This is a genomic window from Mycobacterium venezuelense (assembly GCF_054919535.1).
The window spans coordinates 55,847-112,086 of sequence record NZ_JBONDW010000022.1 but is presented as its reverse complement, the minus strand read 5'-3'; the positions used below and the strand labels follow the sequence as shown (position 1 = coordinate 112,086).

Annotated in this window: 58 protein-coding genes and 2 tRNA genes (2 of these 60 running past the window's edge); 22 read left to right on the top strand and 38 right to left on the bottom strand. The window is 66.6% G+C overall.

Features of this window, described 5'->3' with window-relative positions; all coding sequences use genetic code 11:
* Positions 1-424, top strand: the 3' portion of a protein-coding gene (locus ACRCUN_RS28805) for an IclR family transcriptional regulator (protein WP_462145031.1). It extends 278 nt beyond the left edge of the window; only the last 424 of its 702 coding nucleotides appear in the window; its start codon lies off the left edge, out of view; its stop codon occupies positions 422-424.
* A 255-nt stretch (positions 425-679) separates the two neighbouring features.
* On the opposite strand, the gene ACRCUN_RS28800 is transcribed toward ACRCUN_RS28805, so the two are convergent.
* The 5 genes from ACRCUN_RS28800 to ACRCUN_RS28780 all read right to left on the bottom strand — a co-directional run bounded on the left by ACRCUN_RS28800 (position 680) and on the right by ACRCUN_RS28780 (position 4,509).
* A tRNA-Glu gene (locus ACRCUN_RS28800) sits at positions 680-752 on the bottom strand.
* 94 nt (positions 753-846) lie between these two features.
* Positions 847-918 (bottom strand) — tRNA-Gln (locus ACRCUN_RS28795).
* A gap of 115 nt (positions 919-1,033) precedes the next feature.
* Positions 1,034-2,491, bottom strand: coding sequence for a glutamate--tRNA ligase (gene gltX, locus ACRCUN_RS28790; RefSeq protein WP_462145030.1), 1,458 nt, complete (start codon positions 2,489-2,491; stop codon positions 1,034-1,036).
* Positions 2,492-2,500: 9 nt separating this feature from the next.
* A complete protein-coding gene (locus ACRCUN_RS28785; RefSeq protein ID WP_462145029.1) occupies positions 2,501-3,277 on the bottom strand; it encodes a fumarylacetoacetate hydrolase family protein in 777 nt (258 codons plus the stop codon).
* 50 nt (positions 3,278-3,327) lie between these two features.
* The gene (locus ACRCUN_RS28780; RefSeq protein WP_462145028.1) at positions 3,328-4,509 is read right to left on the bottom strand and encodes an alpha/beta hydrolase family protein; all 1,182 of its coding nucleotides are present in this window, start codon (positions 4,507-4,509) and stop codon (positions 3,328-3,330) included.
* Between the two features lie 222 nt (positions 4,510-4,731).
* Here ACRCUN_RS28780 and ACRCUN_RS28775 point away from each other — a divergent pair, with 222 nt between their 5' ends.
* Positions 4,732-5,925, top strand: a complete 1,194-nt coding sequence (locus tag ACRCUN_RS28775; protein ID WP_462145027.1) for an MFS transporter — start codon at positions 4,732-4,734, stop codon at positions 5,923-5,925.
* Positions 5,926-5,939: 14 nt separating this feature from the next.
* On the opposite strand, the gene ACRCUN_RS28770 is transcribed toward ACRCUN_RS28775, so the two are convergent.
* From ACRCUN_RS28770 to serA, 3 genes are all read right to left on the bottom strand, one after another.
* A complete protein-coding gene (locus ACRCUN_RS28770; RefSeq protein ID WP_462145026.1) occupies positions 5,940-6,515 on the bottom strand; it encodes a hypothetical protein in 576 nt (191 codons plus the stop codon).
* A gap of 98 nt (positions 6,516-6,613) precedes the next feature.
* Positions 6,614-7,624 (bottom strand): 3-isopropylmalate dehydrogenase, encoded by a 1,011-nt coding sequence (locus tag ACRCUN_RS28765; protein WP_462145025.1) that lies wholly within the window; start codon positions 7,622-7,624, stop codon positions 6,614-6,616.
* Entirely contained in the window at positions 7,621-9,207 is a 1,587-nt protein-coding gene (gene serA, locus ACRCUN_RS28760) for a phosphoglycerate dehydrogenase (RefSeq protein WP_462145024.1), read from the bottom strand. Before serA ends, ACRCUN_RS28765 begins: the two co-directional genes overlap by 4 nt.
* A gap of 88 nt (positions 9,208-9,295) precedes the next feature.
* On the opposite strand from serA, the gene ACRCUN_RS28755 reads away from it, so the two are divergent.
* From ACRCUN_RS28755 to ACRCUN_RS28710, 10 genes are all read left to right on the top strand, one after another.
* On the top strand, positions 9,296-10,750 hold the full coding sequence (locus ACRCUN_RS28755) for a phytoene desaturase family protein (RefSeq protein WP_462145023.1): 1,455 nt from the start codon (positions 9,296-9,298) through the stop codon (positions 10,748-10,750).
* A gap of 7 nt (positions 10,751-10,757) precedes the next feature.
* The gene (locus ACRCUN_RS28750; RefSeq protein WP_462145022.1) at positions 10,758-10,973 is read left to right on the top strand and encodes a hypervirulence associated TUDOR domain-containing protein; all 216 of its coding nucleotides are present in this window, start codon (positions 10,758-10,760) and stop codon (positions 10,971-10,973) included.
* Complete coding sequence (locus tag ACRCUN_RS28745) at positions 10,970-11,395, top strand: hypothetical protein (RefSeq protein WP_462145021.1); 426 nt, start codon at positions 10,970-10,972, stop codon at positions 11,393-11,395. The genes ACRCUN_RS28750 and ACRCUN_RS28745 overlap by 4 nt, the downstream gene beginning before the upstream one ends.
* A 114-nt stretch (positions 11,396-11,509) precedes the next feature.
* Positions 11,510-13,021, top strand: coding sequence for a phytoene desaturase family protein (crtI, locus tag ACRCUN_RS28740; RefSeq protein ID WP_462145020.1), 1,512 nt, complete (start codon positions 11,510-11,512; stop codon positions 13,019-13,021).
* Positions 13,018-13,962, top strand: a complete 945-nt coding sequence (locus tag ACRCUN_RS28735; RefSeq protein WP_462145019.1) for a phytoene/squalene synthase family protein — start codon at positions 13,018-13,020, stop codon at positions 13,960-13,962. The genes crtI and ACRCUN_RS28735 overlap by 4 nt, the downstream gene beginning before the upstream one ends.
* Positions 13,963-13,964: 2 nt before the next feature.
* On the top strand, positions 13,965-14,312 hold the full coding sequence (locus tag ACRCUN_RS28730) for a lycopene cyclase domain-containing protein (protein WP_462145018.1): 348 nt from the start codon (positions 13,965-13,967) through the stop codon (positions 14,310-14,312).
* Positions 14,309-14,650, top strand: a complete 342-nt coding sequence (locus ACRCUN_RS28725) for a lycopene cyclase domain-containing protein (RefSeq protein WP_462145017.1) — start codon at positions 14,309-14,311, stop codon at positions 14,648-14,650. The genes ACRCUN_RS28730 and ACRCUN_RS28725 overlap by 4 nt, the downstream gene beginning before the upstream one ends.
* Positions 14,634-15,341, top strand: a complete 708-nt coding sequence (locus tag ACRCUN_RS28720; protein ID WP_462145016.1) for a class I SAM-dependent methyltransferase — start codon at positions 14,634-14,636, stop codon at positions 15,339-15,341. Before ACRCUN_RS28725 ends, ACRCUN_RS28720 begins: the two co-directional genes overlap by 17 nt.
* A complete protein-coding gene (locus ACRCUN_RS28715; RefSeq protein ID WP_462145015.1) occupies positions 15,338-16,867 on the top strand; it encodes an FAD-dependent oxidoreductase in 1,530 nt (509 codons plus the stop codon). Before ACRCUN_RS28720 ends, ACRCUN_RS28715 begins: the two co-directional genes overlap by 4 nt.
* The gene (locus tag ACRCUN_RS28710; protein WP_462145014.1) at positions 16,864-17,940 is read left to right on the top strand and encodes a Rieske (2Fe-2S) protein; all 1,077 of its coding nucleotides are present in this window, start codon (positions 16,864-16,866) and stop codon (positions 17,938-17,940) included. Before ACRCUN_RS28715 ends, ACRCUN_RS28710 begins: the two co-directional genes overlap by 4 nt.
* Here the strand turns inward: ACRCUN_RS28710 and idi are convergent.
* Positions 17,873-18,421: an isopentenyl-diphosphate Delta-isomerase gene (idi, locus tag ACRCUN_RS28705; protein WP_462145013.1), complete on the bottom strand. Its 549-nt coding sequence runs from the start codon at positions 18,419-18,421 to the stop codon at positions 17,873-17,875. The two genes, ACRCUN_RS28710 and idi, sit on opposite strands and share 68 nt — an antisense overlap.
* A 75-nt stretch (positions 18,422-18,496) precedes the next feature.
* Here idi and wrbA point away from each other — a divergent pair, with 75 nt between their 5' ends.
* Complete coding sequence (gene wrbA / locus ACRCUN_RS28700) at positions 18,497-19,096, top strand: NAD(P)H:quinone oxidoreductase (RefSeq protein ID WP_462145012.1); 600 nt, start codon at positions 18,497-18,499, stop codon at positions 19,094-19,096.
* 14 nt (positions 19,097-19,110) lie between these two features.
* Here wrbA and ACRCUN_RS28695 read toward each other — a convergent pair whose 3' ends face one another.
* Genes ACRCUN_RS28695 through ACRCUN_RS28675 form a run of 5 tightly spaced genes read right to left on the bottom strand, consistent with a single transcriptional unit; the run spans position 19,111 to position 24,697 of the window.
* Positions 19,111-20,094, bottom strand: coding sequence for an ornithine cyclodeaminase family protein (locus tag ACRCUN_RS28695; protein ID WP_462145011.1), 984 nt, complete (start codon positions 20,092-20,094; stop codon positions 19,111-19,113).
* Between the two features lie 24 nt (positions 20,095-20,118).
* Positions 20,119-21,045, bottom strand: a complete 927-nt coding sequence (locus ACRCUN_RS28690) for an ABC transporter permease (protein WP_462145010.1) — start codon at positions 21,043-21,045, stop codon at positions 20,119-20,121.
* The gene (locus ACRCUN_RS28685) at positions 21,042-22,151 is read right to left on the bottom strand and encodes an ABC transporter permease (protein ID WP_462145009.1); all 1,110 of its coding nucleotides are present in this window, start codon (positions 22,149-22,151) and stop codon (positions 21,042-21,044) included. The genes ACRCUN_RS28690 and ACRCUN_RS28685 overlap by 4 nt, the downstream gene beginning before the upstream one ends.
* Positions 22,148-23,686 (bottom strand): ABC transporter ATP-binding protein, encoded by a 1,539-nt coding sequence (locus tag ACRCUN_RS28680; protein WP_462145008.1) that lies wholly within the window; start codon positions 23,684-23,686, stop codon positions 22,148-22,150. The genes ACRCUN_RS28685 and ACRCUN_RS28680 overlap by 4 nt, the downstream gene beginning before the upstream one ends.
* A gap of 15 nt (positions 23,687-23,701) precedes the next feature.
* Positions 23,702-24,697: a BMP family ABC transporter substrate-binding protein gene (locus ACRCUN_RS28675; RefSeq protein ID WP_462145007.1), complete on the bottom strand. Its 996-nt coding sequence runs from the start codon at positions 24,695-24,697 to the stop codon at positions 23,702-23,704.
* 181 nt (positions 24,698-24,878) lie between these two features.
* Here ACRCUN_RS28675 and ACRCUN_RS28670 point away from each other — a divergent pair, with 181 nt between their 5' ends.
* Positions 24,879-25,583, top strand: a complete 705-nt coding sequence (locus ACRCUN_RS28670) for a GntR family transcriptional regulator (RefSeq protein WP_462145006.1) — start codon at positions 24,879-24,881, stop codon at positions 25,581-25,583.
* Between the two features lie 100 nt (positions 25,584-25,683).
* Complete coding sequence (locus ACRCUN_RS28665; RefSeq protein WP_462145005.1) at positions 25,684-25,968, top strand: hypothetical protein; 285 nt, start codon at positions 25,684-25,686, stop codon at positions 25,966-25,968.
* A 71-nt stretch (positions 25,969-26,039) separates the two neighbouring features.
* Here the strand turns inward: ACRCUN_RS28665 and ilvC are convergent, their stop codons facing one another.
* The 3 genes from ilvC to ACRCUN_RS28650 are packed head-to-tail and all read right to left on the bottom strand — an operon-like array spanning position 26,040 to position 29,480.
* Positions 26,040-27,041: a ketol-acid reductoisomerase gene (gene ilvC / locus ACRCUN_RS28660; protein ID WP_267312647.1), complete on the bottom strand. Its 1,002-nt coding sequence runs from the start codon at positions 27,039-27,041 to the stop codon at positions 26,040-26,042.
* Positions 27,042-27,094: 53 nt separating this feature from the next.
* A complete protein-coding gene (gene ilvN, locus ACRCUN_RS28655; protein WP_462145004.1) occupies positions 27,095-27,607 on the bottom strand; it encodes an acetolactate synthase small subunit in 513 nt (170 codons plus the stop codon).
* 1 nt (position 27,608) lies between these two features.
* A complete protein-coding gene (locus tag ACRCUN_RS28650) occupies positions 27,609-29,480 on the bottom strand; it encodes an acetolactate synthase large subunit (RefSeq protein ID WP_462145003.1) in 1,872 nt (623 codons plus the stop codon).
* 277 nt (positions 29,481-29,757) lie between these two features.
* Between ACRCUN_RS28650 and ACRCUN_RS28645 the strand changes: the two genes are divergently transcribed.
* Positions 29,758-30,156 (top strand): PH domain-containing protein, encoded by a 399-nt coding sequence (locus ACRCUN_RS28645; protein ID WP_462145002.1) that lies wholly within the window; start codon positions 29,758-29,760, stop codon positions 30,154-30,156.
* A 14-nt stretch (positions 30,157-30,170) separates the two neighbouring features.
* Here ACRCUN_RS28645 and ACRCUN_RS28640 read toward each other — a convergent pair whose 3' ends face one another.
* Positions 30,171-31,022, bottom strand: coding sequence for a DoxX family protein (locus ACRCUN_RS28640; RefSeq protein WP_462145001.1), 852 nt, complete (start codon positions 31,020-31,022; stop codon positions 30,171-30,173).
* A gap of 135 nt (positions 31,023-31,157) precedes the next feature.
* Here ACRCUN_RS28640 and ACRCUN_RS28635 point away from each other — a divergent pair, with 135 nt between their 5' ends.
* Entirely contained in the window at positions 31,158-32,279 is a 1,122-nt protein-coding gene (locus ACRCUN_RS28635) for a PQQ-dependent sugar dehydrogenase (protein ID WP_462145000.1), read from the top strand.
* A gap of 131 nt (positions 32,280-32,410) precedes the next feature.
* Entirely contained in the window at positions 32,411-33,040 is a 630-nt protein-coding gene (locus tag ACRCUN_RS28630) for a TetR/AcrR family transcriptional regulator (RefSeq protein WP_462144999.1), read from the top strand.
* A gap of 9 nt (positions 33,041-33,049) precedes the next feature.
* Here ACRCUN_RS28630 and gatB read toward each other — a convergent pair whose 3' ends face one another.
* Both gatB and ACRCUN_RS28620 read right to left on the bottom strand, forming a co-directional pair.
* A complete protein-coding gene (gene gatB / locus ACRCUN_RS28625; protein ID WP_462144998.1) occupies positions 33,050-34,564 on the bottom strand; it encodes an Asp-tRNA(Asn)/Glu-tRNA(Gln) amidotransferase subunit GatB in 1,515 nt (504 codons plus the stop codon).
* Between the two features lie 15 nt (positions 34,565-34,579).
* On the bottom strand, positions 34,580-35,059 hold the full coding sequence (locus ACRCUN_RS28620) for a MarR family winged helix-turn-helix transcriptional regulator (RefSeq protein WP_462144997.1): 480 nt from the start codon (positions 35,057-35,059) through the stop codon (positions 34,580-34,582).
* Positions 35,060-35,133: 74 nt separating this feature from the next.
* On the opposite strand from ACRCUN_RS28620, the gene ACRCUN_RS28615 reads away from it, so the two are divergent.
* On the top strand, positions 35,134-35,826 hold the full coding sequence (locus ACRCUN_RS28615; protein ID WP_462144996.1) for an NAD(P)-dependent oxidoreductase: 693 nt from the start codon (positions 35,134-35,136) through the stop codon (positions 35,824-35,826).
* A gap of 79 nt (positions 35,827-35,905) precedes the next feature.
* Here the strand turns inward: ACRCUN_RS28615 and ACRCUN_RS28610 are convergent, their stop codons facing one another.
* From ACRCUN_RS28610 to gatC, 3 genes are all read right to left on the bottom strand, one after another.
* Positions 35,906-36,937, bottom strand: coding sequence for an ATP-dependent 6-phosphofructokinase (locus ACRCUN_RS28610; RefSeq protein WP_067853986.1), 1,032 nt, complete (start codon positions 36,935-36,937; stop codon positions 35,906-35,908).
* Positions 36,938-37,008: 71 nt separating this feature from the next.
* A complete protein-coding gene (gatA, locus tag ACRCUN_RS28605; protein WP_462144995.1) occupies positions 37,009-38,490 on the bottom strand; it encodes an Asp-tRNA(Asn)/Glu-tRNA(Gln) amidotransferase subunit GatA in 1,482 nt (493 codons plus the stop codon).
* Complete coding sequence (gatC, locus tag ACRCUN_RS28600; RefSeq protein WP_462144994.1) at positions 38,487-38,786, bottom strand: Asp-tRNA(Asn)/Glu-tRNA(Gln) amidotransferase subunit GatC; 300 nt, start codon at positions 38,784-38,786, stop codon at positions 38,487-38,489. Before gatC ends, gatA begins: the two co-directional genes overlap by 4 nt.
* Before the next feature lie 91 nt (positions 38,787-38,877).
* On the opposite strand from gatC, the gene ACRCUN_RS28595 reads away from it, so the two are divergent.
* Positions 38,878-39,537: an ACT domain-containing protein gene (locus ACRCUN_RS28595; protein WP_462144993.1), complete on the top strand. Its 660-nt coding sequence runs from the start codon at positions 38,878-38,880 to the stop codon at positions 39,535-39,537.
* A gap of 7 nt (positions 39,538-39,544) precedes the next feature.
* Here the strand turns inward: ACRCUN_RS28595 and ACRCUN_RS28590 are convergent, their stop codons facing one another.
* The 9 genes from ACRCUN_RS28590 to ACRCUN_RS28550 form a co-directional block, all read right to left on the bottom strand.
* Positions 39,545-40,753 (bottom strand): hypothetical protein, encoded by a 1,209-nt coding sequence (locus tag ACRCUN_RS28590; protein ID WP_462144992.1) that lies wholly within the window; start codon positions 40,751-40,753, stop codon positions 39,545-39,547.
* A complete protein-coding gene (locus ACRCUN_RS28585; protein ID WP_462144991.1) occupies positions 40,750-41,817 on the bottom strand; it encodes a vWA domain-containing protein in 1,068 nt (355 codons plus the stop codon). Before ACRCUN_RS28585 ends, ACRCUN_RS28590 begins: the two co-directional genes overlap by 4 nt.
* Positions 41,814-42,905 (bottom strand): vWA domain-containing protein, encoded by a 1,092-nt coding sequence (locus ACRCUN_RS28580; protein WP_462144990.1) that lies wholly within the window; start codon positions 42,903-42,905, stop codon positions 41,814-41,816. The genes ACRCUN_RS28585 and ACRCUN_RS28580 overlap by 4 nt, the downstream gene beginning before the upstream one ends.
* Entirely contained in the window at positions 42,896-43,372 is a 477-nt protein-coding gene (locus tag ACRCUN_RS28575) for a hypothetical protein (RefSeq protein WP_462144989.1), read from the bottom strand. The genes ACRCUN_RS28580 and ACRCUN_RS28575 overlap by 10 nt, the downstream gene beginning before the upstream one ends.
* Positions 43,359-44,234, bottom strand: coding sequence for a DUF58 domain-containing protein (locus tag ACRCUN_RS28570; RefSeq protein ID WP_462144988.1), 876 nt, complete (start codon positions 44,232-44,234; stop codon positions 43,359-43,361). Before ACRCUN_RS28570 ends, ACRCUN_RS28575 begins: the two co-directional genes overlap by 14 nt.
* 6 nt (positions 44,235-44,240) lie before the next feature.
* Entirely contained in the window at positions 44,241-45,245 is a 1,005-nt protein-coding gene (locus ACRCUN_RS28565; protein WP_462144987.1) for an AAA family ATPase, read from the bottom strand.
* 51 nt (positions 45,246-45,296) lie between these two features.
* The gene (locus tag ACRCUN_RS28560) at positions 45,297-46,421 is read right to left on the bottom strand and encodes a hypothetical protein (protein ID WP_462144986.1); all 1,125 of its coding nucleotides are present in this window, start codon (positions 46,419-46,421) and stop codon (positions 45,297-45,299) included.
* A gap of 345 nt (positions 46,422-46,766) precedes the next feature.
* Complete coding sequence (gene ligA / locus ACRCUN_RS28555) at positions 46,767-48,842, bottom strand: NAD-dependent DNA ligase LigA (protein WP_462145059.1); 2,076 nt, start codon at positions 48,840-48,842, stop codon at positions 46,767-46,769.
* An 82-nt stretch (positions 48,843-48,924) separates the two neighbouring features.
* Positions 48,925-49,512, bottom strand: coding sequence for a class I SAM-dependent methyltransferase (locus tag ACRCUN_RS28550; protein WP_462145058.1), 588 nt, complete (start codon positions 49,510-49,512; stop codon positions 48,925-48,927).
* A gap of 97 nt (positions 49,513-49,609) precedes the next feature.
* Here ACRCUN_RS28550 and ACRCUN_RS28545 point away from each other — a divergent pair, with 97 nt between their 5' ends.
* Both ACRCUN_RS28545 and ACRCUN_RS28540 read left to right on the top strand, forming a co-directional pair.
* Positions 49,610-50,011 carry an MmcQ/YjbR family DNA-binding protein gene (locus ACRCUN_RS28545; RefSeq protein WP_462144985.1) on the top strand — a complete coding sequence of 134 codons (402 nt, stop codon included), beginning with the start codon at positions 49,610-49,612 and terminating at the stop codon, positions 50,009-50,011.
* A 12-nt stretch (positions 50,012-50,023) separates the two neighbouring features.
* Complete coding sequence (locus tag ACRCUN_RS28540) at positions 50,024-51,598, top strand: 4-coumarate--CoA ligase family protein (protein ID WP_462144984.1); 1,575 nt, start codon at positions 50,024-50,026, stop codon at positions 51,596-51,598.
* A 103-nt stretch (positions 51,599-51,701) separates the two neighbouring features.
* On the opposite strand, the gene ACRCUN_RS28535 is transcribed toward ACRCUN_RS28540, so the two are convergent.
* The 6 genes from ACRCUN_RS28535 to ACRCUN_RS28510 form a co-directional block, all read right to left on the bottom strand.
* Positions 51,702-52,022, bottom strand: a complete 321-nt coding sequence (locus ACRCUN_RS28535) for an ArsR/SmtB family transcription factor (protein WP_462144983.1) — start codon at positions 52,020-52,022, stop codon at positions 51,702-51,704.
* Positions 52,019-52,513: an SRPBCC family protein gene (locus ACRCUN_RS28530; RefSeq protein WP_462144982.1), complete on the bottom strand. Its 495-nt coding sequence runs from the start codon at positions 52,511-52,513 to the stop codon at positions 52,019-52,021. The genes ACRCUN_RS28535 and ACRCUN_RS28530 overlap by 4 nt, the downstream gene beginning before the upstream one ends.
* 70 nt (positions 52,514-52,583) lie before the next feature.
* Positions 52,584-53,594: a uroporphyrinogen decarboxylase/cobalamine-independent methonine synthase family protein gene (locus tag ACRCUN_RS28525; protein WP_462144981.1), complete on the bottom strand. Its 1,011-nt coding sequence runs from the start codon at positions 53,592-53,594 to the stop codon at positions 52,584-52,586.
* Between the two features lie 4 nt (positions 53,595-53,598).
* Positions 53,599-54,666: a tRNA 2-thiouridine(34) synthase MnmA gene (gene mnmA, locus ACRCUN_RS28520; RefSeq protein ID WP_462144980.1), complete on the bottom strand. Its 1,068-nt coding sequence runs from the start codon at positions 54,664-54,666 to the stop codon at positions 53,599-53,601.
* Positions 54,666-55,877, bottom strand: coding sequence for a cysteine desulfurase family protein (locus ACRCUN_RS28515; RefSeq protein WP_462144979.1), 1,212 nt, complete (start codon positions 55,875-55,877; stop codon positions 54,666-54,668). Before ACRCUN_RS28515 ends, mnmA begins: the two co-directional genes overlap by 1 nt.
* A 47-nt stretch (positions 55,878-55,924) precedes the next feature.
* Positions 55,925-56,240, bottom strand: partial view of a lysophospholipid acyltransferase family protein gene (locus tag ACRCUN_RS28510; RefSeq protein ID WP_462144978.1) — the final stretch only. The gene runs 527 nt beyond the window's last position; the window shows 316 of its 843 coding nt (coding positions 528-843); the start codon falls outside the window, past its right edge; its stop codon occupies positions 55,925-55,927.

Sequence of the window (56,240 nt, the reverse complement as noted above, 5' to 3'; positions counted from 1 at the left end):
CACGGGCGAGAGCGTGCAGCTGTACCGCCGCGAGGGCCTGTCCCGCGTGTGTGTCGTGGCTTTGGAACCACCGGCCGGGCTTCGCGACACCGTGCCCGTCGGAACTCAGCTGCCGATGACCGCGGGCTCGGGCGCCAAAGTTCTGCTCGCGTACGCCGACGCGGCCACGCAGCAGGCCGTGCTGCCAACCGCCAAATTCACCGACCGCACACTGGCCGAAGTCCGCAAGCGCGGATGGGCGCAGAGTGCCGCCGAACGCGAGCCCGGTGTGGCGAGCGTCTCGGCGCCGGTGCGCGACAGCCGCGGCACGGTGATCGCCGCGGTGTCCGTGTCGGGCCCCATCGACCGCATGGGCCGTCGCCCCGGAGCACGCTGGGCCGCGGATCTCCTCGCCGCCGCGGACGCACTCACGCGCCGGCTGTGAGACACGTCGCAGTGCGCGCCTGCCTGCGCCTGCCGGCTGCCGCCTGCCGGGTCTGCCGACCGCCGCCTGCCGGGTCTGCCGACCGCCATTGTCACGCCAGAGTGACTCTCGACGCCCACAGCCACCCTGGCGTGACAATCGACGCCCACAGCCACTCTGGCGTGACAATGGCGGACACAGAGGCCCTGAGGCACGCGGCAAGACAGCCCGAAACGACGAAACACCCAGTTCGATTGAACTGGGTGTTTCGTGTTGTACCCCCGATGGGATTCGAACCCACGCTACCGCCGTGAGAGGGCGGCGTCCTAGGCCGCTAGACGACGGGGGCTAGAACTTCCGGAGGGAAAGCATAGCTCAGGTGATCAGCCTGACCTAATCGCTCCGGTGTGCTTGAACGCTCTTCGCGGGAGCGTTCATCGCAGCTGGGGTACCAGGACTCGAACCTAGAATGGCTGAACCAGAATCAGCTGTGTTGCCAATTACACCATACCCCATTGGCTGCCCATCACCGCAGGTCACGGGCATTTTCGGTCCGGATCGCGTATCGGGGGCGTCCCCGCTGCGCTTTCCGGGCCGACGAGCAGACTACCAAAGATTCGCACCGACTTTTTACACGCGGTCCCTCGCGGCGCGCAGCCGCGCCAAACTGCGGTCGCGGCCGAGCAGTTCCATCGACTCGAAAAGCGGCGGGCTGACGGTCGCCCCGGTGACGGCGACGCGGATCGGGCCGAACGCCTTACGCGGCTTGAGCTCCAACCCCTCCAGTAGAGCCGCCTTGAGCGCGGCCTCGATGTTGGCCGTCGTCCACTCCCCGACCGGCTCCAACGCGCTCAGCGCCGCGTCGAGCACCGGTGCGGACTCAGCCTTCAGTTCCTTGGCTGCCGACTTCTCGTCGATCTCGTAGGAGTCGTCGTTGAGGAACTTCAGCAGGCCCCACGCGTCGCCGAGCACCACGATGCGCGTCTGTACGAGCGCGGCGGCTTCGGCGAACCCGGCGTCGTCGAGCCCGGTGTCATACCCGTGTGTGACGAAGTACTCACGCAGTCGCGCGGTGAAATCCTCTGGGGTGAGCAGCCGGATGTGCTCGGCGTTGATGGCGTCGGCCTTCTTCTGGTCGAACCGGGCCGGGTTCGAGTTGACGTTGACGACGTCGAACGCAGCCACCATCTCGTCGAGGCTGAACACGTCGTGGTCGTCGGCGATGCCCCAGCCGAGCAAGGCCAGGTAGTTCAGCAGGCCTTCCGGCAGGAACCCGCGATCACGATGGAGGAACAGGTTCGACTGGGGGTCACGCTTGGACAGCTTCTTGTTGCCCTCACCGAGAACGCTTGGCAGATGTGCGAATTCGGGAACCCGCTCCGCCACACCGATCCGCATCAGCGCCCGGTACAGCGCGATCTGGCGTGGGGTCGACGGCATGATGTCCTCGCCGCGCAGCACATGTGTGATTTTCATCATCGCGTCGTCGACCGGGTTGACCAAGGTGTACAACGGATCCCCGCTCGCGCGCGTGATCGCGAAGTCCGGAACTGATCCCGCGGGGAACGTCGTGGGACCGCGAACCAGGTCGTTCCATGACAGGTCCTCGTCGGGCATCCGAAGCCGCAGCACCGGCTTACGGCCCTCGTCGGCGAAGACCTTTCGCTGCTCATCGGTCAGGGTTCGGTCGAAGTTGTCGTAACCCAGTTTGGGGTTGCGGCCTGCCGCGTGGTGGCGGGCCTCGACCTCCTCGGGCGTCGAATACGCCTCATACACCTCACCGGCTTCGAGCAGGCGCGCGATGACATCGCGATAGATCTCACTGCGCTGCGACTGCCGGTACGGCTCATAGGGACCGCCGACCTCTGGACCCTCGTCCCAGTCCAGTCCGAGCCAGCGCAACGCATCGAGGATCGCGGCGTAACTCTCGTCGCTGTCCCGCGCGGCGTCGGTGTCCTCGATGCGGAAGACGAAAGTCCCGCCCGTGTGCCGGGCGTATGCCCAGTTGAACAGCGCGGTGCGCACGAGGCCGACGTGCGGGGTGCCGGTGGGTGACGGGCAGAACCGTACCCGAACCAAATCAGACATTTTATACCTCTACTTTTGCTTTCGCACAACGGGATTCGTCAGGGTGCCGATGCCTTCGACGGTGATGCTGACGGTGTCACCGTTCTCGATGGGGCCGACGCCTTCCGGGGTTCCGGTCAGGATGAGATCGCCCGGCAGCAGTGTCATGACGGCCGAAGCCCACTCCACGATCGCGCCGATGTCGTGAATCATCAACGAGGTCCGGCTGCGCTGACGCACTTCGCCGTTCACCTCGGTGCGCAGCTCGAGGTCCGACGGGTCCAGATCGGTGACGATCCACGGGCCGACCGGGCAGAAGGTGTCGTGGCCCTTGGCACGCATCCACTGACCGTCCTTCTGCTGCTGATCGCGCGCCGAAACATCGTTGGCGATGGTGTAGCCCAGGATGTTCTCCGCCGCGCGTGCGGCAGGCACGTCTTTGCACGGCCGGCCGATGACGACGGCCAGCTCGCCCTCATGGTGGACCGGGAACGCGTCGGCGGGCAATTGGATCGGCACGTTCGGTCCGACGATCGCGGTGTTGGGCTTGAGGAAGATCACCGGATCCTCCGGCGCCACACCGCCCATCTCCTCGGCGTGTGCGGCGTAATTCTTGCCCATACAGATCACCTTGCTGGCAAGAATGGGTGCGAGCAGTCGCACATCGGCCAGCGGCCAGGTCCGCCCGGTGAAGTTCGGATTGCCGAACGGATGCTCGGCGATCTCTTTGCAGACGGCATCTGCCCCGTCGCCTTCGATGCTCACGAAAGCGACGCCGTCGGGACTGGCGATTCGACCTAAGCGCATTTTTGTCAGCGTAGTGCTCACGGTGTTGCGGTCGGTCGAGACGCCCTGCGTCAGCTCCCGTCGAACAGCGCGCGCAGGAACGGCGTGGAATCCGGAAGCGAGGCCAGCACCGTGCCCGAGTGATCTTCGTCCCGGTAGATCTTGAGTGTGACGTCCTGCCCGTTGGCCCGGAGCCGATCGTTGAGCTGCATTGACATGTTCGGTGGGACATCGTGGTCGAGAAGGCCGACGCCGAGAAATATCGGGCGGTCATAGCCACTGGTCGGGGTGCCGAGGTAGGCGTCGAGCGCGTCCGAGACGCCAGGCAGGGTGCTCAACGGAGCCCGGAAAAAGCCGGTCGGGGTCATACCGGCCAGCGCCTGATCGAGTTCGGGCTTACACAGCGTCTCCGCCTTGTCGACCGCGTTCACCCCTGCCGGGCTGAGCACGCTGTTGACGTCGATGTCGGGCCGGGCTTCCCGGAATCCGGCGAGGATGTAGCCGGTGTAGCTGTTGGCGGCCGGGCCGAGATTCGGCGGCACTGCCATATCCGGGCCGGCCTGCTTGACGATGCTCTCGACGTTGAACGGCGTCCCCGTCGCCACCACGCCGCGATAGTCGAGCCCGCTCCCGCGGCTGAATTCGCTGGCCCAGCGCGCACTGTTGATGGCGGCTCCCCCGCCCTGGGATTGGCCGACGAGCGCCCACTTCGGCGACAACGGCAGATCCATGTGGTGCATGGCGATCACCGAGTCGACGACGCTGTGCGCGGTGGCGACGCTGTTGAGGTAGCTCATCAAACCCGGCGTGCCCAGGCCTGCATAGTCGGAGCCGACGACCGCGTAACCCTGGTCCAGCCAGTGCGTCAGATACTCGGTGTCGCGTTCACTGCGCGGGTGCGCCGAGGGTGCGCAGTCATCGCCGAGGCCGACGGTGCCGTGCGCCCACGCGATGACAGGCCAACCGCCTTCGGGTGCTCTGCCAAGCGGCACAAACACCGCTGCGGTGCTGACGGCAGGTGAGTCATGTTGGTCGATCGTGGAATACAGAATCCGGTATGCGGTCCCGGCGCCCGGCAACGACAGCGCCGGGTCCAGCGGCACCGACTCGATGAGGGTGCCCGGAGCGGGAATCGCGCCGTCGAATCCACGCGCGTCCAGGCCCGACCAGTTCGGCGCCGCCGCAGTCGCAACCGGCACCGGGCCGGCTACGAACGCGAGCACCAGCAGAGCAATGACCGTCAACCATTTCACGAATCCCAGGCTAGGCGAACGCACACACTCGCCGATCCATCGCTTCGGGCCGCACCGGCAGCCACCCCTATCGAACCCCTTGGACGCCAGATCAATCGGTCCGCCGATCGCGAAAACACCGGACCCCGAACCACTCCCGTGATGCTGAGCACACCCGCCCCCTTGTCTCATATTTCGAGACACAGATTCAGCATATTGAGATCCATGTGGCACGATTCAGACATGTCCGTTTCGTCGATCAGCACCATTCGTCGCTGGTCGATGCTCGGCATCGCTCTGACGGCGACCACCTGCGCCAACGTTTTCATCAACGGTGCGGCATTCCTGATCCCCACGCTGCACACCGAGCGCGGCCTGGATCTGGCGAAGGCCGGTCTGCTGTCGGCGATGCCGAGCTTCGGCCTGGTCATCACGCTCATCGCGTGGGGATATCTCGTAGACCGGGTCGGCGAACGCATTGTGCTGACGGTGGGTTCGGCGTTGACCGCCGCGGCAGCCTTCGCCGCGGCATCCGCCCAGTCATTGGTGGCCGTCGGCGCGTTCCTGCTGCTGGGTGGGATGGCCGCGGCGAGCAGTAATTCGGCGAGCGGCCGCGTGGTCGTCGGCTGGTTCCCGCCCGAACAGCGCGGCCTCGCAATGGGTATCCGGCAGACCGCGACCCCGCTGGGCGTTGGCCTTGGCGCACTGGTGATCCCTCGGCTTGCCGAGAGCTACGGTCCGTCGACCGCACTGCTGTTCCCCGCCGTCGTCTGTGTGCTGTCCGCTGTGGTGTGCGCCATCGGCGTGCTCGACCCACCGCGACCGCCCCGCCACGAGGCACCCCCCGAACACCTGGCCAATCCGTATCGCGGCTCAAGTGTGTTGTGGCGCATCCACGCCGTGTCGGTGCTTCTGGTGATTCCGCAGGGCATGGTGTGGACGTTCACCCTGGTGTGGCTGATGAGCGACCGGGGCTGGTCGGCGTCGTCGGCGGGTGCCTTGGTCACGGTGGCCCAGCTGCTGGGAGCCGGCGGACGGATCGCGGCGGGCCGATGGTCGGACGTGGTCGGTCAGCGGTTGCGGCCCATCCGCACGATCGCCCTCGCGGCGGCGGCGACGATGGCGCTGCTGGCTTTCACGGACTGGCTGGACTCCCCGATCAGTGTTGCGCTCATCGTCGTCGCCTCGGTGATCACGGTCTCCGACAATGGTTTGGCCTTCACGGCGATCGCCGAGATCTCCGGGCCGTTCTGGAGTGGCCGCGCGTTGGGCACGCAGAACACGACGCAGCATCTGGCTACCGCGAGTTCCTCACCACTCTTCGGCGCTCTCATCGGCGTGGCCGGATACCCGGCCGCATTCGCGGTTTGCGCGCTGTTGCCGTTGCTGGCGATCCCCCTGGTTCCCGCCGACCAAGCCATGCGCGACGCGCCATAAGTCCGCGAGACTGCTCAATTTCCGCGCGGCCGTAGCAGTAGGGCGGCGGTCAGGAAGCACAGCGCTCCGACGAATGTGCCGAAGTTGGCGAGCCGTTCGTCAACGGTGACCCCGGTCTTCCTGACGAACGCCGCAAGCGCGGAAACACCGAACGCCACACAGCCGGCCATATTGACCCAAGCTGCTTGCCAGTCAATGGATTTCGGCGCCCACAGTCTGACTGCGAGGACGGCCAGCACACCACTGACGAGGAAGGCCGCCGATCCGGTGGCATCCGGCGCCCACACGAAGCGGCGCTCGGCGAGTACCGCGTGCACCCACACCGATGTGCCGGTGCTGAGGTTGAACAGCAGCGTGCCGACGAATTGCGTGAGCGCCGAACACCATTCGGTACCGCGCGTCCGATCTGCCAGTGCCAGTTGCATCCAGGCGGCGCTCGTGAAGAACCACGAGCCGACGAAACACAACACGTTCGTCGTACCGGCCCCGGCGAGCGCGGGAAACCCCGGCGTCGTGGCGACCGCGAAGAACGACGAGCCGATGACGAACAGCCAGCACTGCCGGCTGAGCGTCGCGAACTGGTCAGTCACTCCCCACCTCGCTGAGCGGTCGACTAGCACCGGTTCGACTCTGCGTAGAGGGCGCGAAAACACGAGAGGTCAACGCCCTCAACGCAGGATCAACGAAGTCAGAGCAGCGACCGGATCCGCTCGCCGACCTCGCTGGTGGACAACTTCTCGTCTCCCCGCGTGGCCAGGTGCTCGCTGACGGCCTTGTCGACCCGGGCCGCCGCATCGGTCTCGCCGACATGGGCCAGGAGCAGCGCCACGCTCATCACCGCGGCGGTCGGATCGGCGATCCCCTGCCCGGCGATGTCAGGTGCACTGCCGTGCACGGGCTCGAACATCGACGGATTGGTGCGCGTCGCGTCGATGTTGCCGCTGGCGGCCAGACCGATACCACCGCACACCGCAGCGGCCAGGTCGGTGATGATGTCGCCGAACAGGTTGTCGGTGACGATCACGTCGAACCGGCCCGGATCGGTGACCATGTGGATGGTCGCCGCGTCGATGTGCTGATAGGCGACCTCGACGTCGGGGAATTCCGCGCCGACCTCCGACACCACCCGCGACCACAGACTCCCTGCGAAGGCCAGCACGTTGGTCTTGTGCACCAATGTGAGGTGCTTGCGACGGTTCTGGGCCCGGGCGAACGCGTCGCGGACCACACGCTCGACGCCGAACGCGGTGTTGACACTGACCTCGGTGGCCACTTCCTGCGGTGTGCCGACCCGCACGGCTCCACCGTTGCCGGTATAGGGACCCTCGGTGCCCTCGCGCACGACCACGAAGTCGATCGGCGGGTTGCCGACCAACGGACCCGTCACACCGGGATAAAGCCGGCCCGGCCGCAGGTTCACGTGATGGTCGAGCGCGAATCTCAACTTCAGCAGCAGGCCGCGCTCCAACACGCCACTGGGAACCGAGGGGTCGCCGATCGCACCGAGCAGGATCGCGTCGTAGCCGCGCAGTTCCTCGATTGTGTTCTCGGTCAACAGTTCACCGGTCGCGTGATAGCGACGGGCACCCAGGTCGTATTCGGTCTTCTCGACCCCTGGCAGCACCGTGTCGAGCACCTTGACGGCCTCGCCGATGACTTCCGGGCCGATGCCGTCGCCGGCGATGACAGCGAGTCTCATGACAGGTCAACCACTTCCAGCGTGCTGGCGCCGACCGCGGAGGCGATCGCGGCACGCACATCGTCGGGGACATCGGTATCCAGGCGCAGCATCACGGTCGCGCTGTCACCGGTGGCGTCCTGGCTCATCTGTGCGGCGAGGATGTTCACTTCCGCCCCGCCGAGCAGCGTGCCGATCTTGCCGAGTGCACCCGGCTTGTCGCTGTAGTTGACGATCAGGTTGTAGCCCTCGGCGCGCAGGTCGAAGTTGCGGCCGTTGATCTGCACGATCTTCTCGACCAGCTGCGGACCGGACAACGTACCCGCGACGTTGATCGACGATCCGTCGGCGTGCACAGCGCGCACGTCGACCACGCTGCGGTGGTTGGGGCTCTCGGTGGCGGTGCTGATCTCGGCGGCCACGCCCCGGTCGGCGGCCAGCGCGGGTGCGTTGACGAAGGTGACCTGCTCGTCGACCACGGCCGAGAACAGTCCACGCAATGCCGACAACCGCAGGATTTGGACGTCTTCGGACGCGAGCTCGCCGCGCACCTGCACCGACAGCGACACCGGAGGGGCATCCGACAACGCACCGACCAGCAGGCCCAGCTTGCGGACCAGGTCCAGCCAGGGCGCGACTTCCTCACCGACGACGCCGCCGCCGACGTTGACCGCATCGGGCACGAACTCACCCGCCAGCGCGAGCTTCACGCTCGCCGCGACATCGGTTCCGGCCCGGTCCTGGGCTTCGGCGGTCGAGGCACCGAGGTGCGGTGTGACGACGACCTGCGGCAGCTCGAACAGCGGGCTGTCGGTGCACGGTTCGGTGGCGAACACGTCAAGGCCGGCACCGCGGACGTGGCCGCTGGTGATCGCGTCGGCAAGGGCCTGCTCGTCGATCAGCCCGCCGCGCGCGGCATTGACGATGATCACGCCCGGCTTGGTCTTGGCCAGTGCCTCTTTGCCGATGAGGCCCGCGGTCTCCTTGGTCTTGGGCAGATGCACCGAGATGAAATCGGCGCGGCCGAGCAGCTCGTCGAGCGTGAGCAGTTCGATGCCCAGCTGTGCGGCGCGGGCCTGCGACACGTAGGGGTCGTAGGCGACGATGTGCGCACCGAAGGCCGCAAGTCTTTGCGCGACGAGCTGACCGATCCGGCCGAGGCCCACCACGCCAACCGTCTTGCCGAAGATCTCCGTGCCCGAGAACGACGACCGCTTCCAGGTGTGTTCGCGCAACGTCGCGTCAGCCGCCGGGATCTGGCGGGCCGCCGACAGCAGCAGTGCGAGCGCGTGCTCGGCGGCACTGTGGATGTTGGACGTAGGGGCGTTGACCACAAGCACACCGCGGGCAGTGGCGGCGTCGACGTCGACGTTGTCGAGGCCGACACCGGCCCGGGCGACGATCTTGAGCTTGGGGGCCGCTGCGATGACCTCGGCATCCACCGTGGTGGCCGACCGCACCAGCAGTGCGTCGGCGTCGGGGACGGCGGCGAGCAGCTTCTCGCGATCCGGACCGTCGACCCATCTGACCTCTACCTGGTCACCGAGGGCGGCAACGGTCGATTCCGCGAGCTTGTCGGCAATCAGTACAACGGGAAGACTCACGCGGTCAGCCTAGTGTGTGCGGTTTTGCGCCGGTACGCCCGCTACCGCACATCTGCCACACCCGCCGCGCATACGGTCTACTGAAGTCGTGGACGTCACAGTCGTCGGCAGCGGTCCCAACGGTTTGGCCGCCGCGGTCATATGCGCGCGGGCCGGTTTGTCCGTGCGGGTCATCGAAGCAGAGTCGACTCCCGGCGGCGGCGCCCGTACGCTGCCGGACCCCGAGTTCTCCGGGGTCAGCCATGACATCTGCTCGGCGGTGCACCCGCTGGCACTGGCATCGCCGTTCTTCGCGGCCTACGACCTGACCGCACGTGGAGTGCGACTTGCCGTCCCCGACATCTCCTATGCCAGCCCGCTGCCCGGGCGTCCCGCGGCCATCGGCTACCGCGACATCGGCCGGACATGTGCAGAACTCGAGGACGGTGACTCGTGGCGACGGCTGCTCGGCCCCCTTTCCGACGATTGCGACGGCGTCGTCGGCGTGATTCTCGGCGACAAACGCTCCATCCCACCGTCGCTGACGTCCGCCTTGCGATTGGCTCCGCGGCTGCTCGCCCATGGCACGCCGCTGTGGCGGTCACTGAAGGGCGAGGATGCCCGCGCGCTGTTCAGTGGTGTTGCAGCACATACGATCTCGCGGATGCCGTCGCTGGTGTCGGCGGGGGCCGGGCTGATGCTGGCCACCCTCGGCCACGCGGTGGGCTGGCCTATCCCGGTCGGCGGGTCGCAGGCGATACCGGACGCGCTCATCGCCGACCTCAAGGCTCACGGCGGCGAACTCGTCCTCGAGCAGGAGGTCACCGAACCGCCTTCGGGCGTGGTCCTTTACGACACCGCGCCGACCGCGCTCCTGTCGATCTACGGCGACGCACTGCCCCCGCGCTACGCGAAAGCCCTGCAGCGCTACGCCTACGGACCAGGGGTCGCCAAAGTCGATTTCGTGCTCTCCGGCGAGATTCCCTGGAGCGATCCACGATTGGCATACGCGCCCACGCTGCACCTGGGTGGCAGCCGGTCGCAGATGGCGCTCGCCGAGTCGGAGATCGCAGCGGGCAGGCACGCCGAATGGCCGATGGTGCTTGCGGCATTGCCCCATATCGCCGATCCGGGCCGTATCGATTCGCAGGGCCGCCGTCCGCTGTGGAGCTATGTCCACGTGCCCAACGATTCCCCCACCGACATGGCCGAGACGGTGACGGCGATCTTCGAGCGGTTCGCCCCCGGCTTCCGTGATCTGGTGGTCGCGGTGCGCAGCGTGCCGGCGGCACAGATGACCGGACACAACGCCAACCTCGTCGGCGGCGATATCGGGGTCGGCGGCAACAACATGGTCAGCGCGTTGGCGGGGCCGACGCCGAGGCTCAACCCGTGGTCCACACCGATCCCCAATGCTTATCTGTGTTCGTCGGCAACACCTCCGGGCGGCGGCGTGCACGGCATGTCTGGCTTCTACGCGGCGCGCACGGTCCTCGAGCGCGAATTCGGCATCGCCGAGCTGCCGGACCTGGCGGCCGTGACCTCGCCGGAAAAGTGGGTATAGCACCCGTGTGAGCGACGGATTCCGCAAAGGCGACAAGGTGTCGTGGCAAAGCCATGGCACCACGGTGCCCGGCACGGTGGTCGAGAAGATCACGTCCGACACCGTGGAGGCCGGCCGACAGGTTCGGGCGAGTCCGGACGATCCTCAGTACCGCGTGCGCAGCGACAAGACCGGGCACGATGCGGTGCACAAACCGGATGCACTGAAACGGCGCTCATCATGACCGCACGGGATGACGCGCATGTCAGACCGTCCGGTGTGGATGACGCGACGGTCGAGGCCGTCGGCGTCGTGTCGGAGGCCCTCGAACATGTCGAACGCGCGCGCGGGCACCTGTACTCGTTCCACCAGGTGATGGGCCATGCTGATCTGCTGCTCGGCGAAGCGTGCGACAAACTGCGCGAAGCCGGGCACAGCGAGATCGCCGACCGGCTCACCGAAGATCTCGTCGGCCGCAACGTGATCAACGGGCGCTGGACCTTCCAGGTGGTCGAGGAGTTCGACGACGGGTATTGGTCGCGGTTCCGCGCACATGAAAGACGCGTGCGCGACGAACTGATGGACGGCAAACGCCACGTGTACGAGGCGGAGATGAAGGAGCGGCGCCGGTCTCAGGGCCGCGACGGACACGAAGCCACACCGTAAAGCTCGATCGGCTGCGATTCGGCGGTTCGATTTTGCGTGGGCGGGGTACATGACCTGGGTGAGCACCGACCTGACGGCGCCGGCCGGCGTTATCTGCGCCGATCGGGTCGCGTGATGCGCACCGTTACGGGATCGACCGAGAAGGTGGTGGTCGTCGGCGCCGGCCTGGCGGGGCTTTCGGCCGCCATGCATCTGGCCGGCCGGGGCCGCATGGTGACGGTCCTGGATCGCGGCGCGCACCCCGGCGGGCGCGTGGGCCGCTGCGATGTCAACGGGTACCGGATCGACACCGGCCCCACGGTGCTCACCATGCCTGACATTCTCGACGCGGCTTTCGACGCAGTCGGCGAATCCTTGGCATCGAGAATGGAACTGCGGCCGGTCGAGCCGGCCTACCGCGCGGCGTTCGCCGACGGTAGCCGCATCGACGTGCACAGCAACCCGGACGCGATGGCCGCCGAGATCGAGAAACTGACCGACCGCCGTCAGGCCGACGGTTACCTCGAATTGCGCCGCTGGCTGTCGCGGCTGTATCAGGTCGAATTCGACGGGTTCATCGACGCGAACTTCGACTCTCCGCTGTCGCTTGTCACGCCTCAACTCGCGCGGGTGATCGCCCTTGGCGGGTTCCGGCGCTGGGACACCGTGGTCAACAGATTCATCACCGACGAACGTCTCAAGCGTCTCTTCACCTTCCAGGCGCTCTATGTTGGCGTTCCGCCGCAGCGGGCGCTCGCGGTTTACGCGATCATCGCCTACATGGACACCGTCGCCGGTGTCCATTTTCCCACCGGCGGAGTCCGTGCACTGCCCGACGCGATGGCGGCGGCAGCTGCGGACGCCGGAGTCGAATTCCACTACGGCGCAACGGTATCGAGCCTCGAAAGATCAAATGACCGGGTGCGCGCGGTCATCACCGACACCGGCGAGCGGTTTGAGGCCGACGCGGTGGTGCTGACGACCGAACTGCCCGACACCTACCGCCTGCTGGGCCGCACCCCGCGGCGGCCGATGCGGCTGCGCCCGGCCCCCTCGGCGGTCGTCGCACACGTGGGTTGCCGCGCCGTCACCGAGCGGCACGCCGGACACCACAACATCTTGTTCGGAGCCGCCTGGCGGCAGACGTTCGCCGACATCATCGAAGACGGCAGGGTGATGGGCGACCCTTCGCTGCTGGTGACCCGTCCGACCGCGAGCGATCCCACGCTGGCCCCGAGCGAACGGGATCTGCTCTACGTGCTGGCGCCCGCACCGAACACCGCAGTGAGCACGATCGATTGGGCTGCCACCCGCGCCGGCTACGTACAGCACATGCTCGATACGGTCCGCGAACGGTTGCCGGGTGTCGGCGAAGAGCCCGAGCTACTGCACGTCGTCGACCCCGCGGACTGGGAAAGACAAGGAATGGCGGCCGGAACGCCGTTCGCCCTGGCGCACACCTTCAGCCAGACGGGTCCGTTCCGCCCCGCCAACACCGTGCGTGGCATCGACAACGTCGTGTTGGCCGGGTCGTCGACGGTCCCAGGTGTCGGCGTACCCACCGCCGTCATCTCCGGACGGCTGGCCGCCGACCGGGTGACCGGTATCCCATTGTTGGACAAGCGCACTCGGGCGGTGGTGACATGATCTCATCAGAACTGAACGCGGCGGGCGTACGCGATCCCGAGTTGCGCGAGGCATATGAACGCTGCCGGGCGATCAATGCCCGGCACGGCCGGACGTTCTTCCTGGCGACCCGGCTGCTGGCACCCGATCAGCGGCCCGCGGTGCACGCGTTGTACGGCTTCGCCCGGCATGCCGACGACATCCTCGACGACTTCGACGGCGCCAGCACCGAGGATCGCGCGCGCAGGCTCGAGAATCTGGGGACCGACCTGTTCAAGCGTCTGGTCAAAAATGAGTGCTCGGGCGACGATCCCACCCTGGCCGCCGTGGTGCACGCGGCGCGCACCTACGGGATCGACTGGCAATTGTTCGACGACTTCCTGCAGTCCATGCGGATGGACCTGACCGTGACCGACTACGCCGATCGCGCCGCGCTGAACCGGTACATGTACGGATCGGCGGAGGTGATCGGACTTCAGATGCTGCCGGTGCTCGGCACCGTGGTGCCACGCGAGGAGGCCGCGCCGTATGCCGCCGGTCTCGGAAAAGCGTTCCAGCTCACCAACTTCCTGCGTGACATCGACGAGGACCTCGAACTCGGCCGGGTTTACCTTCCAGCCGATGAACTGTCGGCTTACAACGTCGACCGCGACGTGCTCGAGTGGTGTCACGCCAATCGGCGCACCGATCAACGGGTTCGGCGTGCACTCGTCGAACAACACGCGATCACGCGTCGGGTGTACGCATACGCCCAGCGCGGTATCGGCATGCTCGAACCACGGTCGCGGCCCTGCATCACCGCGGCGCTGACGTTGTACTCCGAAATCCTCGACCGCATCGAGGCCATCGAGTTCGCCGTCTTCAGTCAGCGCGCCACGGTCGGCACCGGGCGCCGCCTGGCCGTGGCCGCGAACGGTCTGACCGGGGCCTGGCGCGCGCGGCTGTTCGACCGGAGGTCGTGAGAGTGGACCGCTGGCACTATCTGCTCGTGCTCGGCGCGTGTCTGCTGATCACCCTTCCCCTGGAGTTCCTCGGAACCGGCGTCTACCGACGCCCGGGCCGGACGGCTCGCGCGGTGCTGCCGGTGGCCGCGGTGTTCGTGGTCTGGGATCTGCTGGCGATCGGCGCCGACGTGTGGACCTACAACCCGCGCTACGTCAGCGGCATCGACCTCTTCGGCGTGATGCCGCTGGAGGAACTGCTGTTTTTCATTGTGATCCCGCTGTGCGGCCTGCTCACTTTCACCGCGGTGGAGAACCTGCTGCACAAGGGGCTGCAACTCTGGTCGCGTCGCCGGGAGGTGCGGACGTGAACGGGCTCGGTTACACGCTGCCCGCGGTGATCGCCGTCGTCGTGGTCATCGCGTTGGAGTTGAAGGTGTTTCGCACCGGCATCTTCCGGACGGCGACCTATTGGATCTCGATGGCGATCGTCCTCGGCTTCCAGATCCCGGTGGACGGTTGGCTGACGAAGCTCAGTGCTCCGATCGTCCTCTACGACGACCGGCACACCACGGGCATCCTATTCCCGTGGGACATACCGGTCGAGGATTTTCTGTTCGGCTGGGCGATGGTGACCGCCGTCCTGATTATCTGGCAGCACCAGCGCAAGCGGTACACGAAGGAGGCGGACGGTGAACGTTCGGCGTGACGTACCCGCGGCGTTCGACGCTGGCGCGGCCGCCTACGACGGGCTGGTGGACGCCAATCCCGGCTATCACGACCATCTTCGGCTCTCGGCGCGCCGGATGGCCCTGCCAGATGGCGGGCGTGGCCTGCGTCTACTCGACGCCGGTTGCGGCACGGGCGCTTCCACGGCGGCGCTGCTGGCCGCGGCACCGCACGCCGAGATCGTCGCCGTCGACGGGTCGGCGGGCATGCTGGCGCAGGCGCGAGCGAAGGACTGGCCCGCGTCGGTGTCCTTCGCGCAGTCCTACGTCGAGCAGTTGGCGGAGAACGGCGTGCGCGGGCCGTTCGACGGGATATTCGCGGCCTACCTCGTGCGCAATCTCGCCGACCCGGACACCGTACTGCGCACCTTCCGGGATTTGTTGCGGCCCGGTTCGACGCTGGCCGTGCATGAGTACTCGGTGCGCGATTCGCGGTCTGCCAGGGTGATGTGGAACCTCGTAAGCACCGCGATCATCATCCCGATGGGACGGATCCGCACCGGCGACGCCTCGCTGTACCGCTATCTGCGCGACAGCGTCAACGGCTTCGACGGGGTTTCGGCATTCCTGAACAGGTTGCGCGACACCGGTTTCGTCAATGCCCGCAGCGCGACGGTGTCCGGCTGGCAGCGCGGCGTGGTACATACTCTCCTCGCGGAGTCGCCACGATGACCGACAGCCGGCGAGTCACGCTTCCCGCGCCATCCGGCGCGCCGCACGCCGGCGCTCTTGAAAGTCGACCCCGAGTCGTCGTGGTCGGGGCAGGCATCGCCGGGTTGGCTGCCGCCACCGGTCTCGCCGAACGTGGAATAGACGTCACGGTCGTCGAACGCGAACGTTATCTCGGGGGGCGCGTCGCGGGCTGGCCCGACGTGCTCCGCGACGGTTCCGAGGCGGCCATGAACCGCGGGTTCCACGCGTTCTTCCGCCAGTACTACAACCTGCGCGCGTTGCTTGAGCGCATCGACGACGGCCTCTCCATGCTGGTGCCCGTCGAGGACTACCCGCTCGTCGACGCGCAGGGCAGGCGCGACACGTTCCGCGGGCTGCCCACGGTGCCGCCGTTCAATGCGGTGATGTTCGCGCTGCGCAGCCCCACCTTCCGGCTGCGTGACCTGGTTCGGCTCAACGCCCGTGCCGCGGCGCCGTTGGCCGACGTGTCAGTGCCCGGAACCTACGACAGCCTCGATCACCGCAACGCCGAGGAGTTCCTTCGCGACATCAACTTCCCTCAGGCCGCGCGCCATCTCGCGTTCGAAGTGTTCTCCCGCAGCTTCTTCGCCAAGCCCGCCGAGCTGTCGGCCGCCGAGCTTGCCACTATGTTCCACATCTACTTCCTGGGCTCCAGTGAAGGTCTCGTCTTCGATGTCGCGAACTCGAACTTCGATGACGCACTGTGGAATCCCCTCCGGGCGTACCTGGAGTCGCTCGGTGTGCAGTTCCGCACCGAAGCATCGGTGACCGCGGTCGATCCGGCAGGCCGGGTGACCGTGGGAACCACGGACGCGGGCACCGAGGTTGCGGCCGAGGCGGTCGTGCTCGCGACCGACGTGAGCGGGCTGCAGCGCATCGTCGCGGCCTCGCCAGCGCTGGGAGACGCCGCGTGGCGCGCGTCGATCGAAAACATGGGAACGGCACCGCCGTTCGTCGTCCAGCGGCTGTGGTTGGACCGTCCCGTGCGTGCCGACCGTCCGGCTTTTCTGGGCACCGGTGGCCGGCCACCGCTCGACAACGTCAGCGTGCTGGAGCGCTACGAGCGCGAGGCAGCCGAATGGTGCCGACACACTGGCGGTTCGGTGCTCGAACTGCACGCGTATGCCGCCGAGGGTGCCGACGAGGGTCTGCGCGAGCGTCTTCTGGGCCGCCTGCACGAGATATATCCGGAGACCGCCGCGGCCGGGATCGTCGACGAGCGCGTGCTGTACCGGCAGGACTGCCCGCGGTTCGCGCCTGGCGATTTCGCGTCCAGACCGACGGTCACCACCCCGCACGAGAACGTGGTGCTGGCCGGTGACGGCATCCGCATCGACCTTCCCGTCGCGCTCATGGAACGCGCCGCCACCACCGGATGGGCGGCGGCGAACGCGATCCTGGCGCAATTCGGTATACGAGGTCACCAGTTGCACACCGTGCCTGTCGAGGGGCGCTCCGCGGTGCTGCGACGACTTGCCGGACAGCGGAGGAGCGTTTCAGCATGACGACTTTCCGGGATCTGCGCTCGCAGCTGGCCAAGGCCTGGCCGTTCGAGACGCTTCCCCGATTGCACTGGGCCGGCCAGCGCCCCACCCATGCCGACGCGTCGCCTGCCGTCATCCGCGCCGCGCTTTCTCGTTCCCAGCGGCGACCGAGCGGCAACTGGTATGTGTTCGGCGCCAGCAGCGACGTGGCCCGAAAGCCGTTCGGCACCAATGTCGCCGGAACGGAGTTGGTGGCGTGGCGCGACGACCGCGGCACGATGCTTGTCGGTCCCGCCGAATGCCCGCATCTGGGTGCGGACTTGTCCACAGGAAAAGTCGACTGCGGCGCGCTGATCTGCCCATGGCATGGGCTGCGCCTGACCGGCCGCCGCCAAGCGGGCTGGAAGCCGTATCCGAGCTTCGACGACGGTGTGCTGGTGTGGGTTCGGCTCGACCACGTCGGTGGCGAGACGCCGACGGACGAGCCGGTGATCGTGCACCGGCCGAGGCCGCCTGCCATAGCGGCCGTCGCACGCCTGACGGGCACGTGTGAGCCCGCCGACGTGATCGCGAACCGGCTCGACCCGTGGCACGGATCGTGGTTCCACCCATACTCGTTCACCAAACTCGATGTGCTGCATTCGCCGCCGGCGACCGCGGATCTGCCCGATGGTCACGATCGCCTGACGGTGGCCGTCACCTTCCGGATGGGCAGGTTCGGCGTGCCGGTGATCGCCGAATTCGTCAGCCCTGAGCCACGTACGATCCTGATGCGCATCATCGACGGCGAGGGCAGCGGCAGCGTGGTCGAGACCCACGCCACCCCCGTGGGTTCGGGCCCCGACGGGCTGCCCCGCACCGCTGTCGTCGAAGCGGTCATCGCGCATTCCGACCGCAACGGATTCCGCCATGCAACGCGCGCCGCACCGATGCTCACGCCGTTCATGCGATACACAGCGGCTCGGCTGTGGCGTGACGACCTCGCCTACGCCGAGCGGTTGTTCGAGCTGCGTCGGCGCCGCACGCTCAGCACACCTGCTCGAACAGGCCGGCCCGCTCAAGCAGTGGAACCTGCTCAGCCGCCCACGGGCTGATCGCCCACGCCAGCGCCGCCGCAGTACACAGATCCTGCCAAGGCACCCAGCGGGCATCCATGGTCTCGTCCGCCGCTGGCGTGACCGCTCCGTCGACCCTGGCCCAAAACACCGGGCAGATCTCGTTTTCCACGGTGCCGTCAGGTGCGACGGCGCGATACCGGAAATCCGGAAGAACGCACGTCGGCGTATCGATCGTCACGCCGAGCTCCTGACGCGCGCGCCGAGCCACGGCTGCCGACAGCTCCTCGTCGGGCGCGGGGTGTCCGCAGAACGAGTTCGTCCACACCCCCGGCCACGTGCGCTTTCGCAGCGAGCGGCGCGTCAGCAGAACACATCCGTCGTCGTCGAAGAGATAACAGGAGAACCCGAGGTGCAACGGGGTGTCCCGATGATGGACCGTGGCCTTGTGCGCAGACCCGATGGCGGCTCCCGCCTCATCGAGCAAGACCACCAACTCGTCAGTTGTAGCGACCGCCATCCCCCCTGGTTACCCACTCACAACCGTTCGATGCATCAGCATGTTCGCAATGAAGGCACTTCCTAGACTGAACCCGTGACCAAACTGTCAGTCATCTACTATTCGGCCACCGGCCACGGCACCACCATGGCGAAGCGCGTCGCCACCGCAGCGGAATCGGCAGGCGCCGAAGTGCGTTTGCGCCACATCGCCGAAACCCTGGATCCGCAGACGTTCGCCCAGAATCCCGCCTGGACCGCCAATTACGAAGCCACCAAGGATCAACCGGCTGCCACGGGCGACGACATCGTGTGGGCCGATGCGGTGATCTTCGGCTCCCCCACCCGATTCGGTTCGCCGACAGCGCAGTTCCGGGCCTTCATCGACTCACTCGGCGGCTTGTGGGCACAGGGCAAGCTGGCCGACAAGGTCTATGCCGCGTTCACCTCCGCCCAAACCGTTCACGGCGGTCAGGAATCCACACTGCTCAACCTGTATGTGTCGTTGATGCACTTCGGCGGAATCATCGTGCCGCCCGGCTACACCGACCCCGTCAAGTTCAACGACGGCAATCCCTATGGGGTGGGACTGGTCGCCAACCGCGAGAACATCTCCGCGTTCGACGACACCACCAACAACGCCCTCGACCACCTCGCGCGCCGGGTTGTCGCCATTGCGGACCGATTGGGGGGTTGAGCGACCCATCGGGTTTACGCGCTCATATCCACGCGCGTACCGATGCCGCGTTCGACGGCGGTGTCGACAAGGCTTCGGGCAGTGACGAGGTCCTGTAGGCCGATACCCACTGAGTTGAACAACGTGATGTCGTCCTCGCCCGCGCGCCCGAGCACAGGATCGACGATGACGTCGCCGAGTTCGGTTGCGACTTCCGCCGCGGTGAGGTGGCCTTCGCTGATCGCCAACAAGACGTCGCCGGACTTGGCCAGCGCAGTGGGCCTGCTGTCGACGATGAGCGTCGCGGCGGCCATACCGGCGCCGTCGATCTCGCGATGGTCGGCGCGCGGCGGTGCGCCGACGGCGTTGACGTGCAAACCGGGCCGGAACCAGCCACCTTCGACGATCGGATCGCGAGATGGCGTTAGCGTGCACACGATGTCGGCCGCCGAGACCACATGGCGTACTGTCTCGGCAGGTTCGACGACGAGATCGAGATCTGCGACGCGTTCGCAGAATTCGTCGACCGTCGCCCGACTGCGCGACCACACGAACACCTTCTCGATCGGCCGGATCCGGGCGATCGCGCGGACATGCTCGACCGCGAGGGTGCCTGCGCCGATCAGTCCGAGCGACGTACTCGATGTCCGCGCGAGGTGTGCGGTGGCGACCCCACTGGCGGCCGCGGTGCGGATCGCGGTGATGAGCCTGCCGTCGAGGACGGCTTCGCATTCCCCGGTCGACGCCGACATCAGCACAATCGTCGAACGCTGAGTGGGCAATCCGGCCGCCCGGTTGAACGGCATGTCCGACAACATCTTCACGGCGCTCGCGCGCTGACGGGTCGCGGCCGCGACCATCGGGAGCGCTGCTGCTCCATGGTCCATGGGCAGCACGGGGGGTGCGGGATTTGTCGCCGTGCCGGTCGACAGGTCGACGTGGGCGCGCTCGACCGCGTCGTAGACCACCGACCGGTCGATGAGCGCCGCGACGTCGGAGTGCGTGAGCACGAGGGTCATGAGTTGTTGCCTTTCAGATTCGGGTCAGACGCGACCGACGTAGGGAACGGTCAGGCAGGACGGCGCCTTGCGACCGCCGACAAAACCACTGATCGCGACGATCGCGATGAGGTAGGGCAGCATCACCAGCACGGCATACGGTATGTGCACGCCTACCGCGGGCAACGCGAACTGCATCGCCCTGGCGACCCCGAAGAACAGGGCCGCCCAGAGGATTCCCGTCACCCGCCAGCGTCCGGCGATCACCGCGACCACGGCGAGATAACCCATGCCTGCGGTCATGTTCTCGCTGAACGAGCGGACCTCGGACAATGCCAGCTGCGCGCCGGCCAGGCCTCCGGCGCCCGAGGCAACGAGTACGCCGATCACACGAATCCCGTTGACCGGCAGTCCTGTCCAGCCCGCCGACACCGCGCCCTCTCCCACCGCGTCGACACGCATGCCCACCATGGTGCGGTTGGAGAACAGCACGGTCAGCGCCACGATCGCGGCCACACAGATGTACCCGAGCAGGGTTTGACCGAAGAGCGCGGGCCCGATGATCGGCAGATCGCTCAACACGGGGATGGCTACGTCGCCAAAGGCGGGAACGTCATGCCCTTTTCCGTCGCCGAGCAGGATCCGGGCCCCGAACGTGGTCAGCCCCAGTGCAAGCGCGTTGGCCGCGACGCCGACGACGATCTGGTCGGCGCGCAACCGGACACTCCAGAACGCCTGCGCCAGTCCGAAGATCAGGCCTGCCACGATGCCTGCGACGGCACCGACCATTGCCGAGCCGGTGCTGACCGAGCCGAGCACGCTGGCGAATGCACCCGTCAGCATCATTCCCTCCATGCTCAGGTTGAGCACCCCGGCGCGTTCGCTGATCGACTCGCCGGCCGCGGCGAGCAACAGCGGTATCGCGAATGCCACTCCACTGGAAACGATTTCGGTGATCATCGACGTGTTCATGCGGGCACTTCCTCGGTACGGGGCGCTGCGGGTTCGACGCGGGTGTGCCGGCGGGCAGAGCGCGCCGTGGTCGTCCACCACGCCGCACCCGCGATGAGGATGATGAGAACGGCCTGCACCACGGTCATGGTCGAGGCGGGCACCCCGGCGGCCAGCTGGAGATTGATGCCGCCCGACACGAGGAACCCGAACAGGAGCGAGACCGCAGCAACGGCCGCCATGGAACCACGTGCCAGCAGGCCCACGACGAGGCCGCTGAAGCCGAACCCCGACGAGAACCCCTCGGCCAGGATGAACGGCGCCGTCGTCACCAACAGACCACCGGCTGAACCAGAAAAGGCACCTGCGGTGGTGAGTCCGAGAAACGCCGTGCGTTCGACGGGTACGCCGAGCCGCAGGGACGCGCCGCCGGACAGGCCAACGGCCCGAAGACGCAATCCGATAGCGCTGTGACGCAACATGACTCCCACTGCGGCCACCAGTATCAGGGCGAGCACGATTGCGATGGTCGCTGGATTCTTGTGCAGGCCGAGCAGCGGCAGATGCGTGGCCTGCGCCAGCGGCTCGGACTGCGGAAGGGTCTCGGATGAGGTCATCGGTTGGCGCAACAGCGCCGGCTCCTGAACCATCAGCACCACCAATGCCAGACCGACGAAGTTCAGCAGCAGCGTCGTGATGATCTCGCTCGTCCCCCGCCGGATCCGCAGCCAGGCGGCGATCGCGGCCCAGCCGGCACCCGCGAGTGCGGCAGCCGCCAGGGTGAGCGCCAATCCGACGGGCAGCGGCATGTCGTCGGACAACGTCACACCGACCGCGGTTGCCGCGATTCCGCCGAGGCAGAGTTGCCCTTCGCCACCCACGTTGACCAGCCCGGCGCGGTAGGCGATGGTGAAACCCGCCGCGACCAGCATCAGGACAGCGGCGTTGTTCAGCGACGTCCCGATCGCGAAAGGCGATCCGAGCGTGCCTTCGACCAGTGCGTCGATCACGTCGAAGGGGTTGGCCCCCGCGGCTGCCGACAGGGCGAGGCCGACGAGTGCGGAGACGACGAGGGCAGCAACCGCTACCACCACCGGGTGACGGGGGTTGAGAGACATCGCGGTCATGCCGGCACTCCCATCATGAGAACGCCGATTTCTCTTGCAGCGGTGGGTGAATCGGTTCTCACCGATCCGTGTAGGGCCCCGCGATAGGCCACGACGATCCGGTCGCACACCGCGAGGAGTTCGTCGACCTCGGTTGAGGTGATCAGTACCGCGGCGCCGTCGTCGGCGGCGGTGCGCAGGCGGTCCAGGACGAACGCGACGGCGCCTGCGTCGAGTCCGCGGGTCGGTTGTGCCGCGACGACGACGCGAAGCCCGTCCGTCGACAGTTCGCGAGCGAGTACTACCTTCTGTTGGTTCCCGCCAGACAGCGAGCGCAGTTGTGCGTCCGGGCCCGAGGTCTTTATCGAGTAGTCCGTGATGGCAGCCGAGGCGTCTGCACGCATCCGGGCCCGGTCGAGCAGACCCCATCTCCGGTACTTCGAGAGCCGGGGCATGGCCATGTTCTCGGCGATGGACAGTTCGCCGATGATGCCCTCGGCGTGCCGGTCTTCCGGTATCACCGCCATCCCGGTGCGGGTGCGGCGAGCCGGCGAGGCGTCGGCGAGGTCGACGCCGTCGACGAGCACATTCCCGCTGTCGGGCTTGAGCGAACCCGACAGCACGGCAGTCAATTCGGACTGTCCGTTGCCCTCGACCCCGGCGATTCCGACGATCTCACCGCGCTCGACCGTGAGGTTGACATTCGCCAGTGCGGCACTGCCGTCGGAGCGGGTGAGGTTCAGTGCGCGCACCGAAAGGCCGCCGCCGGGACCGGTGCTGGTTCTGCGCCGCGGGATGGGCTGCAGCGGTGTCGAATCGCCGAGCATGAGCTGCGTCAGAGCAGACAGCGAGACCTGCGAGAGCACTCCGCCACCGACCACGGACCCGGCCCGCAAGACCGTCGCTTCGTCAGCGGCGCGTGCCACTTCACCGAGCTTGTGGGTGATCAGCACAACCGACTTGCCGTCGGCGGTCAGGGCCGCGCACGTGTCGATGAGTGCGTCGATCTCGGCGGGATCCAGTACCGCGGTGGGTTCGTCGAGCAGTATCAACCGAGGGTCGCGCAACAGGGCCTTGACGATCTCGACCCGTTGCCGTGCACCGACGGTCAACTCACCGACAACGGCCTTGGGGTCGACACTCAGTCCGTACTTGTCGGAGATGCGGTCGAGATCAGTCGACAGTTGATTTCGCGGCGGACGGAATCCATCACGGCCGAGCAGCAGATTGTCGGCCACGGTCATCGTGGGTATCAGTGAGAAGTGCTGGTGCACCATCGCGACGCCGGCCGAAAGCGCCTCTGCCGGGTTGTTCGGACGGTAGTCGGCACCGGCGAGCGTCATGCTGCCCGTGTCGGGGGACACCGTGCCGTAGATGCTGTTGCACAGTGTCGATTTGCCTGCGCCGTTCTCGCCGAGGATGCAGTGCACGGAGCGCGGTTTGACGGTAAGAGTGACGCCGTCGAGAGCTCGTACCGGGCCGAATGATTTCCCGACTCCGGTCATGGTGAGCATCGCGGTGGCATCTGGAGCCGTTGTCTCTGCGGCGATGGTCATGGAGTGCGCCTGCCGTCAGTAGGGTTTGGCCGAGCCGGAGACGAGAGCCGACTTCGCGTTGGAAACCGCGGCGGCTACGGCGGGTTCGTCCGCGCAGACGATGTAGTCGGTGCCACCCTTGTCGGAGGTGAGCCCGAACGGAACCTGTTCGGCCTTCCAGGTACCGTCGAGCACCGAGGACACCGCGTATTCGATCTCGGTTCCGATGTCGGTACGGACAAAGCCGGTGTAGGTGGGGTTGGCACAATCGCCGGGTATCGGGCCGCCACTCATCCGGTTACCCGACTCCTTGGCCGCCTGTTCCATGCCCTGTTTGCCGAGATTGACGATCTGGCTGAGCACGTCGGCACCGGCGGCATACGCGGTCGCGGCGGCCTGCTTGGCTTTGGCGGGATCGTTGAAGTCGCCGACGTACTGCGGTGCGAGCACCTTGACATCCGGCCGGGCGAACCGGGCTCCGTTGCCGAATGCGTTGGCGGCGTTGACAATCGCGGGCAGTTCAACACCTCCGACGAACCCGACGGTTCCCTTCTTCGACGAGGCCGCTGCCGCCGCGCCGGACACGAACTCAGCCTCGGCCTGCTGGGGGTCGTAGTAGGCAAGGTTGGGCATCGGCTCGGCATCTGACGGACCGCCGATCTCGACGAACTTGACGTCGGGGAACTGCGGAGCGACCTTGCGGACGTCCGCGTCGGTCTGTCCGCCCACCGAGATCACCAGATCGTTCTGGGATGCGAAGCGCTGCAAGGCCTGCTGATAGTCAGCAGCCGCGACCTGCTCCACGTAGCTGGCCTCGACCTGATCGCCGTACTTCTCTTGCACACGCTGGAAGCCCAGGTAGCCCGACTGCATGAAACCCGTGTCGTTGATCGAGCCAGGCAGGAAGACGCCGACGGACAACGCGTCGTCATTGCTCGAGCCCGAATCCGATGCGCCGCAGGCAGTCGCACTCAGTGCGAGCAGACCCGCGGCCGCCATGGTGAGAACCTTCGGTGGATTGGTGACCTTCATGGACTTCTCCTGCGTTCAGGGGCTTACCGATTTAGCGGTATACCGTTAGGAGAAGTGTGCGGGCGAGCCATTTCCCCGGAATTGCGATCTCGTTAGCGTCGCGTTACTGGTATACCGCTAACGTGGCAGCGGCTATGCTGACAACAGCCGTAGAGAGAAAGGCCGATGGTTGACTGTCACAGTGACCGACGCGAGCCGGAAACCCTTGCGCGAGCGGGCCTATGACGAACTCCGTGCGCGCATCGTGGGATTGGAGTTGGCTCCGGGAACTCGGCTGATCGAACGTGACCTGGCCGAGGAGCTCGCGGTGTCCCGGATCCCGCTACGCGAGGCGCTGCAGCGTCTTCAGCAGGACGGGTTGGTGGTGACGGTGCCACACCAGGGCACGATCGTCTCACCGTTCACCGTCGATGACGTGCGCGACCTGTTCGACGTCCGGGAGAGCCTCGAAGTGCTGGCAGCCCGGCTGGCGGCCGAGCGCGCAGACCAGGACGGCCTGGATGCTCTCGCTCTCCAGCTGGACATCGCGCGCCAGGCCACAAAACGTAAGAACAAGCCGGCGATCGCAGCCGCCAACGCCCGATTCCACGGCGTCATCGTCGAACTCGCCGCCAATCCCCTACTCGAGACGATGTTGCGGCCGCTCGAGGCGCGCACGCAGTGGCTCTTTCATCTCACCAAAGACCGCGACCCGGGCGTGCAGTGCCGCGAACACGAAGAACTACTCGCTGCAATCGCCGATCACGACGCCGACCGCGCGGCGGAGTCGGCGTTCCATCACGTGCACTCGGGCCGTGCCGACAGCCTGGCCATGGCCGCAACGTGGTCGAGCCCCGATCTCGACCCCGTGCAGCTCACCAGAAGTCGGCGTCGAGAGAGCTCCTAGATTGGTGCACTGCTCCCCCGCCACGGCCGATTAGATTCGGTGTGTGGAGACCGGGGGAACCGCACGCTTCGTGGGATCAGTGCCGCATACGGATTGGGTCATGAAACTCATGGCCGTCGGCGATATGCAGCTGTATCACGTGAACCCGCCGCTGTGCGGCTACAACGTCGTGGCGGCTTCGCAGACGATGTGGGCGATGCGCGCGCAAGCCATCTACCCAGACGGTCGTATCGAGCCGGCAGAGCCCGACGATCCGGTGTCGACGGAGCTCTACGGCGTGACCGGCGAAGGCCTGCAGGTCGACACGAGCCACAAGCTGCCCGGCAGTGCAGAGGGCCGAAGCGTGACGCGCGCCATGGCCGGTATCGGTTACACCCTCATCTGAAACGCGAAAGGCCAGTTATCACACGCTCTTTCGAGTTGGGCGTGCAATAACTGGCCAGTCGGCGTCGGAAATCAGGCCGTTTCGGTGATCGGCCGGTCGACCCAGCTCATCAGGTCGCGCAGCTTCTTGCCGGTGACCTCGATCGGGTGCTCGGCGTTCTTCTTGCGCAGGTCCTCGAGTTCCTTGTTGCCGCCCTCGACGTTGGCGACCAGGCGCTTGACGAACGTGCCGTCCTGGATGTCCTTGAGGATGTCGCGCATGCGCTCCTTGGTACCTGCGTCGATGACGCGCGGACCCGACAGGTAGCCGCCGAACTCAGCGGTGTCGGACACCGAGTAATTCATCCGGGCGATGCCGCCCTCGTACATCAGATCGACGATGAGCTTGAGCTCGTGCAGCACCTCGAAGTAGGCCATCTCCGGGGCGTAGCCCGCCTCGACCATGACCTCGAAACCGGTCTTGACCAGTTCCTCGGTGCCACCGCACAACACGGCTTGCTCACCGAACAGGTCGGTCTCGGTCTCTTCCTTGAACGTCGTCTTGATGACGCCGGCGCGCGCACCGCCGATCGCGGCGGCATACGACAGCGCCAGAGCCTGACCCTCGCCCTTGGGATCCTGGTCGATGGCGATCAGGCACGGCACGCCCTTGCCGTCGACGAACTGACGGCGCACCAGGTGGCCGGGGCCCTTGGGGGCCACCATGCCGACGGTGACGTTCGCCGGGGCCTTGATCAGCCCGAAGTGGATGTTGAGGCCGTGGCCGAAGAACAGCGCGTTGCCGTCCTCGAGGTTGGGCTCGATGTCATTCTTGAAGATCTCGGCCTGCGCGGTGTCGGGCGCGAGCAGCATGATGACGTCAGCCCACTTGGCGACCTCAGCCGGAGTGTCGACCTCCAGACCCTGCTCGGCGACCTTCTCGCGGGACTTCGAACCCTCTTTGAGGCCGACCTTCACCTGCACGCCCGAGTCGCGCAGCGAAAGCGAATGCGCATGCCCCTGGCTGCCATAGCCGATCACGGCGACCTTGCGGCCCTGAATGATCGACAGGTCCGCGTCGTCGTCGTAGAACATCTCAACTGCCATTGCGTGAATTTCCTTCTTTCTAGCTATACAGCCATTTGACGCTACTTCACGGTGCCGATGCCGCGTGGACCGCGGGACACCGACACCACACCGGACTGCGCGAGCTCCCTGATGCCGTAAGGCTCCAGAACCCGCAGCAGGGCTTCCAGCTTTCCCGGCGTGCCCGTTGCCTCGACCGTCAGCGACTCGGTCGAGACATCAACGACTTTGGCGCGGAACAAGTTCACCGCTTCGATGACCTGGCCCCGGGTTCCCGCATCGGCGCGCACCTTGATCAGTGCGAGCTCGCGGGCAACCGAGTTGTCGTCCTCCTGCTCGACGATCTTGATCACGTTGATCAGCTTGTTCAGCTGCTTGGTGATCTGCTCCAACGGCGATTCTTCGACGTTGACCACGATCGTCATGCGCGACATGTCCTTCTGCTCGGTCGCGCCGACCGCCAGGGACTGGATGTTGTAACCACGCCGCGAGAACAGTGACGCCACGCGGGCCAGGACACCGGGCTTGTCCTCGACGAGCACCGACAACGTATGTGTGGGGGTTGCGTTGCTCATGTCAGGCGTGTCCCTCGGTGTCATCGTCGAACAGCGGCCGAATGTCGCGCGCCGCCATGATTTCGTCGTTGCTGGTGCCGGCGGCGACCATCGGCCACACCTGGGCGTCGGCGCCCACGATGAAGTCGATCACCACCGGACGGTCGTTGATGGCGCGAGCCTGGTTGATTACGTCTTCGACGTCTTCGGCTCGCTCGCAACGCAATCCGACGCAGCCCAAGGCCTCGGCGAGCTTGACGAAGTCCGGGATCCGCCGCGAGTGCGTGGCCAAGTCGGTCTGGCTGTAGCGCTCGTCGTAGAACAGCGTCTGCCACTGACGCACCATGCCCAGGTTGCCGTTGTTGATCAACGCGACCTTGATGGGCGCGCCCTCGACGGCGCAGGTGGCCAGTTCCTGATTGGTCATCTGGAAGCAGCCGTCACCGTCGATCGCCCACACCTCGGCCTCCGGACGGGCGAACTTCGCGCCCATCGCGGCGGGCACGGCGAAGCCCATGGTGCCAAGGCCTCCCGAGTTGAGCCACGTCTTCGGATTCTCGTAGGAGATGAACTGGGCGGCCCACATCTGGTGCTGACCCACACCCGCGACGTACACGGCCTCCGGACCGGCGATCTGGCCCAGCTTCTCGATCACGTACTCCGGCGACAGGCTTCCGTCGCTCTGCGGACCGTAACTGAGCGGGTAGGTCGCCTTGATGCTGGACAGGTACTCCCACCAGTTGTCGAGCTTCAGTGTGCCCGCGTTGATCCCGGTCTTGCGCAGGGAATCGATCAGCTCGGCGATGACGGCTTTCACGTCGCCCACGATCGGCACATCGGCATGGCGGTTCTTGCCGATCTCGGCAGGGTCGATGTCGGCGTGGATCACCTTGGCACCGGGCGCGAACGAGTCGAGTTTGCCGGTGACGCGGTCGTCGAACCGCGTGCCCAATGCGATCAGGAGGTCACTGCGCTGCAGTGCCGCCACAGCAGCGACGGTGCCGTGCATACCGGGCATGCCGAGGTTCTGCGGGTGGCTGTCGGGGAAGGCGCCGCGTGCCATCAGCGTCGTCACCACCGGGATGCCGGTCAGTTCGGCGAGGTCGAGCAGCTCGGCGCTGGCCTCACCGCGGATCACGCCGCCACCGACGTAGAGCACCGGCTTGCGGGCCTGTTCGATCAGCTTGGCGGCCTCGCGGATCTGGCGATTGTGCGGCTTGGTGTTCGGCTTGTAACCGGGCAGATCGATGCGCGGCGGCCAGCTGAACGTGCACTGCCCCTGCAGGATGTCCTTCGGGATGTCGACGAGGACCGCGCCGGGCCTGCCACTGCGCGCGATGTGGAATGCCTCGGCGAGCACGCGTGGGATGTCGTCACCGTCGCGGACCAGGAAGTTGTGCTTGGTGATCGGCATGGTGATGCCGGAGATGTCGGCTTCCTGGAAGGCGTCGGTGCCGATCAGCCCACGCCCGACCTGCCCGGTGATCGCGACGACCGGGATCGAGTCCATCTGCGCGTCGGCCAGCGGGGTCACCAGATTGGTGGCACCGGGCCCCGAGGTCGCCATCATGACGCCGACTTTGCCGGTGGCGTGGGCGTATCCGCTGGCCGCATGGCCCGCGCCCTGCTCGTGGCGGACGAGCACGTGACGCAGCTTCTGCGAATCGAACAGCGGATCGTAGACCGGCAGTACAGCACCGCCGGGGATCCCGAAGATGACGTCGACGCCGAGTTCCTCCAACGACCGGATGACGGCTTGCGCCCCGGTGAGCTGCTGCGGTGCGATCCGCTTGGGCTCGGCTTGGTCGGAACCGGCTGGGGACTTGGCTGCGGCGGCGCCGTTCGCCGGCGCAGTGGCCGGCCGTTGCGGCGGTCGCGTTGTCGGTGCGCTCACGATGTCCTCTTATGTCTGTTCGGTGGTTGTAATGATGGCTGGCGCGCCTGAAGGCAACAAAAAACCCCCGTCAGCAGGCTGCTGTACGAGGGTGGCGCGTCGATGCTGTTGGCTATGCCCGGCAAAGGGCCAGCGCGGCATCAACGCGCCAACCAATTACTACGAGCAACTCCGGGGTCCGCATAACCGTTGACGGTAGCTGCCGCACTGGTCGAAGGTCAAATTCATAGGGGCCCACCTGGGCGGGCAGCAGGTGCGTCAGCCGACGGGTGCAAGGATGGAGGACGTGAGTGCACGATCCGCTACCGCCCCCGTCGTCCTCCGGATATCTCCCATGGCGCACTTTGCGGTCGGGTTTTTCGCACTCGGCCTGCTGGCACTGGTATTCACCGAACCCGAGTGGTTCGCCCCGCTTCTGGTCATTCCGATCGCGCTGTCCGTGGCGATCATCCGCTATCGCACCGTGGCCGATGAGGAAAAGGTGACCGCGCGAACGCTGCTCGGCAGTGAGACGGTGCCATGGGGTGACATCGAAGGGCTGCGGTTCGACCGCTCGTCGTGGGCGATCGCCCATCGCACAGACGGCTCTGACCTGCGCCTGCCCGGCGTCACCTTCGCAACGTTGCCGCTGCTGGCCGAGGTCAGCGGCGGGCGCGTGCCCAACCCGTACGCGTGAGCGACGGACGCTGTTCAGCCCAAGGGGTTGCCGCCGTTGAGCAGCACCCAGATGCCGATGCCTGCCCCGATTCCGAGCAGCAGCGCCACGAACGAACCGACGAAGGGACGCCGGGCCCAACCGCGTCCGGCGTCGAATCCGTAGCGTCCCGGACCGGTCAGGATGATCGCGGCGGTCGCGACGACCACGATGAGCCGGTATTCGTGTCCGTCGGTGAGGAACTCCGAGAGTCTGGCTTGCTCATGGGCGGCCATCGCCTCGGCCAGCACTCCGTTGATCAGGTACGCCAGCGCCCCGGCCGCGGCGATCGGCGTGAACAGGCCCAGAATCAGCAGCACGCCTGCCGCGATCTGCCCGACGGTGGCCACGTAGGTCACGATGTCGGCGTACTTGAAGCCCATCTCACCCAGTGAGGTGTTGAAACCGTCGAGACCGGGACCGCCCCACCACCCGAACGCCTTCTGCAGGCCGTGCAGGAGCAGTAGCCCGCCGACCGCCAGCCGCAGAATGAGCAGCCCGAGGTCCTGGGTGCCGCGCCGTCCGGCGGCGCGCACCCGATCGTCGATGACCTCGTCACGTTCGATCTCGGTCGGTTCGGCCGCGAAGGGCCCGAGGGGAGCGCGCGCGCCGGGCTGTATGTACGGCAGCGGCTCTGGATCGCCGACCATGCTGAATGCCGGTTGGTCGGGAGTTTTGGCCGAGTCGTACCGCGGTATGGCGGTGGTCTCGAAGTCGCCGCCGTACGTCGACGACGGTAGATCGTCTTCGGGGTCGACCAGGCTCGCCGCAGCGGGCCTGGCGGAATCGTTTGGCCCTGAATGATCAGGTCTCTGCCAAGCTAGCGGGTCCTGTGAGTGACTGGTCACGCTGCCAGGGTAAGTGCAAGTTCGTCGGTATCCGGGTATTTACCGCGGCGCTTCCGCCTGGTATTAGACCGCCTTCGCGACGGCACCGAGTCCCAGCGTGGCGCGCACCGCTGGGCAATCCGTAATCTGGCGAACATGAAATCGCGCGGGCGGATGACGAGGGTGGCCGCCATTCTGTGCGCCGCGATGCTGGTCGGGGTGGGATGTGCCCGGTTCGACGCCGCGCAATCCGAGCCGTTCACCACCGAACCCGAGATGCAGCCGGGGCCGACGTCGACACCGCCGCCCCCACCGCCGCTGCCCGCCAAGCCGTTCCCCAAGGAGTGCCCGGCACCCGGGGTCATGCAGGGCTGCCTGGATAGCACCAGCGGTTTGATCATGGGTCCCGACAGTCAGTCCGCACTGGTCGCCGAGCGGCTGACGGGTGCCGTGAAAGAGGTTTCGGTCCGGGCCGAACCGAAGGTCAAGACCGTGATCCCGGTCGATCCCTCGGGTGACGGCGGGTTGATGGACATCGTGCTGTCACCGACCTACTCGCAGGACCGGCTGATGTACGCCTACGTCAGCACCCCCACCGACAACCGCGTGGTCCGTATCGCCGACGGTGACGTGCCCAAGCCGATCCTGACCGGGATCCCGAAAGGCGCGACCGGAAACATGGGGTCGCTGATCTTCACGAGCCCCACCACCCTGCTGGTGCAGACCGGCGATGCGGGAAACCCGGCTCAGGCCGGCGATCCCGCGTCGATGGCGGGCAAAGTACTGCGCATCGAACAACCCACGACGGTCAACCAGGCGCCGATCACCACCGCGCTGAGCGGTATGGGAGCAGGCGGCGGCATGTGCATCGATCCCTCCGACGGCTCGCTCTACATCACCGACCGCACACCGACCGCGGACCGTCTGCAGCGCATGACCAAGGATTCGAAGGTCACGACGGTGTGGACATGGCCGGACCGTCCCGGCGTGGCCGGCTGCGCGGCGCTCGACGGCACCGTGCTCGTCAACCTCGTCAACACCAAGAAAACGGTCGCCGTGCGACTGGCGCCCGACACCGGTGCCGTCACGGGTGACCCTGAAGTGCTGCGGGAGAACGTCCGCGGGCACGCCTGGGCGTTGCAGCTCTCCCCCGACGGAAACGTCTGGGGCGCGACGGTGAACCGCACGGCAGGAGATGCCGAGAAACTCGACGACGTGGTGTTCCCACTCTTCCCACAGGGCGGCGGTTTCCCGCGGACCAACGCCGATAAGACCTGATACACAAGGCTTTTCAGATGATCGGGGCCGCCCGCCGCCGAGCGGCCGCAGCGAAGGCATCGTGACAGGATGGATGCAAATTGTCACGATCGTCGCACGCACCGAAATTGACATGACGTACTATTACCCGGGTGCCTGACCGCCAACGCCGCAGATATGCGCCGCGGCTACCGCGTGAGCAACGGCGCCAGCAACTGCTCGATGCGGCGTTGACCGTCCTTGATGATTGCCCTTTGCACGAGCTGAGCATGGAAGCCGTGGCCGAGGCGGCCGGCGTCGGCAAACCAGTCCTCTACACCGCTTTTCGGACGAGAGCCGAACTCGTCACCGCACTGCTCACCCGCGAGCACCGATACGGGATCGAGCAGGTACGCGCCGCGATGCCGGCGGATCTGTCGATAGCCGGACCCACGGGCGCCTACACCGCGACGGTCTCGGCCTTCCTCCGGTCGGTGCTGGAGAACCCGACCCGATGGCGGCTGATCCTGACGGTTCCCGACAACGCGCCGCGCGACTATCGCGCCGCGGTCCGCAATGCTCGCTCCCGGATCATCGCCCAGGCCGAGGAATTCGCGAAAGCCGGTACGGCCCTTGATCCGCGGCTGGCCGACCTCGACCCGGTGCTGCTCGGCCACACCATGCTGTCGTTCGCCGAGATGCTCGGCCGGCTCGCCGTCAACGACCCGGAGCGCTATCCGCGCGAGCGGCTCGAGCAGTACGCCGCCGTCGCGATGACCATGTTCGCCGGCCAGCCCCGCTGACCCGGCGCTCTATCCGGACTGGCCGCAGGCCGCGAGCACCAACTCACGAACCCGGGCCGCGTCGGCCGAACCCTTGGTGGCCTTCATGACCGCACCGACGATCGCGCCGGCCGCCTGCACCTTGCCGCCCCGGATCTTCTCGGCCACATCGGGATTGGCCGCGAGCGCATCGTCGACGGCGGCCTGGATCACCGAATCGTCGCGCACCAGTGCCAATCCGCGATCGGTCATCACCTGCTCGGGTTCCCCCTCACCGGCGAGTACACCTTCGACGACCTGGCGGGCCAACTTGTTCGACAGCTTGCCCTCGTCGACCAGCTTGACGACCGCTGCCACCTGAGCCGGCGTGATCGCGAGCGCCTCGAGTTCGACTCCCGCCTCGTTGGCCTTCTGCACGAGGAAGTTGCCCCACCAAGCGCGGGCCTGCTCGCTGGAGGCGCCGTGGGCGACGGTCGCTGCGACCAGGTCGATGGCACCGTTGTTGACCAGGTCGCGCATCACCTCGTCGGAGATCCCCCACTCCTCCTGAATCCGCTTGCGCGACAACCAGGGAAGCTCGGGGATCGTCTCGCGCAGCTGCTCGACCAGCTCGGCGCTCGGCGCGACGGGCTCCAGATCGGGCTCGGGGAAATACCGATAGTCCTGGGCCGTCTCTTTGCTGCGGCCCGGCGACGTGTAGCCGTCCTCGTGGAAGTGCCGCGTCTCCTGCGTGACCTTGCCGCCGGAATCGAGAACCGCTGCCTGACGGCGCATCTCGTATCGAACAGCGACCTCGACGCTACGCAGCGAGTTGACGTTCTTGGTCTCGGTGCGCGTGCCGAACTCGGCCGCGCCGACCGGCTTCAGTGAAAGGTTGGAGTCGCAGCGCATCGAGCCCTGATCCATGCGGACGTCGGAAACCCCCAAGGCACGCAAGAGGTCCCGCAGCGCGGTCACATAGGCGCGGGCGATCTCGGGCGCCCGGGCACCCGTCCCCTCGATCGGCTTGGTGACGATCTCGATCAACGGCACACCGGCACGGTTGTAGTCCGCGAGCGATGTCGTCGCGCCTGCGATCCGGCCGGTGTCGCTGCCGAGGTGGGTCAGCTTGCCGGTGTCCTCCTCCATGTGGGCACGCTCGATCTCGACCCGCCAGGTGGTGCCGTCGTCGAGCGGCACATCGAGGTAGCCGTTGATCGCGATGGGCTCGTCGTACTGCGATATCTGATAGTTCTTCGGCTGGTCCGGATAGAAGTAGTTCTTGCGGGCGAACCGGCCCCACGGCGCAATCTGGCAATTCAACGCCAGGCCGATCCGGATCGCCGATTCCACCGCCGCCTGGTTGAGTACCGGCAACGATCCGGGCAGCCCGAGGCACACGGGACAGACGAGTGTGTTGGGCTCGGCGCCGAACCGGTTGGCACAACCGCAGAACATCTTGGTGGCCGTCGACAGCTCGACATGCACCTCCATGCCCATCACGGGTTCGTAGCGCGCGATCACATCGTCGTAGTCAACGAGTTCAGCGGTGGAGGCAACGGTCATGCCGCAATTTTAGGATCAGCCCTCGGCCAGCTTGGGATGCACACCCGGGCTCAGCCCCAAGCCCGTCGACACCTGCTGCAACAGCGCCAGGAATGACGCCCGCTCATCCGCCGTCAGCACCGCGGTGACCTCGGCTTCCTGAGCCCGGCCGTGGGCGTCCAGATCAGGCAGAATTCGGCGGGCTTTGTCGGTCAGAGTGACGGCGAACGCCCGCCGATCTCCGGGGTGCGGCCTGCGGACCACCAAATCCTGCTCCTCGAGCTTGTCCACCACGTTGACCATCGCGTTGCGATGTATGCCCAGCCGGTCGGAGAGTTGCCGCTGCGACTGGCCATCCTCGGCACTCAAGGCCATCAGCACCGCATAAGTCCGCGGGCCCACACCATGCGGACGCAATCGCTGCACGAAGTCCTCGGCCAGGTAAACACCCAGCTGAGAGAGCAGGAACGGGATGCGCTGATGCAATTCGGCAATGCCGGTCGCCTCGTCGGCCATGGCTAGGACACTAGCCCGCTCCATAATTGTCACGTAGCGTGATTATCATAATTAGTGACTATCTAGGAGCGTCCATGAGAATCGTCATCTTCGGCGCCAACGGGCAGACCGGGCGCGTGCTGAGCCACCAAGCCATCGATGCCGGCCACACCGCGGTGGCAGTGACGCGCAACCCACGCGACTTCCCACTGTCCGACCGACATCTGTCGGTTGCGGGAGCCGACGTCCGAAACAGAGCGACGCTCAACGGCGTCTTGGACGGGGCCGATGCCGTGCTGTCGGCGTTGGGAGTGCCGTTCAGCAGACAGCCGATCGACACGTACTCGACGGGCGTGGCGAACATCGTGGCGTCGATGAAGCAGGCCGGCGTACGGCGTATCGCCGTGGTGAGCTCCACCGCCGTAGCGCACTACCCCGGCCGCACCGGCGCGCCATTCGCGCTACGGTTCTTCGAGCCCGTCATCAAGAACACGATCGGCAAGACGACCTACGACGATCAGCGGCGAATGGAGGAGATCGTGAGGGCGAGCGGGCTCGACTGGACCATCGTGCGGCCATCCGGGCTCTTCGATCTGCCCCATGTCACCGATTACATTGCCGGACAGGTCGATCCGGTCGGAATGTTCACGTCCCGCACCGACCTCGCACACTACCTGCTGACGCTGGCCGATCGGCCCGGCAAGTCCGACACCGTGACCGTCTCGACCGTCAACGACACGCCGACGCTGTGGCAGACGATCCGCCGAGAAGCGTTCAAGAGCGCGTGAGAGACGCCCGCGAGCAGACACAGAATCGCACTTTCGGACACCGATTCGCGCGAGTTCATGTCTGCTCGCGCAAGAGGATTCAGCCGAAGAACTCCACGGCATCGTCATAGCGGCTCTGCGGAACGAGCTTGAGCTGACGTGTCGCATCGGCGAGCGACACCCGCCCGATGTCCTGTCCACGCAGCGACACCATCATCCCGTACTCGCCTGCGTGCGCAGCGTCGGCGGCGTTCACGCCGAACCGGGTGGCCAGCACGCGGTCATAGGCCGTCGGCGTGCCACCGCGCTGGACATGCCCGAGCACGGTGACCCGCACGTCCTTCTTGATCCGCTTCTCGACTTCGAGCGCCAACTGCTGTGCGACACCGGTGAATTTCTCGTGCCCGAACTCGTCCATGCCACCCTGCCGCAGCTGCATGGTGCCCTCGGCAGGCTTGGCGCCCTCGGCAACCACGCAGATGAAATGTGACGAACCGTGCTGGAACCGCTTCTTGACCAGCCGGCACACCTCTTCGACGTCGAAAGGCTGCTCAGGGATCAGCGTCATATGCGCACCCGAGGCCAAACCGGCGTTCAGCGCGATCCAGCCGGCATGCCGGCCCATCACCTCGACGAGCATCACGCGCTGGTGCGACTCCGCGGTGCTGTGCAGCCGGTCAATGGCCTCGGTGGCGATCTGCAACGCTGTGTCGTGGCCGAATGTCACGTCCGTGCAATCGATGTCGTTGTCGATGGTCTTCGGAACCCCGACCACCGGGACGTTCTCCTCGGACAGCCAGTGGGCAGCCGTGAGCGTGCCCTCACCCCCGATCGGGATGAGCACGTCGATGCCGTTGTCCTCCAACGTCTGCTTGATCTGGTCCAGCCCGGCGCGCAGCTTGTCCGGGTTGACCCGCGCAGTGCCGAGGACCGTGCCGCCCTTGGCGAGCAGCCGGTCGTTGCGGTCGTCATTGGCCAGCTGGATTCGGCGGTCCTCCAGGAGACCGCGCCAACCGTCGAGGAACCCGACGACGGACGATCCGTACCGCTGGTCGCATGTGCGCACCACCGCCCGGATCACCGCGTTCAGGCCAGGACAGTCACCACCGCCGGTGAGAACTCCTATCCGCATGACCTCTATCTTGCCCGCCCTCGAACCCCCGCGCCGTACGTAGGGGCGTTCGAGACGCTATCGATTCCGACTTACAGCGCGCTCGGCAGCGGGCCGCGCGCCGCTTCGTATGCGGCACCGACGCGGTACAGGCGGTCGTCGGCCAGTGCCGGTGCCATGATCTGCAAGCCAACGGGAAGGCCATCGTCGGGCGAGAGCCCCGACGGAACCGACATGCCGCAGTGCCCGGCCAGGTTCAGCGGCAGCGTGCACAGGTCGAACAGATACATGGCCAACGGATCGTCGACCTTCTCCCCCAGCGCGAACGCCGTGGTCGGGGTCGCGGGCGACACCAGCACGTCAACGCTTTCGTAGGCCCGGTCCAGATCGCGCGCGATGAGCGTGCGTACCTTCTGCGCCTGGTTGTAGTAGGCGTCGTAATAGCCGGCCGACAACGCGTATGTGCCAATCATGATGCGGCGCTTGACTTCCGGTCCGAACCCTGCCGCCCGCGTCAATGCCATGACCTCTTCGGCGCTGTGGGTACCGTCGTCACCGACGCGCAGGCCGAAGCGCATCGCGTCGAAGCGGGCGAGGTTGCTCGACACCTCCGAGGGCAGGATGAGGTAATAGGCCGCCATCGCGTGGTCGAAGTGCGGGCAGTCCACCTCGGTGACTTCGGCGCCCAGCGCGGTGAGCTGCTCGACCGCGCCGTTGAACGACTCGAGTACGCCCGGTTGGTAACCCTCACCGCGCAACTGCTTGACGACGCCGACCCGGACGCCCTTGAGGTCGCCCGACGCGCCCGCCTTGGCTGCCGCGACCACATCGGGCACGGCGGCCTCGACCGACGTGGAATCTCGCGGGTCGTGACCGGCGATCACGGCGTGCAGCAGCGCGGTGTCGAGCACCGTACGCGCGCACGGTCCGCCCTGATCCAGCGACGACGCGCACGCGATCAACCCATAGCGCGACACCGTGCCGTAGGTCGGTTTGACGCCGACGGTCGCGGTGAGTGCGGCGGGTTGGCGGATGGACCCGCCGGTGTCGGAACCGATCGCCAGCGGCGCCTGGTAGGCCGCCAGCGCGGCGGCACTGCCACCGCCCGACCCACCGGGCACCCGCTCGGTGTTCCACGGGTTGCGCGTCGGGCCGTACGCCGAGTTCTCCGTCGACGAGCCCATCGCGAACTCGTCCATGTTGGTCTTGCCGAGGATCGGGATCCCGGCTGCCCGCAACTTTGCGGTGACAGTGGCGTCGTAGGGCGAGCGCCAGCCTTCGAGGATCTTCGACCCACAGGTGGTCGGCATGTCCGTGGTGGTGAAGACGTCCTTGAGCGCCAACGGCACGCCGGCCAGCGGCGACGGCAGCTGTTCACCGGCCGCGACCGCGGCGTCGATGCGGCCCGCCTCGGCGAGCGCCGCATCGGCGGCCACGTGCAAGAAAGCGTTGAACCGGTCGTCGGTGGACGAGATCTGGTCCAGATGAGCCTGAGTGACCTCCGTGGAAGACACTTCCTTGGCCGCGATCTGTGCGGCCAATGTGGCTGCGTCCTGACGAATCAGCTCGGTCATTCTGCCTCTCCCAGAATCCGCGGCACCGCGAAACGCCCGTCAACCGCATTCGGTGCTGCTGCCAGGGCTTCGTCCTGGGACAGACACGGCTCGACGGTGTCCGGCCGGCTCACGTTGACGTCCTTCAGCGGGTTGTCCGTGGGTTCGACGCCGGTGACGTCCACGGACTGAATCTGGCTGACGTGGCCCAGGATGGCGTCCAACTGGCCGGCGAAACTGTCCAGCTCGTTATCGGTCAACGCCAGCCGCGCCAGGCGCGCGAGGTGGGCAACCTCGTCTCGGGAGATCTGCGACACGACAAAGCAGCCTAGTCAAGCCGTGTAGACCGGGATCGGGCGGCAGGTGCCCGTCATGCCAGGGCGCCTGCCCTGTGCGACAGTGTTGCGCGTGCCTTCGTATCTGCTGCGCGTTCAACTGGAGGATCGGCCGGGCAGCCTCGGCTCCCTCGCGGTCGCGCTCGGCTCGGTAGGCGCCGACATCCTTTCGCTCGACGTCGTCGAACGCGGTGCGGGTTACGCCATCGACGATCTGGTGGTCGAGCTTCCGGCCGGTTCGATGCCCGACACCTTGATCACGGCGGCTGAGAATCTGTCCGGCGTCTACGTCGACAGCATTCGCCCGCATACGGGACTGCTGGAGGCGCACCGCGAACTCGAGCTGATCGACCACATCGCCGCCGCGCACACCAAGCCCGCCCGGCTTCAGGTTCTCGCCGAGGAAGCGCCACGGGTACTGCGCGTCGGCTGGTGCACGGTCGTCCACTCTTCCGGCAACGGCGTGGCGCGGGTCGCCGCCAGTCACAGCGCACCCGAAACGCAGGCAGAATTCGCACCGTGGCTGCCGTTGCGGACAGCGGCCGCACTCGACGCCACTGCGGACTGGGTGCCGCAGGTGTGGCGCGACATGGACACCACGCTGGCGGCCGCGCCGCTGGGCGATCACGACACCGCGGTGATGCTGGGCCGGCCAGGCGGTCCGGGTTTCCGGCCTTCGGAGGTCGCGCGGTTGGGCTACCTCGCCGGGATCGTGGCGACCATCCTCCGCTGACGGCGGATCACTCCCGGTTCTCGCCGTGCGCGTTGGCGTTGTCGAGCAGGTCCTTCAGCTGATCGAGCGGCTCGCCCCTACCGACGCCCAGCTTCTGGCCAGGTGCGCTGCCGCCTCCGACGCTCGGCAACCGGTCCGGGCTGACCGGGTTGAGCACATCCGGTCCGCCGCCCTCGGGACCGACGACCGGGGCATCTCCCCCGGCCGCCGTCGGCGGTGTCGGCATGTTCGGTCCGGGACCGGGCGTCATCGTGGGCTCGGGCGCCTGCGGCGACGGCATGTTCGGCCCAGGCCCAGGGGGTGGCGCCGCGCCGGGAGCCTGACCGGAGCCGTCGGGCGCTTGTCCCGGCGATGGCGCGCCGTCCGGCGCCTGACCGGCCGACGGCGGGCCACCGGGCGCCTGCCCTTGTGACGGTTGCCCACCCGGGGTTTCACCTTGCGACGGTGAAGCACCCGGCGATTGGCCGTCCGAGGGTGATGCGCCCGGCGACGGCGAAGGAGACCCACCGCCACCCAGACCCGGCAACGGCGGCGCCGAGGTCGGGGTCAGTGACGTCGGAGGAGGCGGCGGCGTGATGGTCTGCGGTGGAGACGGCGGTGGCGGAGTTGGCCGGTCCAGGTTCCGCAGCTTCTGCTCCAGGCGGGGCAACGCTTCGGCCCGGATGGCGCGGCGGTCTTCATTGGCGTCGTCATTGCCTTCGAAACACTGTGCCGGGGCATCGTTGACCACCCCGATCGCGCTCCGGTACCACTTCTCGGCCGCCGGCTTGTCATTGCTGCGAGTGGCTATGTCGCCCAACGTTTCTTGCACCAACTCCAGATTCACCCGCACCGGGCAGGACGCCTCGGCGTCAGTCCGCGACAAGGATTCCTGGAACCGCGCCTCGGCATCGGCGAGCCGGCCCTCCAGGACCATGAGGTCGCCGGTGGCGAACGACGTCTTGGCCGGATCGATCACGTCGACGAACTCCAGGACCGAGATGTCGCCACGCAATGCGTCGATGTCGTGGCGGTCGAAATCCGATATCGCCGAATTGCCCGCGATCACGACGCTGATCATCTTCGCGGCGACCGCCAACAGCACGATGAGCACCGGAGTCGAATAGAGGTAGAGCCGCCGCCGTAGTCGCAGCCGCGACGGCCCGGACCGGAACGCGGTGCGGATCCGCCGGAACGCCTCGTTCACCGCTGCCGCGGGGGCCTGCTTCAGCATCATGCGGTTACGTCCTTGCGCGACATCCGGTTCCGCCTGAACTCGCGGATGGTCAAGGCGATCTCGACGAGCACCAAGATGGCCGCCAGCATCGTGAACACCCAGAACAGTTCGCGCCGCTCGACGAACTTGGATGCCTTGACCGCGTTTTCGTCGTCAGCGGAGCTCGTGGACAGATCCACCGCAGGGAGCACCGCGGTGATCGGCTGTCCGGCTTCGCGATGGAAGTACGGAACCCCCAGTTCCTCGGCGATCTCCTTGAGCTTCGACTCGTCGAGAACTGAGTTGAGCGCTGCGCCGGTGCCCGGATCACTCTGGTACACCTTGGTGCCGTCCACCCAGCCCTGCGGTATCGGGCCGCCGGCCGTGGTGCCGTAGCCCAGCACCGCCCCACCGGTGACGGCACCGTCGGGCAGGTCGAACGGTGCGTCGTCCACCCGGCTTCCGCCACCCCCCTCCCCGAGATAGAACACCAGGCTCTTGGAATCCGGGAAGCGGGTGGCGGCCGCCTCAAGTTGCTTTTTCAGGATGTCTCTGGCGGCGGTCGGGTCGGTTTGGTACATCGCGTCCGGTGCGACCAACGTGTACGGCGACAAGCCGTGCACCATTGAGTTAAGGCTCCACGAATCATCGGACAGCGGCCAGTCGAGCGCGGCCTTGGAGGCGAAGGAGATCACGCCGAATCGCGCCCGGGGATACTCGTTGATCAGCGACTCGATGTCGGCTCGGATGCCGGTCATGCGAGTTTCGCGGTCACCGAAGTCCTCCACCCGCGAGTTCACCGAACGGTCCACGAGAAAGAAGACGTTGAGATTCGGGTCTACCGCCAACGTGCCCTGAGGCTGCTCCGGCTGTTCCCCGTCGTCCAGGTCGAATCCGGGCCGCGCGGCGGCGAACACGAGCATCAGCACCGCAAGGGTGAGGCCGCACCAACGCAGCACGACACGGCGATACTGGCCGGTTCCGGTACGCACGAGCACCCGGTACAACGCGAACATCCGGATGACGATCAGCACGATGCCGATCACGAACAGCAGCATCGGGGACAGGATCGGGTCGAAGGTCATCGACGCAGCACCGCCAACGACACGCACAGCAGAACCGCGGCCACCACCGCCGCGAGAAGCGCATCGCGCGGCGCGTCCCACGATTCGCTGGTCACCACACGCCCGCTCGACAACACGACTTGCGGTGGGTTGTCGCGAATCTCGTCGAGCAACCGCGTGAGCGTGGCGTCCGCGCCAGCGTCGGTCTGCGCGGTGCCAGCCGGGTTGTAGAGCGAGAATTTCCCACCCGTGGCTTCGGAAATGGACTGCAGGCGGTTATTGGCCTCGGGTGAGCTCTCGGCCACATCCGATCGCGAGATGGCGTTGATCTGGACACCGGCCTTCGTCGCCATGTCCTTGATCGCCTGTTCGGTGTAGAGCTGGGCCCGCTGCTCGTCGGGTGACCGGAATGCGCTGTACCCGATGTACACCAGCGATCTGCGGTGCTGGCTTTTGCCTTCGAAAGACGGGAAACCCGTCAGGCACAGGGCCAGGATGTCCTCCACGCTGCGGGCATAGTCGACGTAGGTGATCGACTGGGCGAACTTTTCGATCCCGGTCTGAAGTTCGGCGCGATCGGCGTCAGAAACGTCGCGGTTCGTGTCCAGATCCTGTTGAATCCGAGCCATTTTCGCGAAGTACTCGAACCGCTCGGCAGCGTACTCGTGGTCGCGGGTCAGCGGCACCACCCGCAGGCTCGACGATGTCAGCCCGATCCGCTGGGTGTCGAATGATTTCGCCTGCTGCGCGTAGTAGTTGAGGAAGTTGGCGGTGGTCGGGTCGGTGACCGGCTCACCCACACACAGCATGATGTCTTCGGGGTGTTCGGTGTCGAATTCCTTCGTCGTGGTCGACGCGCCGATGGGGCGTGCGCTCGCGGTGAGAGCCGCGGCGAACGTGGCCAACAACAGAACCCCAGTGATGATCATCGACAGGAAATAGATCCGGTAGACCCGTGCGTACTCGGGCAACCGCGTGAGCCGGTCGACGTGCGCCAACGGCCGCAGCACCCGCTCGACCTTCGCCATCGGCAGCAGCGCGGCGGCGGCGACGGCCGCCAGCAGGCACACCACGCCGGCGATGATCACCGGCCACCATTTCAGGTCCATGACCGGATCAACTCCTCGGCGGACCGGCCCAGCGCCACCATGTCGGCCCGCGCACCGCGGTTGAACTGAACATCGTTGAGCGCGTGCAACAGTGGTCCTGCGGCACCGAGTTCGCCCGCTGCGATGTCGCCGGCGTGGAGATACTGGGCGCGCACTCCGGTGGCGACGAAGAGAAAGCTGCGCAGTGTGCGGCTGACGTTGGCACCGGCCTGTTGCGGCGAAAGGCCGCCGGCCAAGAACTGCTCGTTCGTGCGTCGAACGGTACGAGCGAACCGTTGCCGGACCAGCTTGCCGTGCAGAATGCCGATCACCGGGATGGTGCGCAGCCGCGCCGGAGACAGGGTCCACACGTAGACGCCGACACACCAGGCGATGACGAGACCGATCAGCAACAGCCCGAACCACAACCACCACATCGAGAACGGCAACGGCCCGCCGACGAACCGCAGCAGGTCATCGGACGGCATTGCTGAACACCTCGTTCATTTCGACGATGCGGTCGCGGATCTCGACGCTGCTTCCGATCCGCGCGAAGGAGATCTCGTGCGAGGCGAGGAAGTCGTCGAGCTGAGCGACGCGAGCCTGTTCGGCGGCTCGGTAGGCGGCCACGACGCGCGGCCCCAAGGTGGCACCGTTGAGCACGAACCGCCCGGTGGCCACATCGAACCCGTCGTGTTCACCATCGTCGGCGCCAACGGCCGGCATGTCGGTGACCATCAACCAGATCATTTCGTGTTGCCCGACAAGCTGTTTGAGTACCTCGTCGAGCCGGGGACTGACATCGGGTTCGTCGGAGACGACGATGAGCAGCAACCGGCGCCGATGCGCGCGGGCCACGAACTCGAGCTGGCTGACGATATCTGTCGTACCGACCTCGCCGAAGCTGTGGCCGTAGTAATGCTCGAGCATGCTTTCGATATGGGTTTCGCCGCGCCGGTTGCGGATGTTGGCCGAACCCCTCGAATCGCCGTAGACCATGCCGACTTCGTCGCTGCGGCCCGTCGCGATCAGGCCGATGGCACCCATCACGTTGGTCGCGACTTCGCGTTTCACCTCGCCGGCCGGCGTCAGGGCCGACATGTTACGGCCGGCGTCGGCGACGAGCAGGATCTTGTGATGGCGCTCGGACACGAACCGCTTGATCAGCACCGAACCCGCGCGCGCGGATGCCTTCCAGTCGATGTCGCGGACATCGTCGCCGGCCACATACGGCCGAAGGTCGTCGAGTTCCAGTGTCCTGGTGTGAAGTAGCGCGTACCGACCGCCCTCCAGCAGGCCCCTGGCATCCGTACCGAAGTACTGCTTGGCGCGATTGAGGTACTTGCCCATGTCCGGTCAGGGCACTCGAACCGACTGCAACACCGCGTCGATGATCGTTTCGGACGTGACATTGAGCCGGGCCGCCTCGAAACCCAGGATCAGCCGGTGCCGCAGCACCCGGTGGGCCAGCTTCTGGATGTCGTCCGGCAAGACGTGATTGCGGCCCTGGAGAACGGCCAGCGCCCGCGCCGCGCGGCTGAAGGCGATGCTGGCCCGGGGGCTGGCGCCGTACTGCACGAGTTTCGCCATTTGGGGTGGCAGGAACTGCTGCGGGTTGCGGGTGACGTTGATGAGCTGAGTGATGTAGTGCACCAGCACCGGATCCAGATGGACGCTGCGCACCACATTCTGCAGTCGCCTCATATCGTCCAGGCCGACAACGGGTCTCGGCTTCTCACTGCGATCGTAGACACCGGCGTCGATCCGGAAGATGACCTCGGCTTCCTCCTGCGGCGTCGGGTACCGCAGCACCTCTTTCAGCATGAACCGGTCGGTCTGCGCCTCCGAGAGCGGATAGGTGCCCTCCTGGTCGACCGGGTTCTGGGTGGCGATGACCACGAACGGCTCGGGTATCGGGTACAGCTTGCCTGCGATGGTCGTCTGGCGCTCCTCCATCGCCTCGAGCATGGCGCTCTGCGTTTTCGCGCTGGAGCGGTTGATCTCGTCGAGCAGGACGATGTTGGTGTGCACCGGTCCCAATTGGGTGACGAACTGGCCCGACGACGAGTCATATATCTGGGTGCCGATGATGTCGCTGGGCAGCAAGTCGGGCGTGCACTGAATACGTTGGAACCCGCCGGATATCGAATCGGCCACCACCCGGGCGGCCGTCGTCTTGGCAAGCCCCGGAACGCTTTCCAGCAGAATGTGGCCGCCGGTGAGCACCCCGATCAGTAGCGACTCGCGCAGGTTTTCCTGCCCGACGACTTTGCTGGAGAACACCTGGCCGATCGCGTTGACGATGCGATGAGCGTTCGCCATTTCATGCTGGTTCGGTTGAACACGCGCAGCTGTCGTCATGTATTCACTTTCGGTGCATGGTCGGACCCGCCGAATGGCGCTGACTGACGCTCAGTTCAACTTGACTGTTGGTGGGGTTTGGTTGAGATCGGCGTCCCCGTAGAGGGAGAAGGGCTCCGTCCCGGTCAGCCGGGCGCCGTCGCGACCCTGCACCGAGTAGCCGAAACTGCCCGACATCGAGATGTTGGCCGACATCGAATAGTCCGAGAACGAAATCTGGGCGTCATCGGCACTCGGCGCCTGCCACTCGACCGTGCCGTCGACCGCTCCGTACTCGTACAGACTCTGCGGGCAGTTCGGGGGCGACAGTTCGCGTGACCGCGCGCATCCGTCCAGTAGGCCTTTGATACTCGCGACGATCTCCTGGTGGGCCGAATCGCTCAGCTTGAACGTGGGTCGCATCGTCGAGTAGCCGCGCAACGCATCCAGCAGCACTGGCTCGCCGTCAACGGCGAGATTCTTGTTGTTGGAACCCCATTCGATGAAGCCAGGAAACACATAGACCACCGATGCGCCGACCGGTTTACCGAAGGCCGTCAGGCTGCTAGTCGCTTTGCTCGCCGACTGGGTGGAGAAATCCAGCCGTACCGCGGCGGAATCGAGCTTCCACCTGTCGCCCGCCTTCTTCATCGAAAAAGTGGTGTCGGAGACCTGATCACCGAAATTCGCCGTCACGTGTACCTGGGCATAACCGATGTCGCTGCTCTTCGAATCATCACCCAGAATCCGGATGTTCGAAATCGGCATCTTCTCGATCTGCTGCTTGAGGATCTCATCGGTCAGCAGTTCCTTGGACGCGGGTTGGTCGCGCCCAAAACTCAATGCCGCTTCCGCGTCGCCCTTGGCCAGCGCCTCGAGGTAGCCCTGCACCGTCGCACCCGCGGAATCGCTGGACCCGCCACTGCCCCCGCCGCCGGTCAAGGCGATCACCCCGACCACCACGATCACCAGCAGCACCGCGACGCCCGCGCCGATGGTGACCAGGAGGGCCTTGCGGTTACGCCGCGGACCACCCGGCGCGGGCTCGAAGCCACCGAACTGAGACCCGAACTGGGGTCCCGGCTGTTGCTGCGGATCGCCAGACCAGCCCTGCTGGCCGGGTGGACCCCAGGCCGGTGGCTGCTGGGGTGACCACTGCTGCGGCGGCGGTTGCTGTGGCGGCCCTGGCGGGGGCACCGGCGGCGGGGCACCCCATCCACCGGGCGGGTTGGCACCCCCCTGACCACCCGAACCGCCAATCGGGCTGGGGCCTCCGTAGCCCTGTCCTCCTGGCCAATTCGTCACAGCAGAACCCCCAACCGTGGCCAGTGCCTCACCGGCAAACCCCACTTCTCGCAACTTGATCACTGCGCACAAACAAGCCCGGAACTTTCCATCGCTCGGAGGCATTGTAACCAGCCATTGATGGCCGCGCCGACATCAATTTTCCGGACCGCCGGTACGGCGAACTGTCGTCGTCCGCCTAATTCAGCAACTTTGCTGCGGTCGGCGACCGATCGGCGCGATAACAGAAACTGGCGGCTAATCCGTATCGGCCGGTGGACCGTCAGCCAGCAGTCGCCTGAATCCGTCCTCGTCGAGAATCGGCACGCCGAGTTCGACGGCCTTGTCGTATTTCGATCCGGGAGCATCTCCGGCGACAACGTAGGCCGTCTTCTTCGAGACCGAACTGGCGGCCTTGCCGCCGCGGCTGATGATCGCCTCCTTGGCCTCGTCGCGCGAGAAGCCCGGCAACGACCCCGTGACCACGATCGACAGGCCTTCGAGGGTGCGCTCCACACTGGCGTCACGCTCGTCGGCCATCCGGACCCCGGCCGCGCGCCACTTGTCGACGATCGCCCGATGCCAGTCGACGGTGAACCAATCGACCACGGCCGCCGCGATGGTCGGCCCAACACCCTCGACGCCGGCCAGCCGCTCCTCCGAGGCTTCGACGATTGCATCGAGGCTCGCGAACTCGGTTGCCAGCGCCCGCGCCGCCGTCGGTCCGACGTGGCGGATGGACAGCGCCACGAGAACTCGCCACAGCGGCTGCGCCTTGGCCTTGTCGAGATTGGCCAGCAGCCGCTTGCCGTTGGCCGACAGCTCACCGGCCTTGGTGGTGAACAGCTCGGTGCGCAGCAGTTCTTCGGCGGTCAGGGTGAAGAGATCGCCTTCGTCGGCGATGACTCCGGCCTGCAGCAGTGCGGTCGCGGCCTCGTAGCCCAGCCCTTCGATGTCGAATGCGCCACGCCCTGCGACATGGAACACGCGCTCCCGTAACTGTGCCGGACAGCTACGGGTGTTCGGACAACGGATGTCGGCGTCGCCCTCCTTGGCCGGCGCCAGCACGGTGCCGCACTCGGGACACGTTGTGGGCATGACGAATTCGTATTCTGATCCATCGCGCAGGTCGACGACGGGGCCCAGCACCTCGGGGATGACGTCACCGGCTTTGCGGATCACCACGGTGTCGCCGATCAGCACGCCTTTTCGTTTGACCTCGGTGGCGTTGTGGAGGGTGGCCAGTCCGACCGTCGAGCCCGCGACCTTGACCGGCTCCATGTAGGCGAACGGCGTGACGCGGCCCGTGCGCCCCACGCTCACCCGGATGTCGAGCAGCTTGGTCGTGGCTTCCTCTGGCGGATACTTGTAAGCCACGGCCCAGCGGGGCGCCCGCGACGTCGACCCCAACCGGCGCTGCAGCGCGACCTCGTCGACTTTGACCACCAGTCCGTCGATTTCGTGTTCGACGTCATGACGGCGTTCGCCCCAGTACGCGATCCGCTCGGCGACCTCCGCGACACCGGACACCCTGACGGTGTGTTCGGAGACCGGCAGCCCCCACGCGCCGAGCGCGAGGTACGCGTCATGCAGGGTTTTGAAACTGAAGCCCGCAGTGCTCTCCACACGGCCCAGCCCGTGACAGATCATCCGTAGTTTGCGCCGAGCGGTGACCGCCGGGTTCTTCTGCCGCAGTGAGCCGGCGGCGCTGTTGCGCGGGTTCGCGAACGGTGGTTTGCCCTCGGCGACCAGGCCCGCGTTGAGGTCTTCGAAGTCGGACACCCGGAAGAAGACCTCACCGCGCACCTCGAGGACGTCAGGCACCGGGAACTCGTCGGAGGCGGTGAGCTGCTCGGGGATGTCGTCGATCGTGCGCGCGTTGAGCGTGACGTCCTCACCCGTGCGGCCGTCACCTCGGGTGGCGGCCCGCACCAGCCGGCCCTTCCGGTAGACGAGCGCCAACGCCACGCCGTCGATCTTGAGCTCACACAGGTAGTGCGCGGCATCCCCGGTTTCCCCGCTGATACGGGCGGCCCAGGCCGTCAGCTCATCGGAATCGAACACGTTGTCCAACGACAACATTCGCTCCAGATGCTCGGCCGGTGCGAAGTCGGTGGCGAACCCGGCGCCGCCGACGAGCTGCGTTGGCGAATCCGGGGTGCGCAGCTCGGGATGGGACTCCTCGAGGGCCTGCAGTTCACGCAGCAGCTTGTCGAACTCCGCGTCGGAGATGATCGGCGCGTCTCTGACGTAGTACCGGAACTGATGCTCACGGACCTCGTCGGCCAGTTCCTGCCAGCGTCGCCGCACATCGGCGTCGGGCTGTTCGGGCAGCACCGTCTCGGGATCTCCGGTTTGCTTCGCGCTCACTCTGGCAGGCTATCCGAGCCCGCTGACAGGCCGGCGCAGGTCAGGTCTACGGCAAGCGGCGAAATCGCACGATGTCGTGCCAGCGGTCGCCGCAGGCGTCCTGGAAGACAAAATCCTCGGATTCGGCGAGCTCGCGTAACTCGTTGACACTGAGCCGGTCTGGGTCCGGGAACCCTTCACGGAACACCAGCAGACCGCCCGGCTTGATGACCCGGTGCAGAGATCGGATACACGCCGGCTTGTCGGGTACCTCACCGATCACCGCTGCCAGGAACGCCACGTCGAAGGTGTCGTCGTGGAACGGCAACCCCGCACCGGCCTCGCCGACATGGAAGCCGTTGTTGTAGCAGCCGGCCTGGTCGAGCGCGTGCCTGGCCTTATCGAGCATTTCGAGTTGGATGTCGAACAGATCCAAGCGGCCGGTGGTAAGCCTTCGGGCGATCGCCACGCTGAAGTATCCCGGGCCCGGCCCCAGTTCGAGGACCCGTTCGTGCCCGGTCAGCCCCAGGCTTGTCGCGGCCCGGTCATGGCTGCCGGTCAGGCGCCGCAGCGGATTGTTCAGGATGAATGCGGCCTGGTGAGGGAAGGGAAACGTGCCTGCTGCGCGGCGCGTTTGCCGGGCCAGCGTATCCAGCCAGGTAGTGGGCATCGAGCACCTCCAGATTGAAGATGAGGTAAGGCTACCCTAATTCGATACCTGCGGTATTGCTTCGTACCGCTACTCTGACGACATGCCGCACCCGATCATGTTCAGCGACGACGATCCCGGGCTGGCCGAGCTCCGTGCCATCACGTTGTCGTTCCCGGAGGCGTTCGAAAAGGTGTCGTGGGGTCGGCCGGTGTTCTGCGCGCCGAAGATGTTCGCCATGTACGGCGGCAACGCCAAGACCGAGACACGCGGCGAGATGATCGCTTATCCGCACTCAGTACTGGTCAAGGTCGACGACAGCGACGGTAAGGCGTTGGAACAGGACAGCCGCTTCTACTTCCCGGCCTACATGGGACCGTTCGGCTGGCTAGGCCTGGATTTCACTGCCGCGGAGGTCGATTGGGACGAAGTGCGTGAGCTCGTCGACGCCTCGTTCCGCATGGTCGCACCGAAAAAGCTCATCAAACAACTCGACGAACGCTGACCGGAGGCACCTTTGAGTTTCGCCAGCCCTTTTCCCGACGTCCAGATCCCAACGGTCAGCGTCCACGAATATCTGTTCGCCGACCTGACCGCGGCCGACGCCGACCGCATCGCCCTCGTCGACGCCAATACCGGCGCCGAGACCACCTACGGCGAACTGGTGAAGCGCATCGACGCGTTCGCCGGTGCGCTCGCCGGGCGCGGGATCGGTCCGGGTGACGTGGTCGCCCTGCTGTCACCGAACAGCTCGGCGTTCGCGATCGCATTCCACGGCATCCTGCGCTCGGGCGCCACGGCGACGACGGTAAACGCCTTGTTCACCGCCAAGGACATCGCCAAGCAGCTGACCGATGCGAAGGCGAAAATGCTGATCACGGTCAACGCGCTGCTGCCGCAGGCAGTCGAGGGCGCGGCGGCCGCCGGACTCGGCGAGGACCAGGTGGTGGCCCTCGACGGCGGCGGATTGCCCGACGGACATCGCGCCCCCGACGTGAGCTTCGACCCGGCCACACATCTCGCCGTGCTGCCCTACAGCTCGGGTACGACGGCAAATCCCAAGGGCGTCATGCTCACTCACGGCAATCTGACCGCCAACGTCGCTCAGATCCGGCCGTTGCAGGGCATGCAGGCCGACGACCGCCTGCTGGCCGTGCTGCCGTTTTTTCACATCTACGGGATGACCGTTTTGCTCAACGCCGCGCTGCACGCGCGGGCGCGGCTGATCATCATGCCGTCGTTCGATCTCGGTGAATTCCTCGGCAACATCGCCGAGCACAAGTGCACGTATGCCTACATCGCTCCCCCGGTGGCCGTCGCGTTGGCCAAGCACCCACTCGTCGACTCGTACGATCTGTCGTCCCTGCGGGGCATCATGTCGGGGGCGGCATCGCTCGACGCCGAACTCGGCCATGCCGTGGCAAACCGCCTGGGCTGCAACGTCGTACAAGGCTACGGCATGAGCGAGTTGAGCCCCGTCAGCCATATCACCCCGCACGACGGCGGACTCGCCTCGATCGGCACGGTCGCACCGCTGGATTCGTGCGGATGGACAGTGCCCAACGCCGAGAGCAAGCTCGTCGATCCGGATACCGGTGCCGAGATCGGCATTCCGGCAGAGGGTTTGAGCGAAACCGGTGAATTGTGGTTCAGAGGCCCCAATGTGATGGCCGGGTACCTCGGTAACGAACAGGCCACCCGCGAAACCATCGACGCCGACGGTTTCCTGCACACCGGCGATCTCGCCAAGGTGGATGCCACCGGATGCGTCTACATCGTCGACCGCCTCAAAGAGCTCATCAAGTACAAGGGCTATCAGGTGCCGCCCGCCGAGCTCGAAGCGGTGCTGCTGACCCATCCGCACATCGCCGACGCCGCCGTCATCGGTGTGCACGACAGCGAGTCCGGCGAGGAAGTGCCCAAAGCCTTTGTGGTCAAACAACCTGACGCCGACCTGACCGGCGATGAGGTGATCGCATTCGTCGCCGGCCAGGTCGCGCCGTACAAGAAGGTCCGCCAGGTCGAGTTCATCGACGCCGTGCCGAAATCGGCGGCAGGAAAGATCCTCCGTCGGCAATTGCGCGGCAAGTAATTCCGACGCCGGTGCTTGCTGGCTTGCTGGCTTGCCCGCGATTGTCTGGCCGGCCCGCGATTGTCACGCCAGAGTGACGGCCGACGCACACAAACGGCGCCCGCTAGTCCTCGACGTAGGCACGCAACCGATCGATCGCGCGATCCCAGCGGCGCGACAGTGTGGTCAAGTAGTCGCTGGCCTCAGCGAGTGGCTCGGGCCGGATCTCCCAGATCCGTTCCCTGCCTTGCCGATGACTGCGCACCAGACCAACTGCCTCCATCAAGAGCAGGTGCTTGGTGGCCGCCTGGCGTGAGACCGCGATGACCTCGGTCAGTTGCGCGGTCGAGCACGGGCCGCCGTCGCAGAGCCGGGTGACGATCCGCAGTCGGTTGGGATCTCCCAGCGCGTCAAACAGCGGCGCGCGATCGTCGACGGCGGTCACACGGACTCGTGCAATGCCAGATACTTGCGCACCAGATCGGTCTGGTGCGCCCAGCCCTCGCTGTTTGCCTCGAAGGCCGATGCCCGGCGCTCGGCGGGGATGGCGTCGAATCCCGATTCGACGATGCGCAGCAGAACCCCGTCGGCCGCCTCGGACAGGCTGAACTCCACGAGGGTCGTGGGTTCGGCCGAGTAGTCCGAATCCTGGTCGACGGCATAGGGATGCCAGCGGAACGCGAGCCGGTGGGGCGCCTCGACGGCCACGATCTGCCAGGTGTCGGCCTGGCCCGTGTAGGGCTCCTGCATGGCGGCGACCTCCTCGTCCACCTCGGTCGGCGTGATCACGCCGGTCACCGACGTTCCCGCGACGAACGGGCCGTCGAAGCGCACCCCGAACCATCGGCCGAACTCGTCGGCGTCACTGATGGCTCGCCAGACCCGGTCCAGGGGCGCGCGCAGCAGAACTTCTTTTTCGATGCGATCAGTACTCATATGCAACCTTTCAGTTGCTTCTCAGCGTAGAACCGCACCACGCCAAGCGCAACCTTTTGGTTGCTCCTGATCAGATCGCGTCGGGATCCTCGGCGAACGCGTCAGCGGCCTTCTGTGCCAGCTCGATCGCCGTACGCGCCCATTGCGGTGTGGCGCCGGCCAGTCCGCACGCGGGCGTGATGCCGATCCGGTCGCGCAGCACGGCGCGCGAGAACCCGAGCCGGTCGATCAGCGTCACGGCCGCTTTCGCGATCTCCTCCGACGACGGCTTGCGCTCGGGCGCGGTCGCCGGGACGACGCCCAACAGCACCGTGCGGCCCGAGTCCACGAACTCGCCGACGCCGTCGAGATCCGCAGGCGTCAGCGTGGACACGTCGACGGATATAGCGTGAATACTGCTGCGCAGCAACGCCTTCCAAGGCAACTCAGCGGAACAACTGTGTAATGCGACGTCTGCTCCTGCCGCCGCGACGCACGCGTCGAGCAAGCTCATGGCCAACGGTTCGTCGACCGGATGCACGGGCGTCAGACTGGTCACGCCGGTCAGCCGGCCGTGCAGCGCGGCGGGCAGCGATGGTTCGTCCAGTTGTACGACGACGGGCGTATCTAGCCGGCGGGCCACCTCCGCGCGGTGCATGGCCACGCCTTCTGCCAGCGAGGCGGCCAGATCGCGCAATGCTCCCCGGTCGGTGATGGCGCGGTGCCCTCCGGACAGCTCCAACTGTGCGGCCAGGGTGATCGGACCGGGCGCCTGCACCTTGACCGCGCGCCCGCTGCCGCGCAACCCCGCCCGCTCCCACGCCTCTTCCAACGCGTCGATGTCCTCGCCAAGCAGGCTGACCGCGCGGCGCAGCGCAGCGCTGCGCCCGGACGCGATGCGGTACCCGCGAGGCACGGTGTCGATGCCGATGTCCACGAGCAACGCCCCGGCCCGGCCGATCAGGTCGGCCCCGAGCCCGCGGGCCGGAAGCTCCACCAAATGTGACAGCGTATACAGCTCTCCGACAACGACTTCGGCCGCCTGCCGCGCTGTGGTGCCGGGCCACGATCCGACACCGGTCGCGGCCGCGAATTTGCTCACGCGCTCACCGCGCGATGGTCGCGCTGGCGATGACCTCGTCACCGGCCGGGTCGGGCCGGTAGAGCACCATGGTCTGCCCGGGAGCCACGCCACGCAGCGGCGCGCGCATGCCGACCACCAGCCGGCCATCCCGCAGTTCGGCCACGGCATCGGTGATACCGCCGTGCGCGCGCACCTGGATCTGGCATTCGACCGGACTGGTGAACGCTGTCCCACTGGTGAACACGGGCTTGTCGCCGATCAGCTCCCGAACCTCGAGATCCTCGGCGGATCCCACGCGCACCGTGCCGCTCTCCGCGTCGATCGACGTGACGTAGCGGGGCCGGCCGTCCGCGCCCGGTCCGGCGATACCGAGACCCTTGCGCTGGCCGATCGTGAAAGCGTGCACACCGTCGTGCTCGGCGAGTACCGTCCCGCTCGCGTCGACCACCGAGCCGCGGCGGACGCCGATTCGCGCACCGAGAAACGCCTGCGTATCCCCGGACGGGATGAAGCAGATGTCGTGGCTGTCGGGCTTCTGCGCCACCGCCAGGCCGCGGGTGGCGGCCTCGGCTCGGATCTGCGGCTTTGGGGTGTCACCGATCGGGAACAGCGCATGCCGCAACTGGTCGGCGGTCAGCACGCCCAGAACGTAGGACTGGTCCTTGTCGGCGTCGACGGCCCGGCGCAGCCGACCCTCCGAGAGCCGTGCGTAGTGCCCGGTGGCGACGGCGTCGAAGCCCAGCGCGAGCGCCCTGGCCGCCAGCGCGGAGAACTTGATCTTCTCGTTGCAGCGCACACACGGATTCGGGGTCTCGCCGCGCGCATAGGATTCGACGAAGTCGTCGATCACATCGTCCTTGAAGCGGTCGGCGAAATCCCACACGTAGAAAGGGATTTCGAGAATATCGGCGACGCGGCGGGCGTCGCCGGCGTCCTCCTTCGAGCAGCAGCCTCGCGATCCGGTGCGCAGCGTCCCGGGCGCCGACGACAGCGCCAGATGCACACCGACCACATCATGGCCCGCGTCGACCATCCGGGCGGCGGCCACCGACGAATCCACGCCGCCGCTCATCGCGACCAGAACCCGCATCAGCTCACCGTTCCCGCGCTCGCGAGCGCCGCCTGCCTGGCCCGCTCGACGGCGGCGGGCAGCACCTCGAGCGCGGCGTCGACATCGGCCTCGGTGCTGGTGTGCCCCAGCGAAAGTCGTAGCGACCCCCGCGCGTTGGCGGCGTCGGCGCCCATCGCGATCAGTACGTGCGACGGCCGCGCCACCCCGGCGGTGCACGCCGAGCCGGTCGAGCACTCGACACCCTTCGCGTCGAGCAGCATGAGCAACGAATCGCCTTCGCACCCACGGAAAGTGAAGTGCGTGTTGCCCGGCAGCCGGTCCGCGCCACGGGCGCCGTTGAGGTAGGCATCGTCGATGGTCGACAAGACGCCTTCGATCAGGCGATCACGCAAAGCCTGTATGCGGGCGCTGTTTTCGGTCAGGCCCGCGATGGCGACCTTGGCCGCCGTGGCCATCGCGACGGCACCGGCCACATCAGGTGTGCCCGACCGCACGTCACGCTCCTGGCCACCGCCGTGCAGCAGTGGCACACATGCGGTGTCCCGGCGCAGCAGCAGCGCGCCGACGCCCATCGGTCCGCCGAATTTGTGCGCGGCGATGCTCATCGCCGCAAGTCCGCTGCCTGCGAAGTCAACCGGTATCTGCCCGACCGCCTGAATGGCGTCGCTGTGGATCGGAACGTCGAATTCGGCGGCGACGGCTGCGAGTTCGGCGATCGGCATGATGGTGCCGACCTCGTTGTTGGCCCACATGATCGATACCAGGGCCACATCGTCGCCGGCAAGCGCGTCACGCAGTGCGGCCGGCGCGACAGCACCGTCGGCATCGACGGGAAGCCATGTCACCTCGGCACCCTCGTGGTCGACGAGCCACTGCACGGCGTCGAGCACGGCATGGTGTTCGACGGACGTGGTGACGATCCGCCGCCGCGTCGGTTCGGCGTCACGCCGGGCCCAGAAGATGCCTTTGACCGCAAGGTTGTCGCTCTCGGTGCCGCCCGCGGTGAAGATCACTTCCGACGGACGGGCACCCAGCGACTGCGCCAGCGCTTCGCGCGCTTCCTCCATCCTGCGGCGGGCCAACCGGCCGGACCCATGCAGCGACGAGGCATTGCCGACACTCGCCAGCACAGCCGTCATCGCCTCGATGGCGGCTGGATGCATCGGCGTCGTCGCGGCGTGATCGAGGTAGACCTGCCCGCCAGAGGACGCGGTCGAGGTAGAGGTCATAACCTCTCCAGGATAGCCGCCGTTTCGCGGCAGGCCCGATCGCCGGGTCAGGCCGCCAAGGCGTGCGCCGGGGCGCTGGGTAGCAGTTGCTCGCTACGCACCGCGGCCTCGCAGCGCGCCGCCAGTGCGCGTCGATCCTCGCCGGGCAGCTGCAGCGACCCCACATGCACGTGGCAGACCGTGCGACGTGCGGTGATGACGCGCTTGATCGACTGAAGCAACGTGTCATCGCCGACGAAGGCCGGCGTGGTCGACGGCCTGCCGTCGCGGTGCCGGTAGTTCAGCCGCAGCGGCTGTACCGGGCGGGCGGCATCGATCGCGGCCTGGAACATCGCCGGCCGGAACGGCCCGTAGGCGAGACCG

Bases quoted from the DNA above. Each gene is read 5' to 3' on its own strand.
- gltX (WP_462145030.1), bottom strand. From the start codon at position 2,491: ATGTCTGATTTGGTTCGGGTACGGTTCTGCCCGTCACCCACCGGCACC.
- ACRCUN_RS28785 (WP_462145029.1), bottom strand. From the start codon at position 3,277: ATGCGCTTAGGTCGAATCGCCAGTCCCGACGGCGTCGCTTTCGTGAGC.
- ACRCUN_RS28775 (WP_462145027.1), top strand. From the start codon at position 4,732: ATGTCCGTTTCGTCGATCAGCACCATTCGTCGCTGGTCGATGCTCGGC.
- ACRCUN_RS28765 (WP_462145025.1), bottom strand. From the start codon at position 7,624: ATGAGACTCGCTGTCATCGCCGGCGACGGCATCGGCCCGGAAGTCATC.
- ACRCUN_RS28745 (WP_462145021.1), top strand. From the start codon at position 10,970: ATGACCGCACGGGATGACGCGCATGTCAGACCGTCCGGTGTGGATGAC.
- crtI (WP_462145020.1), top strand. From the start codon at position 11,510: ATGCGCACCGTTACGGGATCGACCGAGAAGGTGGTGGTCGTCGGCGCC.
- ACRCUN_RS28735 (WP_462145019.1), top strand. From the start codon at position 13,018: ATGATCTCATCAGAACTGAACGCGGCGGGCGTACGCGATCCCGAGTTG.
- ACRCUN_RS28715 (WP_462145015.1), top strand. From the start codon at position 15,338: ATGACCGACAGCCGGCGAGTCACGCTTCCCGCGCCATCCGGCGCGCCG.
- ACRCUN_RS28710 (WP_462145014.1), top strand. From the start codon at position 16,864: ATGACGACTTTCCGGGATCTGCGCTCGCAGCTGGCCAAGGCCTGGCCG.
- idi (WP_462145013.1), bottom strand. From the start codon at position 18,421: ATGGCGGTCGCTACAACTGACGAGTTGGTGGTCTTGCTCGATGAGGCG.
- ACRCUN_RS28695 (WP_462145011.1), bottom strand. From the start codon at position 20,094: ATGACCCTCGTGCTCACGCACTCCGACGTCGCGGCGCTCATCGACCGG.
- ACRCUN_RS28690 (WP_462145010.1), bottom strand. From the start codon at position 21,045: ATGAACACGTCGATGATCACCGAAATCGTTTCCAGTGGAGTGGCATTC.
- ACRCUN_RS28685 (WP_462145009.1), bottom strand. From the start codon at position 22,151: ATGACCGCGATGTCTCTCAACCCCCGTCACCCGGTGGTGGTAGCGGTT.
- ACRCUN_RS28680 (WP_462145008.1), bottom strand. From the start codon at position 23,686: ATGACCATCGCCGCAGAGACAACGGCTCCAGATGCCACCGCGATGCTC.
- ACRCUN_RS28675 (WP_462145007.1), bottom strand. From the start codon at position 24,697: ATGAAGGTCACCAATCCACCGAAGGTTCTCACCATGGCGGCCGCGGGT.
- ACRCUN_RS28665 (WP_462145005.1), top strand. From the start codon at position 25,684: ATGAAACTCATGGCCGTCGGCGATATGCAGCTGTATCACGTGAACCCG.
- ilvC (WP_267312647.1), bottom strand. From the start codon at position 27,041: ATGTTCTACGACGACGACGCGGACCTGTCGATCATTCAGGGCCGCAAG.
- ilvN (WP_462145004.1), bottom strand. From the start codon at position 27,607: ATGAGCAACGCAACCCCCACACATACGTTGTCGGTGCTCGTCGAGGAC.
- ACRCUN_RS28645 (WP_462145002.1), top strand. From the start codon at position 29,758: ATGGAGGACGTGAGTGCACGATCCGCTACCGCCCCCGTCGTCCTCCGG.
- ACRCUN_RS28635 (WP_462145000.1), top strand. From the start codon at position 31,158: ATGAAATCGCGCGGGCGGATGACGAGGGTGGCCGCCATTCTGTGCGCC.
- gatB (WP_462144998.1), bottom strand. From the start codon at position 34,564: ATGACCGTTGCCTCCACCGCTGAACTCGTTGACTACGACGATGTGATC.
- ACRCUN_RS28620 (WP_462144997.1), bottom strand. From the start codon at position 35,059: ATGGCCGACGAGGCGACCGGCATTGCCGAATTGCATCAGCGCATCCCG.
- ACRCUN_RS28615 (WP_462144996.1), top strand. From the start codon at position 35,134: ATGAGAATCGTCATCTTCGGCGCCAACGGGCAGACCGGGCGCGTGCTG.
- ACRCUN_RS28610 (WP_067853986.1), bottom strand. From the start codon at position 36,937: ATGCGGATAGGAGTTCTCACCGGCGGTGGTGACTGTCCTGGCCTGAAC.
- gatA (WP_462144995.1), bottom strand. From the start codon at position 38,490: ATGACCGAGCTGATTCGTCAGGACGCAGCCACATTGGCCGCACAGATC.
- ACRCUN_RS28590 (WP_462144992.1), bottom strand. From the start codon at position 40,753: ATGATGCTGAAGCAGGCCCCCGCGGCAGCGGTGAACGAGGCGTTCCGG.
- ACRCUN_RS28585 (WP_462144991.1), bottom strand. From the start codon at position 41,817: ATGACCTTCGACCCGATCCTGTCCCCGATGCTGCTGTTCGTGATCGGC.
- ACRCUN_RS28580 (WP_462144990.1), bottom strand. From the start codon at position 42,905: ATGGACCTGAAATGGTGGCCGGTGATCATCGCCGGCGTGGTGTGCCTG.
- ACRCUN_RS28575 (WP_462144989.1), bottom strand. From the start codon at position 43,372: ATGCCGTCCGATGACCTGCTGCGGTTCGTCGGCGGGCCGTTGCCGTTC.
- ACRCUN_RS28570 (WP_462144988.1), bottom strand. From the start codon at position 44,234: ATGGGCAAGTACCTCAATCGCGCCAAGCAGTACTTCGGTACGGATGCC.
- ACRCUN_RS28565 (WP_462144987.1), bottom strand. From the start codon at position 45,245: ATGACGACAGCTGCGCGTGTTCAACCGAACCAGCATGAAATGGCGAAC.
- ACRCUN_RS28545 (WP_462144985.1), top strand. From the start codon at position 49,610: ATGCCGCACCCGATCATGTTCAGCGACGACGATCCCGGGCTGGCCGAG.
- ACRCUN_RS28530 (WP_462144982.1), bottom strand. From the start codon at position 52,513: ATGAGTACTGATCGCATCGAAAAAGAAGTTCTGCTGCGCGCGCCCCTG.
- mnmA (WP_462144980.1), bottom strand. From the start codon at position 54,666: ATGCGGGTTCTGGTCGCGATGAGCGGCGGCGTGGATTCGTCGGTGGCC.
- ACRCUN_RS28515 (WP_462144979.1), bottom strand. From the start codon at position 55,877: ATGACCTCTACCTCGACCGCGTCCTCTGGCGGGCAGGTCTACCTCGAT.